Here is a 57671-nt window from a genome sequence, read left to right as displayed (position 1 = left end):
ACAGTAGGGGCACGCTTGACCAGAGATTGGTACTATGCAATAGACCAATTACCAGCAAGGGAAGAGCTACTCTCATTCCTGCCGCCGCAGATGCAGAGAGTGCGGCTAAGATTTCAATCATAAGAATTCAGCCGACACAAGAACTGATTGCTTGACATCAGGGCAGACGAGAATTATTTCCTCTGTTTACAGTTTCACACTGCTTTAGAGAGCTTGCCACTAATTTCCAAGATATTTCATAAACAGCGATCGCGCTGATGGGTCATCCCCCCTCCCCCGCCGTCCTAAGCTCTACTTAAACCGGAATTGTGTCGCTTATTCTTAAAATGTTACATATAATACAGTTTTTTTTGTGTTTTAATGTTGGTAGGGAAAGTTAAGCGTCTTCCAAGAAAGAAAATTAATTGCAATACGTGCGACGCGCACACTTATTAAGTCGGTAAAAATAAACAAAAAATCCTCACTTTGCTGAGAAACTCGACGATGAGCAACTCGCAAAATTCCCTATTGAAAAATAGGTTTAGAGAGGGTTCGGTTTTTGCCTACTTAATTAAGAACCCTAGCCAAAGCAATCGTTTTCTATTGCGAGAATCTACTGAAACAGGTGGTGTAATTAAACATTACTTGTAGGGTTTGTAATGGGTAATTGGTTATGCTGCATACCAGTTAACTTTTTCACTTCCAATCCTCAAGAATTAGCTTAATTTGCACCATTCTGCTTTTCTTAAAGTGAAATTTGTATTTGCATACCAGCTTGATCGTGCAACAGGAGGAATCGTGGGATGTCAGACTCATTATTTGCTGATGCTAGCCAAAGATTAGAACAAGCCCTAAAATTTGTTTCTATTTCCGACGATGCAGCCGAACACTTAAAATATCCAAAAGCCAGTTTAGCCGTTTCAATTCCTGTCCGGATGGATAACGGCACTTTGAGGATTTTTCAGGGCTATCGTGTCCGTTACGATGATACCAGAGGGCCGACTAAAGGAGGGGTACGCTATCACCCCAATGTTTCAATGGATGAAGTGCAATCCTTAGCCTTTTGGATGACCTTCAAGTGTGCGGTGTTAAATTTACCGTTTGGCGGAGCGAAAGGGGGAATTACGCTGAATCCCAAAGAACTCTCGAAGATGGAGTTAGAAAGGCTGAGTCGAGGATATGTCGATGCGATCGCAGACTTTATTGGCCCTGACGTAGATATTCCAGCACCCGACGTGTACACCAATCCCATGATTATGGGGTGGATGATGGATCAATACAGTATCATCCGCCGTCAAATTACTCCAGCCGTTGTCACCGGCAAACCGTTAACAATGGGGGGTAGTTTAGGCAGAGATACTGCTACCGCTATGGGTGCTTTGTTTGTGATTGAAAGCATCATGAGCAAAGTCGATCGACTCCCTCAAGAGACAACCGTAGCCGTTCAAGGATTTGGGAATGCTGGTGCAGAGATAGCAGAATTACTCTACAAAGCCGGATATAAAGTTGTTGCGGTTAGCGATTCCCAAGGTGGTGTCTATTCCAAAAAAGGTTTAGATATTCCCAGTATTCGGCAATATAAAGTCTCCAGCAAAGGTATTAAAGCCCTCTACTGCCAAGACACCGTTTGCCACATGGATGAACACGAAGTCATCAGCAATGAGGAACTTTTAGCTTTAGATGTGGATGTCTTGATTCCCGCCGCCTTAGAAAATCAAATTAATGAGGCGAATGTCAAGGATATCAAAGCAAAATATATCTTTGAAGTTGCTAACGGCCCGGTTAGTTCAGCCGCTGACAGAATTTTGGAAGAACGGGGAATTTACGTCTTTCCCGATATTTTAGTCAATGCGGGCGGCGTTACAGTCAGCTACTTTGAATGGGTACAAAATCGTAGCGGACTTTATTGGACGCTCAAAGAAGTCAATCGACGCTTAATGGAAAAAATGGTCGAAGAAACTGAGAAAATTTGGTCGATATCTCAGGAACTAGCGATTTCGATGCGAACAGCAGCTTACGTCCATGCTTTAAATCGGTTGGGAGAAGCTATCAACGCCAAGGGTACGCGAGACTATTATCTCAACGGTCGAGTTTATGCATAGTCCGTAAGTTAACGAGAGGCGGCGCTATCTAGGGCAGGGGATACCTCTGCCCTATTTCGTTGATATCATCCATCTGAAACCCCCAGACATCGGCAAACTGCCCATTGCAGTTTATGGCGTAGATAGACAAAAACGTAAATACCTTGAGATTGGAAAAGCTCGGTCTGGAATCAAGAGTAATCTAGGATACCTGTTTAAGTCTTGCCATTGGATAGGGACATCCAGCCGCTTTTTAGAGTATCAAGTTAGATTTATAGAAAAAGCTAATTGCAATGCCTATTGTCTCGGCTGAGAAACTGAGCAAAGTCTACCCAGTGGCGGTCAAAGAACCCGGACTTAAGGGGACATTACAGCACTTTCTGCGCCGCACCTACCGCGAGGTAAAGGCGGTTCAAGATGTCTCCTTCGAGATTGAACCGGGGGAAGTAGTGGGGTTTTTAGGTGCCAATGGCGCGGGAAAAACGACGACTCTGAAGATGCTCACGGGGTTAATCCATCCCTCCGCAGGGAATGTAAGAGTGGCGGGACAGGTTCCTTTCCAGCGTCAGGCGTCCTTTTTAAAACAAATTACGCTAGTGATGGGGCAAAAACAGCAGTTGCTCTGGGACTTGCCAGCGATGGACTCGCTGAGGATAAACGCCGCTGTTTATAACATCTCCGACAAAGAGTTTCGGCGGATGGTGGGGGAACTGACGGAGATGCTTTCACTGCAAGGCAAGCTGAATCAGCCGGTGCGGAAGCTTTCTTTAGGGGAACGAATGAAGGCTGAGTTGCTAGCAGCACTCCTCCACCAGCCCAAGGTACTGTTCTTGGATGAGCCGACGCTGGGGCTGGATATCAATGCTCAGGTGGGGGTGCGGGAATTTTTGCGGGAGTACAATCAGCTCTATGGAGCGACGATTCTCTTAACCAGCCACTACATGGCAGACATCACTGCTTTGTGTCAGCGGGTGCTACTAATTCATCAAGGTCAGCTAATTTATGATGGCAGTTTGGATGGACTTCTAGACCGCTTTGCCCCCTACCGCGAGGTGAAAATAGAGTTGACGCATCCGCTACCCAAAGACGATCTTGAAAGGGGAAGTTTGGCATCTTTAAAGTCTTATGGCGAAATCAAAGCGGTAGAAGGTCAAGTGGTGCGGTTGCTGGTGCGGCGGGAGGCGCTGACACGCACAGTCGCTAAAATTTTGGCGGAAATGGATGTATTGGATTTGGCGGTGACTGACCCGCCGATTGAAGAAGTCATCGGTCAGGTGTTTCGGGCGGGAGTCGTTGTATGAGTTCAGCAATTAGAACAGCCAAAACTTTGCTGATAGCTTATTACGCTCATATGGTGGAGTATCGGGCAGAGTTATTTTTGTGGGCGTTATCAGGTTCTGTGCCCTTCATCTTGATGGGGATTTGGATGGAAGCAGCATCGCAAGGTGGACAATTTGGACTGTCGCCGGTAGATTTTGCCCGTTATTTCATTGCAGCCTTTCTGGTTAGGCAGTTTACGGTTGTTTGGGTGATTTGGGAATTTGAGAAGCAGGTGGTACAAGGGACGTTGTCTTCTCGACTGCTGCAACCCTTAGACCCGGTGTGGCATCATGTCGCTTCCCATCTTTCCGAACGCCTTGCCCGTTTACCGTTCATTGTGGGGTTGATAATCTTGTTTTTCACGCTCTACCCGAAGGCTCTTTGGTTGCCGAGTGTGGGGACAATTTTATTATTTTTCGGGGTGTTAGCGATCGCCTTCACGCTCCGCTTTCTCATCCAATACACGTTTGCTCTGTTCGCTTTTTGGACGGAACGCGCTAGCGCCATCGAGCAATTCTGGTTTTTGCTGTATCTGTTTCTTTCTGGCGTTGTGGCACCCCTAGAAGTTTTTCCGCCAGCGGTGCGTGAAGTGGTGCTGTGGACGCCATTTCCCTATCTGGTGCATTTCCCGGCGGCATTGTTGGTAGGGTTGCCAGTGGATTTAGGGCGGGGTTTGTTGGCAATGTTCGGTTGGTGTTTGCTGTTTTTTGTCTGGAATCGTTGGATGTGGCGGCGGGGATTGAAACAATATTCGGGGATGGGGGCGTAGGAAGAAAGAGGGGAAGAGTGCGATCGCGTTTCTAGATGGGGTGAGGATGCGATCGCGTCTTTTCACTTACAAACTAGCGTGAATTGCCTGTACGTGCGGGAATTTACGGATGTGGACTGAGATTTGAGTCTGGTAGAACTGGGGGGTGATACAGAGGAGGATAAGGTTGATGAAAGTGCGATCGCTACTTAGCTTTGGAGTAAGTTTGGCAATCTTGAGTGCTGGCTCCTTGTTCTTGGCGAGTGCTGCCAAGGCAGAAACCAAAACTGCTCAATCTGGCAATGTGCGAGCCGAATCTTCCTATCAAGAAGGAGAAGGTTCGTGTCAGAATAGCTTGAGTTTGAAAGTGATTCGCAATGGTCAAACGGTATTGCAGCAACCGCTATCAATCGAAAATGATGCTTGTCGGTTATCTAACCTTTATGTTCGGAACTTAGACAAAAACCGAGAACCAGAAGTAATCGTAGACCTGTTTAGTGGTGGCGTTCACTGTTGCGTTTCTTCCAGAATTTACCAATATAACCCCATGCAGAAACGATATGCATATATTAAGCATGAATGGGGTAATGGCGGTTACGAGTTTAGGGATTTAGACCGAGATGGAATTCCAGAGTTTTATAGTCGGGACGATCGATTTGCCTATGCCTTTTCTAGCTATGCGGCTTCTCGCTATCCCCTGCAAATTTGGCAACATCGTCAGGGAAAAATGATAGATGTAACTCGTCGCTATCCGAAACTGGTTTACAGCGATACCTACCAGATGTGGCAAGATTTCATCAAGGCAAAAAATAATGATGAGGCGGCGAAGCCAGCATTGGCAGCTTACTTAGCTGGAAAGTATCTGTTAGGTCAAGGACAGGAAGGGTGGCGACAAGTACAACAGGCTTATCAGGGAAGCGAGCGCCAGAAGTTTTTCAGCGAGTTGCGTAGTTTTCTCCGAAAAAATGGATACATTCGCTCTTAACAGTATTGTTAGTAATTGTCAGGAAAAATAAATAGTTTTAGAAACCAGGGTAGAAAGTTTATGCAGGAATGATCGCTACTCAGCTTCATGGTGAACTAGGCAATTTCGGATAGTGGCTCATTTCCTGTTTTTAGAGGCGTCAAATTTGATATGGCTAGTTCGAGCAAGTTTGTGACTGTTACTTTAACAACTCTAAGTTTGTTTACCGGGACGATATTATCGTTATCTAAGCCAGCTTCTGCTGATGAAGTATATTTAGATAACGGCTGTCGTCGAAATCAGGCATTACGACAAGATGACAGGTTCGTAGTTTTCTATAAAACCGAGTTTAGAGCTAATCGGCAAAAATATTGGTTTTCAGCAGCTCGCTATCAGGATGGCGCAGCACTTTTCTGTATCTCTAAACCTTACTTTAAAGAACCAAGACCTTTGGGTGTGAGACAAATAGAAGATCAATTCATTGACAAGATAGTAAAAGCTTCCAACAGCAATGCTGCCTTTCTTATTACAGTAGCAGAAGGAAATGGTTCAAATCCACCTATGACAGTTTATAGACTCAATCTTATCAACCCTAACAAGCCAGTATTGACTCTATTACGGAGGAGTAATAAAAGATGAATAAAGTGCGCTCGCTACTTAGCTTTGGGGTCAGCTTAGCAGTTTTAGGTACTGGCTCAATCTCCGTTTTGGCACAATCTCAGCGATACCCGACGAATGCAGAAATGCAGAAATTGCGTGAAGAATCCCGTCAACAGATAAAATCACCAACTAACAGTGAAAGCCGTACTCAAAAGGAGATACAAACTAGAAAATCTTTGATTAATTCTCAAATTTCAACAAGGCGATTGCCTTTTTCTACTAGAGGAGAGACGGCGACAGGGCGCTTGCATTTGCGAGCGTCTCAATCCTCCAGAACAATCACGTTTAATATTTGCAGTGAATCTCAGACTTGGGTGCGCCCAGCCGAGACAGAACAAATAAGAAAACTCCAAAGCCTGAAACGATATGGTGATCTTGCATCGGTACGTGCTGCCCAAACTCGTTGGGCAAGTTATAGTGTATTAGGTTTCACGAGATATGGTGGTAGTGCTTTTTATGACTATAACTATCTTTCTGGACTTTGGACTATTCAAGATGCTACTCCCTGGAAATGTGGTGTATCAAGGGCTGGTAGCAACTCTGGACAAATAGCTGAAGTTTGGCTTTTTCAGCACAGATTAGTAAGAATCGAGTGGCAAGGTGAGCGCTATGTTATGGTAGCTGAACCGACACAAAGGGGTGTTCAGGTTGTTCAATTTGCAAGAGTAGAACGTCAATCTTCACTTCCGTTAAAAGTTGTGGATGAACGGGGACAAGAATTTATAGCTTCTGCTGATTCTGATCTTCAAGGTTATGGAAGGATGTGGCGATCGCCTTCTGCTGGGGGACAGACTACGAGCGGGCGATCGCCTTCGGCTGAGGGACAGGCTACGAGTAGGCGATCACCTGCTACTGGGGGACAGACTGCGACAGAACAATGTCCCGTTATAGATGGCATACGCAGTAAACCAGTTACTATAAAAACATCTGACGGGCAATCACCATCCTACGCAGCTGCTGAGACGGCTGGTGCAAAGAAAAATGGAACCCGGAAAGACGGTAGTAAGATAGACCCCGGTACACGTTGTATCTTTTTTAGGACTGTCCAGAACCCACCCAATCCAAAACGGACATGGCTAATTACTCACGGGTGGAATAACGACTCTGAAACACCTAACATCAAATCGCTGGCAGAGGAAGTTGCCAGACAAAACGGGGGCGATCGAGTCCTGATGCTTGACTGGGGTGAAGCATCTTATAACAAAGGTTATCAACAAGTTTTTGAGCAAAGTCCTCGCGGTGTCTACTATGCGGCAACATGGATCAGGCCTATTGCTGAGGTTGCAGTGCAAGAACTCAGAAATACATATGGAATAAGTGATGGACAAGCTAGTGGAAGCCTCAACTTAATAGGTCACAGCCTTGGCTCAATTATGAGTGCTGAGATTGGTTCTATTTACAGACAAGGCGCGAACACAATTATTGCACTTGATCCACCATCTGAAATAAACACCGATGGGTCTGTTTTTAACATTGAAAACATCGGAGGTTATGACGTTGACGGCAGGACACCCGCCTACAGTATGGGAGAAGGAAAACAAAGAACGCCTATTATTACACAAAATGTAGACCGTCCCAAATGTTTCGGTAACGCCTCTGAACAAGCCGCAACATCGGCTAACTGTACCAGAACCAGAACTCGCTTAGCTCAGTTCAGTAGGGCATTTGTTGGAAAAACCAGCTTCGCAGGTAATCAAAAATTAGCTGCCACTGCTGACGAGTCATTTCAAATGAATTTTGGTATTGGTTATGTAAGTCCTGGTACTGAGCATGGTGACGTGGTTAAAGCCTTCATAAATTTAATAACCAAAAACGGATTTGGTGGTCTTCTTGGTATTCGTGATAACAGAGTGCATAGCGAAATAAAAAAGGACACTAACAATTACAATCATGCAGGAGTAATCACGATTGATGTTAACGACCGTAAGACGCCAAAAGCACTACTCCTTAAGCATTCTGGAGAGGGCAAAGTAAATATTAGCCTAGACGGTATTGTTTTTAAAGACTATGAACCTAGAAATCAAGACCTAATTGAAATTGGATTTGGAAATTTACCAGCAGGTGAACTTGGAACAGTAAAAACTTTTTTCCAAATAACTAACTCCACACCATAAAATGCTGCCTCACAACACAAATCTAAACAACACCACTGCTATCGTCATACCAAGAGCGATCGCACCGTATAACTAAAGTGCGATCACACTCTTCAATCTGAAATTATCCTACGAAGACGCTACGCGATCGCATCCCCAACAACCAGTGACGAAAGCTCTATTGCTCTTAGTAAATCGCGTTACTTTCAAATTGGCACACCTTGCAACCTTGAGAAGATGCAACGATATCTACGGGTACTAAAGCTATTTTGGAGTACAGCGATCGCTGCCGAACTTGAATACCGGGTTAATTTTGTTCTAGCAGCACTCAGTAGTTTGGGAAACCTAGCCGGTAGTATGTTTGGGTTGTCCTTGTTTTACCGCAATGGTTACACCTTTGAAGGGTGGAAATGGGAGGAAGCTTTGGTTGTGCTAGGAGTTTTTACGATCCTGCAAGGCTTTTCTAATAGCTTTTTGGTGCCTAATTTAAACCGGATTGTCGATCAGGTTCAGCAAGGGACATTAGACTTTGTGCTGCTGAAGCCAATCAGCAGCCAATTTTGGCTTTCTACCCGCGCCTTTTCTCCTTGGGGACTGCCAGATTTAGTCTTTGGAGGGGTGCTGATTGGCTATGCTGGGGCGCGGTTGGGTTTGAGAATCAGCGACTATTTCTTAAGTACGATACCGCTACTATTCGGTTTCGCAATTCTGTACAGCCTGTGGTTTATGCTGGGGGCGACTAGCATCTGGTTTGTGAAAATCTACAACGTCACTGAGGTACTCAGAGGCTTTTTAGAAGCTGGGCGATACCCAATGGTTGCTTATCCCGCTGCTTACCGTTTTTTCTTTACTTTCATAGTGCCAGTAGCGTTTTTAACGACTATCCCAGCGGAGGCGATGCTGGGGCGCGTCGAGGTGGGTTGGATAGTGAGTGCGGGAATTCTGGCGTTGGCGCTATTATTCGCTTCGCGGGTTTTCTGGCGGTTTGCACTGCGATTTTATACGAGTGCGTCGAGTTAGAATTGCCCTTTTAGACGTATGGACACGCTAATGCTGTGTCCTTGCAAGGTGTTGACCAACAGAATTTGCGATCGCTTGTTGAGAACTAACCGTCAGACAGACGATTTCCATCCGGCAATCTTCAATCAATTGAAGGGGTAGAAGACGAAAGCAAAATCAAACAATGGAAACGAAAGAACTCGGACATACAGGTGTCAAAATCAGCGCGATCGCACTGGGTGGAATGCCGATGTCTTTAAGTAGCAGACCCCCAGAATCAGAATCCATCAAAGTCATCCATCGCGCCCTCGATTTGGGCGTGACGCTGATTGATACCGCTGATTCCTACTGCAAAGATGAATCAGATAAGCACCACAACGAAGGCTTAATTAGTAAAGCGCTTTCCTCTTATTCAGGTGATAAGAGTAATGTTCTGGTTGCCACTAAGGGCGGACTGATGCGCCCTAACGGTAGCTGGACGCGCAACGGCAACCCCAAACATCTGCGGGAGACAATTCGGATCAGCTTTGAGACTTTGGGGGGAAAGCCGATAGATATTTGGCAATACCACGCACCCGATACAGATTACACGATTGAAGAGTCGCTCAAACCAGCCAAAGAAGCTGTAGAACAAGGGACGATCCGGTTTGTCGGCGTCTCTAACTTTTCAGTAGAGCAAATTAAACGCGCCCGTGATGTGGTTGAGATTGTCTCTGTACAAAATCAGTACAATCCTTGGAATCGTCAGCCGGAAGAGGACGGAGTGCTGGAGTATTGCGAAAAGGAACAACTAACGTTTTTACCTTGGAGTCCGTTGGGTGGTAGCCGTCGCGTGGGCAAACTGGAAGATATTGATGCGATCGCGCAACTTGCCCAAGAAAAAGGCGTTTCTGTCTACAATATTGTCCTAGCATGGCTGCGGGCAAAATCTCCAGCCATTGTGCCTATCCCCGGCGCAAGTAAAGTTTCCAGCATTGAAGACTCTGTGCGTGCTGTCGATGTCAAGCTGTCAGATCGAGAAGTTGCCCAAATCGACCGCGCTACAGCATCCTGATGATTGTAGGGGCTTTCGCATTCCAGCGAAAAAACGCTTGCTGTAACAATAGTTGCTCTGAATGCCTCGCCCTCCCCACGGCTAGATTGAGGGCGAAGTCTTCGGGTTCAAAAATCAGGGTGTGTGACAGAAATGTTCGCCTAAATGCGAAAGCCCTACAGGAAATCAGAGAACGAGAAAATAGGTTAAGCTACCGCTAGTTCTGCTTCCTCAGACATTTCTGTGGGAACGCCATCCTGAACCAGAGAAGGCATCTGTCCGCTTTTCTGCATCAGATTTGTCACCATTGCCAACAAAGCATTCACCTTGCGAGTCCGCCACGCATCCACCATCTCTTCTACCGCTGCATCTGGGAGGCGACGCTTTAGCGCTTCTAAAAGATAAGCGGCGTGTCCGGTTTCGTCGTGGGCGATACTGAGGAGTCCCTTTTTCAAGCTAGCGCTGTTCGGTTCATCCTCTGGTAACACATTAGCCATGCGAACGAAGTCTTTGCTGGCATCCAGTTCTAGGATATACGTGCTAGCCATGAACACCACCCAGTCAATATTCTGCGGTTTCAAGCTTTCTTGGGAGTATCCTTCAAAGTAAGCTTCAAAAAAGGGACTGCGGCGGCGTTCATCCGGCTTACCCTCTGGCTTGGCTTCAGCAGCTTTCTTGAAGTCAATGACTTGCTTGTTCAGCCGCTTCAGCGCTTGAGCAAAAATTTGACCGTGACGCTTTTCATCAGAGGCGTGGCGGGCAAGTTTTTCAGCTAACCAGGTATCGCCTTCGGCGGCGGCGCGATCGCTCAAGGCTTGCAGAAATGGAACTGAACCGGATTCTGCCAGTTGGAACCCGGCGAGGACGTTTGGGCGCGTTAAAGGATCGCGAATTTGGCTGGCACCAATGTAAGCCCCAGCACCCGATCCGGCTAAGTGCAACAGGTATGTAAAAAAGTTCATGCTGAAATTTTCTTGAGTGTTTAGAGCTAACGGATGATATTCTATCGCTGTTTTTTTAAATAGGGGGTTAGAGAGGTTGCTTTTGTTGTTGCCAATAGGGGGTTTGCTCGCTGACTCTAAACTCCTAGCTCTACTGAGCTTAAATAGTAAAAAGCATCCCTCCCAGGAAATATCTATTACAGTTGACTCTAAGGAATTTTAGGGTGCAGAAGCTTCTAGGCTGAGCGGGCAACAGTTTAACAGGAATTGAGTGTTTCGCTACTTTAAAAGAAATTGTCAATCCTCAAGTAAAAATTTAAAATCAAATAATCTCTGCATTCAAAAGAATAAGATTGCCATGAAAAGTTTACCCGTAATTTCACTGAGTTTTGTTGCGCTTGCGACGATTTTCATATCTTCAGACGCACTCGCAGAAATTTTCAAAACCAGTCGTAGACTATCGGGTTTCTCAACCGATAGCCGTCACTATATTTATCTAGAAAGTTATCGAAATCCGATTACGGAAACGCCTCAAGCACAATTGCAAATTGTAAACGCACCTACAAATTCTTGCGTTGAATATGGCTGTATAGAAACAGAAAATACTCAAGAATCTTCAAGCCCAACGACTCAAGCCGCTGAAACAGAATTACTCAAAAAAACAGCGGAAATTCGGTACAAATTAAAATTAAATCGTCCAGCGGCAGGAAGAAGACTGCCTGCTCTTTCTCGCGTCACCAACCCAGATGGAAGTGAAGTTTATACCTTTTTAGTGAAGAATAAGAAAGACCCTCTACAGGTATTAATGCGGCAAAAATATATCCCATCAGTTGCGTATGGAGGAAATGCGGATACAGATCGTGCTGCCCTACAACTTGAGATTATTTACAACAATCGGAGACGTACCCTGAGCAGCCTGAATACATACCGCGATAATACGATGAAATATGCGCTCAGAGAAGTGCGCTTAGCCCCAAATGGACGCAGTGCGGTTATTCTAATGAATACGATCGAACCTTCTGAACAGGGGGCAGTACAGACGACTTTGGTACAGAGTTTCCCGCTTTAATCCAGCTATAAATTGCCCGGTTTAAAAATACAATGCCGCCAGAAAATTTAACCGATTATCCCTACTTTAGTGCCCGACGAGTGGTGATGGGGCAGCGAGGTGCTGTGGCAACTAGCCAACCTCTGGCGGCTTTGGCTGGGATGGAAATGCTGATGGCTGGGGGAAATGCGGTGGATGCCGCGATCGCGATGGCGATCGCGCTGACTGTCGTAGAACCCACCTCCAACGGCATCGGTGCAGACGCTTTCGCTTTAGTTTGGGATGGGCAATTGCACGGATTGAATGCTTCGGGGAAAAGTCCCTACCATCTCAATCTAGACGCTTTTGCTGGGATGCAGCAATTTCCCGATTTGGGTTGGCTGACTGTCACCGTACCGGGTGCGGTGTCGGGATGGCAAAAATTATGGAAGCGTTGGGGAAAGCTACCGTTTGAGCAGCTATTTGTCCCGGCGATTCGATACGCTGAAGAAGGTTTTCCCGTGTCACCGGAGACGGCACGGGCGTGGAAGCGAGCCGAGGCAATCTATTTGCCGCTGATTGCACCAGAGTTTCAGCCATTTAAAGAAGTATTTTTTCCAGAAAATCGGGCACCCGCCGCCGGGGAAATTTGGCGGAGTCCGCTTCATGCCAAAACCCTAAGAGCGATCGCCCAAACTGAAGGGGAAAGCTTTTATCGAGGGGAAATTGCCGAAAAAATCACTAACTTTGCCGCTAACACCGGCGGCATTCTGACAGCATCTGACTTAGCAACCCACGCCTGTGACTGGGTGCAGCCTATTTTCACTAACTACCGGGACATTACCGTCTGGGAAATTCCTCCCAATACTCAAGGCATCGCAACGCTAATGGCTTTGAATATTCTCGAAGGTTATCCCCTACCCGATTACCCCCGCGAATCCGTTTCTAGCTACCATCTGCAAATTGAGGCGATGAAGCTGGCTTTTGCCGATTTACATCAATATATTGGCGATCCTCGGTTTATGAAGGTGCCCCTAGAACACCTGCTAAACAAAGCTTATGCTGACGAACGACGCTGTTTGATTGGAAAAGAAGCTGCGATCGCTCAGCCTGGGTTGCCCAAGGGAGGCACCGTCTATCTCGCGGCGGCTGACAGCGAACTGATGGTATCTTTCATCCAATCTAACTACAGTGGCTTTGGCAGCGGCATTCTGGTTCCCGATACCGGCATCGCTCTGCAAAACCGGGCATCGGGATTTACCCTAACTCCGGGACACCCAAATCAAGTGGGAGCAGCGAAACGCCCCTTTCACACGATTATTCCCGGCTTTCTTACCCAAGACGGTCAACCTTTAGGACCATTTGGCGTCATGGGGGCACCCATGCAACCCCAGGGACATCTGCAAGTCGTTGTCAACCTCCTAGACTATGGGATGAATCCCCAAGCAGCGCTAGATGCACCCAGGTGGCGGTTTGTTACGGGTAAGACAGTGCTTTTGGAACAGATGGTGCCCCGGAATATTGCTTTTGCGCTCGCTGAACGCGGTCATGATATCCAAATCAGTGCAGAACCCGGAATGTTTGGCAAGGGGCAGATCATCTTGCGGCAAGGCGGGGTACTGGTTGCCGCCTCCGAACCCCGGGCCGATGGGCTGGCATTAGCCTGGTGATACCTTTCCTTAGAGAGACGCGATCGCATCTCTAAATACCTCCATAGGCTGAGAAGCTCTCGACCAATTTATTATTAACTTTTGTGAATAGCTCTGTAATTTATCTTTACCAAGAGGCCATTCATGAAAAGTTTAGGAAAACTGTTGTTCAGCGTCATCGGTGTTGGTAGCCTGGTCGTTCTCTCTGCTTGCGGCGGTCAGCCTGGTGCAAACACAGCGAACCAAGCTCCGACGGGCGATTCGACCGCAACAACCGAATCACCAGTTGCTGAAGCTCCTGCTACTACTACTTCACCCAGTGCTGAAGTTTCTCCTACCACCTCCCCTGGTGCGGAAGCCAATGGTGCGGCAACCGAAGACAAAAACCTGGGAGAACTGGCACAAACAGCAGCCAGCAATGGTTCCTTCACCACTCTCACCAAAGCAGTGCAAGCAGCAGGCTTGACTGACCAATTAACTGGAGACAAGCCATACACGGTATTTGCACCGACTGATGCCGCTTTCGCCGCTTTACCAGCCGGTACTGTGGACAAGCTACTGCAACCAGCAAACAAACAAACCCTAGTCAAGCTTCTGAGCTACCATGTGGTGCCAGGTAAAATCTCTTCCACCGAACTAAAATCCGGCGAAGTGAAAACCGTTGAAGGTACCCCCGTTACCGTTAAGGTTGATAGTGCCAGCAGCGAAATCACCATAAACAACGCCAAGGTGATCCAGCCGAATATTCCAGCCAGCAACGGCGTCATCCACGTTGTTGACAAAGTAATTCTGCCTCCGGATATTCAAGCAAGTCTTGGTTCTAGTCAGACAGCACAGTAGGACTTGACACTCCCCTAACTGAAGCGGATTTTTCTAGATATCTATCAAAGCCTTGTTTCAATACAGATGTATCTACCTTAATTCCATCGTTTCAAGCTTTGGCATTCAAGCTTTTAAATGTGGGTGACGATGAGGCATCGATTAGCCTTTCAGGGCGGGGAAACCCGCCCTTTTTAGTGGGTTGATTTCCCTAACCCCCAGAAAATGAGAAATTATAAAATGTTACGGAGAGCCTAGCGGCTGCTTTGTAGCGACGTTTTAGCCCGATCTAGAATTCCAAATCGTCGCTGCCTTGCTTCCCGGTGACTTAGCCTCAAGAGCTGCCGATGTTCAAAATTCTTAATGAAAATTCTCAGCAAATCAGTCTAATCTAACGTTTTAGCGGTTTTCAAGCCGTGGAAAAGATCGGTACGCTCCTCCGTAGACTTTAGGGATAAGAAATTTAGCATGAGCAGCAATTTAGCAACCAAATTGCGTGAGGGAACCAAAAAATCCCACACAATGGCGGAAAACGTTGGTTTTGTCAAGTGCTTTTTAAAAGGCGTTGTTGAGAAGAACTCTTACCGGAATTTGGTCAAGAACCTCTACTTCGTCTATTCCGCAATGGAAGAAGAGATGGAAGGGCACCGGCAACACCCCATTCTGTCTAAGATTTATTTTCCCCAGCTAAACCGGAAAAAGAGCCTAGAACAAGACCTCGCTTACTACTACGGCACCAACTGGCGCGAACAAATCTCTGCCTCGCCTGCTGCTGAAGAATACATCCAGCGCATCCGCGAAGTCTCCACTTCAGCCCCAGAAATGTTAGTTGCCCATTCCTATACCCGCTATCTTGGCGACTTATCCGGCGGTCAAATCCTCAAGGGCATCGCTCAACGGGCGATGAACCTCACGGATGGGCAAGGAACTGCTTTCTACGAATTTCAAGACATTGACGATGAAAAGGCGTTCAAGGCAACCTATCGCCAAGCCATGAACGATCTGCCAATTGATGATGCCACAGCAGACAAGATTGTGGATGAAGCTAATGATGCTTTTGCCATGAATATGAAGCTGTTCCAAGAATTAAATGGCAACTTGATCAAGGCAATTGGTCAGATGCTGTTCAACACGCTAACACGCAAACGCACTCGTGGCAGCACGGATCTTGCAACTGCCGAATAATAACTTGACGCTCTCTCAAGACTTTTAGACTACAACACACGATTTTCTACAATCCTGGAGGCTGGGTGATGATGAAGCCATTATCATCAAGCTTTCAGGATTGTCAGCTTTTATAGGTCATCGTGGTGATCGGAGTCTCCTAGACGCGGCTGCAAGAAGGCGATCGCGTAGCTGCACGCGCCTGTTCGATCCATTGTGCGATCGCGCCCCGCGTGGGACAGAGATCCCGGCGTTGTAGAGTCGCGACTTGGAGCCGCAAAATTTGTTGATGTATCCTTTCAACGGGCGTTTGGGCGAGTTGGGCGCAAGAAGCAATTCCGGCATGAAGCAACAGCCCACAATATTCGCAACCCACACCCGGAAGGCGAGACAAGTCCGCCAAAGCCACCCATTTATTGATGTGTTGAATATGAATCTGTAACTGAGTAGCTAAGGCTTGCCTTTGCACTGGGCTACTGGCTTGCTGGAGTAGTTGCAAAGTGGTTTTTATGCCACAGTCTCTTAATCCAGCTTGATTTTCCGGGCTTAATCCAGGCAGTTGCTCGATTCGCCAGTTGCTAGGAATGAAGCGATTTTGAGGCGAGGAATGAACGGGTTTCATTTTCTGAATTTCAAGTGTATGGACTTTTGAGAAATCTACAAAATTGCAGCGGTTGTATCAGCGCTTCCACACACCGAGAAAGTCACATCCCGCTTGGGAGGTAATATTTTCTACTCTACCAAATGGCTAATAATACAGCAACTAACGATTTAATTAGCTAAAAATTTAGCTAGAAAGCTATGTAAAATTATTTACTTCTTCAGAGAGACGTAAGAACTAAATTACTTTTATAAATTAACTAGAGTTTGAGTGTCTCATTTTGAGAATACTCATTTAATCAAGTTTGATAATTTTAGGGTTTGCAGAGAATTATGGCATCACACCACGCATTTTTAGAGAAAGTCAAGACAAAAGGAAACTTAAACGATCTGGATGAAGCAAAAAATGCGGCTGAAGTAGTCTTCCGCACGATGCGCGACGTAATGTCTAATGAAGCGGTGGAGCGAGTCGAGGAAGAACTGGACAAGTCAGCAACTGATGAAGTGGAAGATTTGTGGGAAGACACCAATCCAATTGTCAGTTTCTTAAGCAAAATAAGACCCCAGTTAAAAATTAAACCGGAAAACTTTTTAGTTCGGCTGAGGCAAGAGGGTAATTTACCCGAAAGAGACGCAGAAACAATTATTAAAGCCGTCTTTTCTGCAACCAAAGAGGAGCTATCTCCCGAACGAATTCAGGAAGTTGCTAGCTATCTCCCAGGTGAAATTCAGGAGATGTGGCAACAAGCTTAATCAAGTAGGGTTGCACAAAACAACCTAAGTAATGAAACGGTTCATAGTTCATCGGGGAATAGAAAATTACTTGCGAACTATGAACCACGAAGCACGAGCGTGAGTTACGTTTATCTTTACCCAGTGACTTATAACTTATCCAAAAAGTCCTTGGGCAAACTGAATATCTGCGTTCATCTGTAGTTTATAGCGGTTCTCGCTACTAGATCAACTGAGCAGCAGAGTCAAGAACTGGAGCGATCGCATCCTCTCCTGCTTTCTCAACAAAGTAAACGCGATCCCATTTCGTAAAATACATTGAGACGCACCCTAAAAAATCACCGCTCGCACTATCCTGTTACTTAAATTGTTGTTCTGTGGAAGTGAGAGATCGCAATATTTTCCGGAGTAAGTTGGGATGACGATAAAGACTTACCGGATGATGTGGAGTGAAGGCGATTAATTTCTTTTGGAAGAGTAGAGGAGTTGAGGCAGAGTCTTTTTTTGTCAAGAACACGGTTCATATTCTCAGGGTACCCAACTCCGTTGAGCTGCCTTTTTATATAACTCAATGACATTTTTAAAATTCACAATATACTCCTCCAAAACATTACTTTCCCCAAAAACTTTGACATATTCTTTATGTTTCAGTACATTATTCACTATCTTTTCTAGCTGCCCTATCAAGTTATTTAAGGCATATATATCAGCTTCTAATTTTGGCTTTACATCTAAGCGAATATCACCAAGAATTCTCAGTTCTTTAAGAGGAACTGGATCTAAAGTTTTAATACTGTTTACTATTTTGTCCATATGATCGTTGAGTAAATCAGTTCTCTTTTTAAGAGAAGATTTATTCTCTTCAATGAGTTTCTGAAGGCGGAATACATTCACAGGATACATTGCCTTACTTTTAATTCTGCCATGATTAATGGCTGAACTTTCCGCTTCTGCATCATTTAACAAATCTTGTATTGTACCATAGCTATAGCCTTTATGTGCAGAGATTTTTTCTCGAATTTTGCCTTTAGTGCGTCTTGCTTTCCAGTTCTTGAGCTGACTAAATCTATGATCGTTACCTTCGATTTGCTCTGTATCTTTAATGTCTTGCGCTGATTTCAAAAGCTCATCTACCTTAATATTTCCTAATGATTCAAATTGACTAGGTATGTCATTAATTAGCTTTTGCAAAGCCTTCAAATTTTTAGCTTGTTGCTGTTCTTGAATAACTTTTTGGCGCTCTGGTCGAAGTGCATTTGAGCGTTCCTTGATAGCTTCTATAAACTCTGGGTTGTCTTTAATACTTGGAGCATAACCCTTTTGTTTACGTTCTTCCTGTAGCTCCTGCTGACGGTCTTTGTCAATGCCTCCTAATTCTTTATGGACATCAGGATAATTTTGAAAAAGGTCTTGTCGTGCTGTAGGAAGTTCAACACCTAAAATATTGTATAGCTGACTAGGTGAAACTTCCTCTTGTTTGGTTATTTTTTTGATCAGTGACTCACAGCCTTTTGCTTTGCTACTTTCAGGATCGAGAACCTCATCTTCATCTCTAGCATTGTATAAGTCAAACACTTCTCGGAGTGAGATGCCACCATATTCCTCTGCTTTCTTTATTAGAAACTGGATATCTTCTAAGTTACGTAAAGCTTTTGCTTCATCAAATACCTGTTGCTTTTGCTTTTCTTTTGGATTGTTGCCAGATTCGTCTTTATATGTAGCTGCCTTAAGGATTTTTTTTAAGTGTTCCGCATCCATCTCTAAAATGCGTTTTTTAGTAGCCTCGGTAAGAAGCTTATTTGCGTTAGGTAATCCTACGGGAAATGAGCTTGAATATACTTTAGTTCGATTTCTATCCACTTTTCCTATGCCATAATCATCATTATCAATCTTTTGTAAACCACCTTGATCGAACATATATTGAGTATATGAACCATCTTGATACTGAAACAGCATATCGAGGATTACTACATCCTGAATTTGCTGCTCATCTACATCCAGCTCCTGAATTTTATTCTTCCAACTGAATTTTTCTTCGGCTTCCTTCAATCTTTCGATATATCCAAATCTTTCTTTGAGTTCCTCTAGGTCTCCCTTTGAAATATCGGATCTGAATTTCCCTGTCTCCTTTTTTACAAAATCATCAAACTCTCTATCTATTGTTTCAAACGCATAGTCAGGGTTTGATGCCGCAGCCATCTTTTTGCTGCCATCTTTTCCTGGTGCTAGATTAGAAAGAATATTATTCTGTTTGTTCTGCCTCTCTACCTGGCTATCTTGCGGCATTGATGTAGAAAGCGGCATATGCGTAAATCCCAACTCATGAGCAACTAAAGGAATATATATAGCTCGCTTACGTTCGGCTTTTCGTTCATCATAATTTCTTTTACCAAGGTTTTCTTTCTTAATTACATGAGTAGCAGGATCGGTATCTGAACTTCCTGATTTTTTATAGGGAAACACTGTCCCAAAAGTCCCTTTACCTACGGACCAAATACCTGCTTGTTTGAGGATATCTTTCCCAGTTAATTGTTCAAGTTCTTGATATGCTTTAAGCGTTTCTGGATTTTGTAGAGTTTTTAGAAACTCATTCGTTCCTTCTGTTCGTCCCAGATTAGTCGAGGTTATATCTTGTTCGGAATCGCTAGGTTGTTTTGCTCTTTTCTGCTTCCTGTTATAAGGCGTTAAACCTTCTGGTCTCGGATTTTTCTTCACCCATTCTGCTGCTTCTTCCTTCCCCTTTCCTTGCTCCACACGCTGAATTTTGGCATTTTGCGTATTCTGCTGCACCACATGAGTCAACTCATGAGCAAGCAACTCCTGCCCTCCCCGACTCCCCGGATCGTATGCCCCCTGGCGAAAGAAGACATCCTGCCCCGTTGTAAATGCCTTCGCCTGAATGGATTGATTCATCTGGTCAGACTGAGCATCTGTATGAACCTTGACGCCACTGAAGTCAGCCCCAAATGCCTGTTCCATCGGTTCTCGGATATTGTCCGAGAGTGATTGTCCCCCACCTTTAGCCTGTTGAATAGATGATTCTAAGTCAGGCGTAGCCGCCATTGGTTCACTATCTGATTTACGCTGCATCTGAAGTTCTTCATCTTCGGGCATTTCCTCGCGCTGGAGAGTGCTAGATGCGGGTTTCATCTGAAGTTCTTCATCTTCATTTTCAGGCATCTCCTCACGCTGGAGAGTACCGGATGCGGGTTTCATCTGAAGTTCTTCCTCTTCAGACATCTCCTCGCGCTGGAGAGTCTCACCTTGAGATGATTGCTGGGGAGCTGGTGCGTTAATCTGATTTACGACTTGCTGTGCTGTTTGGTCAGCTTCCTGCTCATATTTATCTCCGGGCTGACCAATGGTAAGTTTCGCCTGAATCGGTTCTAGCTCCTCTTTGCCCAACTCTTCCTGACGCTGGACTACTCCCGCCCCTGACAGACTCCGCATCAAGTTATTATTAGTCGCCCAATTAGCGGGTAGTGGAGTGTAACTTGGTAGTTCCTGCTCTTGTGGCGACGCAGAAACTGGTTTAGCTTGCACTGGCATCGCAGGGGTAGTCCAGCGAGAATCTTTTTTATGGATGTGAGAATTCCCAGAGGAGCGTTTGGAGACTCGTTCGTAAGCCATAAATTATTGACCTCTACGTGCCAGTGTCAGGAATTTTTTCAATAATATCTTTAGATAAATGGATTGAGTATTCATGTGCATGAATATTAATATTTTCTCATCAAAACAAGTAAAAATAATAACCTCAATATCTTTCTTTGAATTAAAAAAATAAGTAGCTATGTATACAAATTTTCAATATTTTTTCGTGTAAACAAGTGAAAATGATTGGCTTGAATGACGCTTCTGTACCAGCGGTGCAGGAGAAGTGGTGATGATGAAACATAGGCGGCAAGCGGCTAAAAGCGAGTATTTGGAATTGGAGCGATCGCTTACTGATGCTGAGGGAAAAAGCTGGAGCTAATATAGAGCCACCTGTATTCACCATCAACTATCTTTAAGCCTGTGAAGGGCTATCCATTCACCTTGCACCGGCTGATGGCGATAACTGTATCTTATTTGTTGTTAATAGACTCACGTTGCCAAAAGAACAAGCAGATTGCCTGTCAAGGTAGTACGGAAAACGTCTCTTATTTTTGAAATAGCTACTACACAAGGGGTTCAAGCATTTAGTTTTTATATTTATCTAATAATGAGATTCTTACAGGGAAAGACATCCAGAATTTAGATGCGCTTACCCTAGAGCGATCGCGCCATCCACCTAAATTTCAGCTTTCAGCCTAGAATAGTCAATCGTGTATACAAGGCACTTGTAAAGAAACAGAGATACACCCTAGCTGCCTTGGTACTGAATGATTAATTCAAAACTCAAAACTCAACACTTTTCAAACAATGGCTACCAAAATTCCCGTCACTGTTATCACCGGATTTTTAGGGAGTGGTAAAACAACTCTGATTCGCCACCTGCTACAGAACAATCAAGGACGCCGCATCGCCGTTTTAGTCAACGAATTTGGCGAATTGGGGATTGATGGCGAATTGCTGCGTTCTTGTGGCTACTGTCCAGAAGAAGAAGCCGACAGCACCAGCAACATTGTTGAATTAACCAATGGTTGCTTGTGCTGTACGGTTCAGGAAGAATTTTTGCCGACGATGCTAGAACTGCTGAAGCGCAGAGATAGTCTCGACTGCATTTTAGTGGAGACATCGGGATTGGCGTTACCAAAACCGCTGGTGAAGGCATTTCGCTGGCCTGAAATTCGCAATGCAGCGACGGTAGATGCTGTGATTACCGTCGTGGATTGCGAAGCGGTGGCGGCGGGAACCTTTGCCAGCGATCCCGAAGCGGTGGACGCACAGCGCCAGGAAGATCCCAACCTGGAACACGAAACCCCATTGCAAGAACTTTTTGAAGATCAGCTGGCGTGTGCCGATTTGGTGGTGTTGAATAAAACCGATCTGGTGAACGCTACCCAGCAGGCTGAGGTCGTGAAGTTGATTGAACGAGAACTGTCTCGTGCTGTCAAGATGGTACCGAGCGATCGCGGAAAATTAGATCCGGAGGTTCTCTTGGGTTTCCAGAGTGCCGTAGAAGACAACTTAGATAATCGTCCCAGTCATCACGACACTGAAGAAGACCACGATCACGACGAAGAAATTACCTCGACTCAGGTGATTTTAAACCGTACTTTCGATCCCCAGAAGCTGCAAGAACAGTTAGAAGCGTTGGTGCAACAACAGGAAATTTATCGAATCAAGGGATTTGTGGCAGTTCCCAACAAAGCGATGCGGCTGGTATTACAAGGAGTGGGAACGAGATTCGATCAATTTTATGACCGTCCTTGGCAACCACAGGAAACCCGGCAAACTCAGTTAGTCTTTATTGGTCAGAAGCTCAATCCCGATGAAATTGAGTTGCAGTTGGCAGCGTTACCTGGCTAAAATCTTTCATCTTGCAAGTGCAAGGCATCCTGGCGGGAGTTACTCAAGTCGCCTTTGGCCTTTTGCACTAGCCTTCCATCTTCCGGCGTTACAGTGACATCCTCTTCTAAAAACTAGCAAGTTTCCGGATCGTCGTAGGTTTAGGAAAATTCGGAAACTTCTTTCATCCAAATGGGTCTAGCGGAGACGCCCAACTGGGTGAGATGCGATTGACTGGGCTGATGCTGAACCTTTACCTTTACTGTCATCTGGCGATCGCCAGAAAGCGTATGCTTGCCTTAGCACAATTTGCTCTAGCTTTTTCTAGATGTAGGACTGGATATCCACACCACATTGATCGACTAGATAACAAAGGGCCCGAAAACGCAATCCTACCAGTTGGTCATAAAACGGATTCAGTTTGCACAACGGAGGAATGTGTCCTACTTTGTGACCAAATAGCTTGATATCACGCTCAAAGGGGCACTGTGCCGGAATCGCCTTTGCGAGAAGCTCAGCCATCTGACGGTCAGAAATCGCAATTCCGTCCAGCCATTGACGGAGTGGGCGCAGGATATCGAATTGCTGCTTTTTAGGCGAGCGAACGACTTTAGCTGCTTGTACGCTTTCTGCTGAAGCGAGTGCAATACTTTCTAGGGTATTCGGCTGTTTGTCTGTGCAGATCATACTCATTAGGTTCACCCTTGTGTTTTCCAATTGCTTGAGTATTTGCTCATCCCTATTTCCAAGATACAAACCCTAAAGAAATGTTTCATAAAACTACGAACAAATTCTATCAGGATTTTTAAAGATTTGATGAAATAATCACCAATTAAACAAATGCCACGTCAAAATACCTAAGCTGGGATTGCTTAGAGACTGAATTTAGTTTATTTCTCGACTGGTTGAAATCATGAAATGCCAGCTCAAGCCAATTTTAGAAGAACAGAATTAGATAAGTTAAACAAATGTTCCGATAATTCTGATCTAGGAGATTTACAGAGTTAGCTTGGCTGTACTGCATTCATTAATTACATTAAAACTAAGTATTCAGTCAAAGCGGAAGTACCCAACGAGGTAATTTTTTTGAGTGCAATTTGTTCATTATCTTTCCTGAGATTGATAGAGGATTGGTAGCAAAAATAACAAAAAATTTGCAGGGAGACAGGAAGAGGTTTTGACACTACCGATTTGCCCGATCTAATCGCAGACAAACTTAAAGACAAATTTCAACTCTTCGACCCTGCAAACCGAGCTGTCAGTACTGATATGTAAATTAGACGAGTGCCGGTTCTGGGAGTGCCCCTTGCATCTTACCCAACCAAGTAATCAGATGTTCCGTCTGCTGCTCGGCAGGCAAGACGCCCAAACCGCGAACGGTGACTTTACCGGAGGTGTAGACAAAGCGAGTTTTCAGGTGTTCTGGCAGATTATCTTTGAGCAGGTTCCAGGCGGGTTCCTCCATCGGTGTCTCTAGGATAACGTGTTGTTTGCTTTCTGGTTTAATCCGGCTGAAGCCGAGTTTTTTCGCCAGTTGTTTCAGTTCCATTACCCGCAGCAACTGAGTTGCTGATTTAGGGATACTCCCGTAGCGATCGCTCCATTCTGCGGCAATACTCACTAATTCTTCCTTAGAATTCGCCGCAGCCACTGCACGGTAAGCGCTCATCTTTTGATCCAAATCGGTGATGTAGTCCGCGGGGATAAACGCCGTCAGCTGCAAGTCAATCTGCGTATCGTCAACTTGGGGAATTTCCTGTCCGCGAATTTCGCGAATCGCTTCCTCCAACATTTCCATATAAAGGTCGAAACCAATGGCATCCATCTGTCCCGATTGTTCCGCACCCAATAAGTTACCGACGCCCCGAATTTCCATATCGCGCGTGGCAAGTTGATAGCCAGAACCCAATTGGGTGAATTCCTGAATGGCCCGTAACCGTTGCCGTGCGGCATCTGAGAGCGCCTTGTGCTTGGGATAAAATAGCCATGCGTGAGCTTGGATGCCAGCACGTCCCACCCGTCCGCGCAATTGGTATAGCTGGGATAGACCAAATTTATGGGCATCTTCAATCAGGATCGTGTTGACTCTGGGGATATCTAAGCCGGATTCAATAATCGTGGTACAGACGAGGATATCCGCTTCGCCAGAGCTGAAGGCAAGCATCGTCGCTTCTAACTCAGATTCGTCTAATTGACCGTGAGCGATCGCTAGCCTGGTTCCTGGCACCATTTCCCGCAACTTCGTGGCAGTTTCTTCAATTCCCTCGACTCGCGGGACGACATAAAACACCTGTCCCCCCCGGTCGAGTTCTTGACGAATCGCCGTGCGGATCGCTTCGGGATCGTAGGATGCCAGGTGAGTTTTAATCGGACGCCGAGAGGGTGGCGGCGTAGTAATCAAACTCATTTCCCGGATTCCCGACAGTGACATATAAAGGGTTCGGGGAATTGGGGTGGCGGAAAGAGTTAGCACATCCAACTGCGTTCTCAGAGATTTGATTTTTTCCTTCTGGTTAACGCCAAATCGCTGTTCTTCATCCACCACCAACAACCCTAAATCTCGGAAACGAATTTCCTTACTTAAGAGTTGGTGAGTGCCAACGACGACATCTAATTCACCCGTCGCCAGTCGTTTGATAATATTGCGGCGTTCCTCCGCACTGCGGAAGCGGTTGAGTAAACCTACCTCAATTGGGTAGGGGGCGAAACGCTCTTTTAGGGTGTGGTAGTGCTGCTGAGTCAGAATCGTCGTTGGGGCGAGGAAAGCAACTTGCTTCCCGGCGGTAATCGCTTTAAATATGGCGCGGATGGCGACTTCCGTCTTGCCGAAACCAACATCACCGCACACCAACCGATCCATCGGGCGATCGCTTTCCATTTCCCGCTTCACATCCTGCACCGCCTTCAACTGATCCGGCGTCGGTTGATAGGGGAAAGAATCTTCTAATTCCTCTTGCCAAGGCGAATCCGCTGGATAAACGAAACCTTGTTGTTGCGATCGCTGAGCATACAACTTCAGCAAGTCCACCGCCAATTTCTTAATCGCCTTGCGGACTTTATTCTTAGTCGATTCCCACGCCTTCCCGGACATTCTATTGAGTTCCGGCGGTTTCCCCTCCGTGGCGCGAAACCGAGACATCGCACCGACCTGATCTGCCACTACTCGCAGCAAACCATCTGCGTACTGCACTACCAAATACTCGCGGGTTTCGTTATTAACCGTCAGACTTTCCAGCCTGAGAAACTTACCAACCCCGTGATTTCTGTGAACCACATAATCACCGGGGCGCAACTTGTTGGGATCGACTTGCTTAGACGCCGCCCGACGACGCTTGCGGATATAGCTGGGACTTGCCAGAGAATGCTGTCCGAAAAACTCCCTGTCTGTCACCACCACCAATCGGAAGGTTGGCAGGATAAATCCTTCCAGTTCCGCGATCCCCGAATATTTTACCGCCACCGGCGTCTTCTGGATTTGTAACTTGTCAATCGCCGGATAATCGTGGGGATTGGGGACAAATTGCGCCGGACAATCGTGTTCTTGGAGCAACGATACAGAACGGGAAGGTTGTGCAGAAACGATCCAGATCGAGAAACTGCGATCGCGCTCGTTCCGCAAAGTTTCCGCAATTTTAGCAAACTGATGCGGCGTTACCGGAACCGGACGACTAGCCAGATTGAGTGCGGAGGACTGAGGATTGAGGACTGAGGATTCAACCAATTCAGATAAATACAGCCGCTTAAAGCGTTCCACCGCCGCTAAAGATTCATCAAAATTGCGGTGAATTTTGGGTAATTCCTCCTTCCTATTCGCAATTGCCCATTGTTCTTCAGCGTGTTCCACCCAGCGATCGCTATGGGCGCGACATTGCTCCGGCTCATCAATCGCAATCAGCGTATTTTCCGGCAAATAATCCAACAAAGAAGCCGGTTTCTCAAAAGCCACCCCCAACAACCGCCGCGTACTCTTCTCTGGTTCTTCTTCCCTCTCTTCCCTCTCTTCCTTCGCGACCTTGGCGTTTTGGCGGTTCGTATCTTCTAACGCCGCCCGAACAATCGGACTAAAATCAGTCGGAGTCAACACCAGCCGCTCAATCTTATCAAGCGATCGCTGCGTCGCCGGATCGAACTCCCGCATCTGATCCAGTTCATCCCCGAACCATTCCAAACGCACCGGCAACTCAGCCGACACCGGGAACACATCGATAATATCCCCGCGCCGACTCCATTGCCCCTCCATTTCCACCAGAGGCACCCGTTCGTATCCCAGAGTCGCCACCTTCTTGCTAAAGGCATCTAAATCCCAACTCTGTCCGCGTTCCAGGGTGATGCAGAAAGGCTTAAAAGCTTCAGGAGGCGGCAAATGAAGTTGCAGCGCCCGTTCCGTCGCCACAACCGCCATCTTTGCTGAGGACTGAGAACTTCCTGTCACCTCAGTCCTGACTAAATCTGCCAAGACCTGCATCTGTCCCCAAGTCATCTCCGATTCCGGATCGAATGGCTCGTAGGGCGATGCTTCAGAAGTCGGATAAAAATGTACCGTCTGCCAACCCATTGCTTCCAGTTGAGCGCAACAGCGGCTGACTTCCTCCAGGGTGGCACACACCACGAACAAATTCTGTCCTTGGGCTTGCGCGAGGGCAGAAGCCACCAATCCCTTTGGCAAACGGGGAATACCGTTGAGCTGTAGATACCGTTGTTGGTCGAGCTTAGAAAGGAGTTCTGTCGTGAGAGGCGATCGCCCTAGGGCACGAATAATAGAAGAAAATGCCATCAGTTGGAGGAAATGCTTAATTCGTTCTGACAAAAAGGCAGGAGTATACCTCCCTACTTCCATCATTTTAGAAGGCAGTTCAAATCGAGACTGCTCTACCGATAGATTTCTGCTTTACACAAAATGCTACTTTCTCTATAGCTACTGCTTTTTTGGGGAACCCCAGCTTTTGATATCGGGGTGGGCACATTGGTTCTCTGGTTTTCTAACCATCCAACTTCGGGTATCGCCCCTACTTCCATCTAAGGCACCGTTCGCCGATATTACTGACACATTGACAAATGACCCCTACTACCGAATTTCTGATTGTTTTGCTACTGATCGTTGCCAATGGCATCTTTGTGATGTCAGAGTTAGCTATCGTCTCGGCTAGGAAGGTGAGGCTGCAACAGCTGGCTAACCAAGGGGATGTCAAAGCACGCGCTGCCTTGGAACTGGCGAATTCCCCGAATCAGTTTTTGGCGATTGTTCAGGTGGGGATAACCCTCCTAGCAATTATCTCCGGTGCTTTCGGCGAAAGAACTATCGCCAAAAGCCTTACCCCTCTATTAGGGTTGATTGCCTGGATCGCTCCGTATAAAAACGCGATCGCATCAGCGATCGCCATCCTGATCATCACCTATCTGACACTGATTATTGGCGAACTGGTGCCCAAGCGCCTGGCTTTAAACTATCCAGAACGGATTGCTTCATCTGTTGCTATCCCGATGCGGATGTTGGCTACTATTGCCGCCCCGGTTGTTTATCTATTGAGTACCTCCACCGATATGATGGTGCGGCTGTTGGGCATCAGACCGTCTACCGATGGTGAAATCACCGAACACGATATTACAGCCTTAATCGAGCAAGCCACGGAGGCGGGAACCTTTGAGGAAGCAGAACAAGACATGGTGGAACGAGTGTTTCGCCTGGGAGACCGACCCGTGAGTGCGTTAATGACACCCCGACCGGATATTGTCTGGCTTGACCTAGAAGACTCCCAGGAAGAAAATCAACGCAAGATTATAAACAGCGCCTATTCCCGATTTCCCGTTTGTCAGGGGGCACTGGATAATGTTTTGGGCATCATTCCCGTGACTGACCTATTAGGGCGCTGTCTGTCCGGACAACAGCTTGACCTGACGCTCTCGTTGAAACAGCCGGTATTTGTGCCTGAAAGTACCGGAGGGCTGAAAGTTCTAGAATTATTCAAGCAAACCGGCACTCACATGGCGCTGGTTGTAGATGAATACGGCGTCACTCAGGGAGTAGTTACGCTCAACGACATCTTAGTAGAAATCGTTGGTGATGTAGAAATCGATAGTACAACATCTCCTCCAGCCGTACAACGCGAAGATGGTTCCTGGTTGATTGATGGAATGTTGTCGGTGGAAGAGTTTTTTGAAATATTAGATATTGAGGAATTGCCGGGAACGCAAAAAGGAAACTATCACACAATGGGCGGTTTTATGATTACCCATTTAGGGAAAATTCCTACGGCTGCCGACCATTTTCATCTGGGTAGTTGGCGTTTTGAAGTGATGGATATGGATGGCAATCGCGTTGATAAGGTGCTGGTGATGCCCGTCTCTAGAGACGCCGCTGATTCCGAGTCTGGCGATTGAGATGCTGAAATTGCTGGGTTGAGCGTGTTTTAACGCTTTGCGTGTTATCGGCATTGCCTGCATCGTGCGTTGATGTTGACACAGAAAGCGATCGCTTCTCAATCCGATTGGCTTAGAGCTAAAAATACCAATTCCACCGAATTTCTATCCTGTCCACACCTATTTTAGGAGCCAAAAATGCAGCCAGAAGAAGCAATCCGAGAGCAATTTGACCGTGCAGCAAATGCATACAGTACATCACCCATTTTCGCACAAGGGCACGATCTGGAGCTGATGGTGCAGGCAGGTGAACCAACATCAGAGATGAGTGTACTTGATGTAGGGTGTGCGGCAGGACATACGGGGTTTGCTTTCGCCCCTCATGTCCGCGAAGTGATTGGCATCGACTTAAGCCAGAAAATGTTAATAGAGGCATCGCGGCAAGCAATGGCACGAGGCTTAAATAACGTGCATTTTCAGGAAGCCAATGTTACAGCACTCCCCTTTTCAAATGAGCAGTTTGATATTGTGACTTGCCGCTATGTCGCCCATCACTTCCCCAGCTTGACACCCGCGCTAAATGAGGTTTTTCGAGTGTTGAAAGCGGGTGGAAAGTTTGTGGTTGTGGACATTATTTCACCGGAAGATATTGCACTGGCAGAGTTTATCAATCAGGTGGAAAAACTACGCGATCCTTCTCATAGTTGGGATTGGATGATATCGGAGTGGCAAGCGGCTGGCGAAAGTATTGGGATGCCCTTCACCGCGATGCAACAGTGGCACCTACCGATTGATTTTGCAGATTGGACAGCACGACAGCAGACACCACCAGAAGCAGTTCAAGAACTGGAAATATTACTGGATAATGCTTCTTCACAAGCAAAATCGGTATTCTCCATTGTGGGTGCGCCGCAGCGTTCATTTTGCGAATACTCGGCTCTCCTGCGGGGAACAAAATCATAAACTAGGGAAAGAAATTTTGCCCTCTCTACTAAAAATTGAAGGTAGAAACTAGAGGTGAAGAAACCACGTTGCAGTGTGCCCGCGCCGCCTCAATCAAGGCAGTGATATCCTCTTCCTTAGTGTTGAAAGCCGTTACTAATCGCACGGTTGATGAATATTCCCCCTCCCAGCGATAAAATTGGAAACCATCGGCAAGAAGCCCTTGGATAACTTCCTCCGGCATCTGAATAAAGATTTCATTTACTGCAACCAGATAGCACAGGTTCATTCCTGGTAGCGCTGTTAGCCCATGCGCTAATTTCTTAGCCATCTGGTTGGCATGGGCAGCATTTTTCAGCCACAAATCATCTTTAATGTAAGCTTCCAACTGGGCAGATAAAAACCGCATCTTTGAAAAGAGATGCCCGCTGCGCTTGCGACGATAGGCGAAAGTTTTTGCCAAATCTTGATTAAAAAAGACGACGGCTTCTGCTGCCATCGCACCATTTTTAGTCGCTCCAAACGATAGTACATCAACCCCAACCCGCCAAGTGATATCCGCCGGAGAACAACCCAAGCTAACCACCGCATTTGCAAAACGGGCACCATCCATGTGTAAACCCAAATTGTGGGTATGGGCAATTTCGGCAATCTGGGAAATTTCCTCTGGCTGATAGATCGTTCCAGCCTCCGTTGCTTGAGTCAAGCTTACAGCCGCAGGCTGTACGTGATGGACGACGCCAGCGCCCGATTTTGCCAGCACAGCAGCCAAGTCAGCGGCGTGAATCTTGCCATCTGCGCCATCCAGTGTCACTAGCTTCGCGCCACCAGTATAAAATTCGGGTGCCCCGCATTCATCCAGGTTGATATGAGATTGGCGATGGCAGTAAATCGCCCCAAACGGGGGTGTCATAACAGACAGGGCGAGAGCATTGGCAGCAGAACCCGTGGCGACGGGAAAAACGGTTACATCTGTCTCAAACAATTCCTTGAACTGGGCTGACAATCGCTGGGTATATTCATCATCACCATAAGGCATGGTGGTACCCTGATTAGCGGCAGCGATCGCTGCCATAATTTCCGGCGAAATCCCGGTGACATTGTCGCTACAAAAGTTCATCTGTTCGTCTCGCGTTTCTCAATACTCAACTCTATGCTAATCGCCTCTGCCGACATAGATCCTCGACTTCTGGAATCATTTAGAGTTGCGATATCTTGTTCTGCGAAATCGGAATCTTAATGACGAACTCTGCCCCCTCTCCGGGTGCAGAAATACACTCCATACTGCCACTATGTTTTTCTACTACAATCTGATAACTAATCGATAGCCCTAAGCCGGTACCTTTCCCGACTGGTTTCGTTGTGAAAAAGGCATCGAATAGATGAGAACGGACTTCTTCTGTCATGCCTGGGCCGTTGTCGGCAATGCGAATCACCGCTAGCTTTTCGTCTTCAACAGCGGTGCTAATTTTAATACTGGGTAAAAGACAAAATATTTCCTCCTTAGCGACTGACTCTTCTAGTGCATCAATCGCGTTACTCAGCAGATTCATAAACACCTGATTCAACTGTCCCGCGTAACATTCAACTAATGGCAAATCGCTATATTCTTTGGTCACGGTGATCGTGGGACCGCCAGCGATCGCTTTCAGGCGATACTGCAAGATTAGCAAGGTGCTATCAATGCCTTCGTGAATATCAACCGGCTTCATTTCCGCTTGATCGACGCGAGAAAACGAACGTAAGGACTGAACAATTTCCCGAATTCTCTCAATTCCTAAGTGCATTGATTTTAGTAACTTTGGCAAATCTTCAATAATAAAATCAAGGTCACTTGCTTCAATTTCTTGGTCAATTTCAGGTGTAGGGGGGTATTGCTGTTGATAAAGGTGCAACAAATAGAGCAAACTATTCGCATAGTCACAGGCATAATTGATATTGCCGTGAATAAAGTTAATTGGATTATTTATTTCGTGAGCAACTCCAGCCACTAATTGACCGAGGCTGGAGATTTTTTCAGTTTGAATCAGTTGAGCTTGAGTTTTCTGGAGGTCAAGCAGAGTCTTTTTTAGCTCTTGAGATTTTTCTCGATAACGATTTTCACTTTGCTTGCGCTCAGAAACTTCAAGCAATAACAGATCGTTGGTCTGTCTAATTTCTGCTGTTCGTTCCTCAACTCTCCTTTCAAGCTCAACATTGGAGCGGTGCAACTCCTCTTCTACTTGCTGACGCTCAGCGATTTGTTTTTGCAGCTCAAGATTAATCAGTTCTAACTGCTTGGTTTTATCTAATAATATTTTTTGGGTTGCTTCTAATTTGTCAACAGTTAGGGCTTCTTCGCGAAGAGTATGAATGTAGTCCGAACTTAAGCCAATAAATGGGACGAGGTAAGCAATAATTTTGAGAAAATGGGCAATATTAAAATGGTTGTCGAATAATGCAGTTGACCCAAAAGCCATGTGGAGTTGACTGGCAATTTGGGGAATCATGCTAATCGCTAGCGCTAAAGAAAAACGACTGGGATAAGCATTATAAAAGCGAGGAAAAACAAAAATACCTGCAAAGATAAACAACAAGAGGGGGGGGACATCCCAAGGACGAGTGACAATCGCGTTCGGGAAAATAGTTGCCGGTATGGCACTATGGGTACAGAAATAGACAATTGTATAAGAAGCAACAGCAAAAGATACACTAGCGATCGCAACAAAACCCGCGCCTCCCTTCCACTTTCCTGGTTTCGTCGCCAGAAAAATTCCCGCGCCTCCCAGCAGAATCAAAGCATTAAAAAGTCGGCAGACTGCCCAAGTCAAAGGAATTAGGTTTTGGCTATCTGCTATCCCCTGGCTCAATCGGTCGGCGGCTAAAGCATGAAAGGTGTCCATGCACCCCGCGCAAAACATTGCCACGCCAATTATGAGCGTGACAGCATCGCGCTTCAGGCTGAAGTGAATCAAAGACAAAATAACAATGGACAGAGCAATACAGAACGCACTACACTCCAGAATGGTGTGCAGAAAGCTTCCGGAAAGCGTGTACTGCATCGCTTCGACAAATGCGCGGGGAGACATTCCCACAACAGCTGGCACCTCGAAGGGATGCTTCGGTGAGGCAAAATCCACTCCCAACAAATTCAGCAAGCTAGGCAGCACACAGATCGCTACCACTACCCAAATCAATTGAAAAGGAATCCTCATTGTTTCCATAGCATTTTTCTCAATCCCCCTATTTCAAGATGCCACTAAAGCTTAGCCACAAGTACAGAGGCAGTCATTTCTGACTCTACTAGCGTGGCTTTTAGCCTTCTGCCATTGCCAGAGGTCAGTAAGCTGATATGCGCGATCGCTAATTGAGTAAATAAAAATACACCTTATGGCAGTTCTACGTAACTAAACGTAACTATATTCTGGGATACGTTAACGCGACTTCGCCATTAGGCAAAAAATACTCTTAACAGCGAGGCTAATTAAAGGTGAGAATTGGCGCTTGTTACTTGGGCAACGGAAATTGTGAATTTACCGTTTGGGCACCCACTCTTCATACAGTAGCCGTACAAATTGTTTCTCCTGAAGAACGCCTTCTCACAATGCAACAGGATGAAGAAGGTTACTGGAAAGTTAAAGCTTCAGGCATTGAACCAGGAACGCTTTACTACTACAAACTCGAAGGAACAACTGATAGACCAGACCCAGCTTCAAAATACCAACCGAAGGGGGTACACGCCCCTTCTCAAGTCATCGATACTAGCACTTTTGCCTGGAATGATACTAATTGGTCTGGCATTCCCTTAGATGAAACTATTATCTATGAATTACACGTTGGCACCTTCACTCCAGAAGGCACCTTTGAGGCAATAATTCCCCGACTTGCTGAATTAAGCGAGTTAGGGATTAATGCCATTGAAATTATGCCAGTTGCTCAATTTCCCGGTGAGAGAAACTGGGGATATGATGGGGTGTTTCCCTTTGCCGTGCAGAATTCCTATGGTGGTCCCGAAGGATTAAAAAAACTCGTTGATGCTTGTCACCAACACGGTATCTCAGTCATTCTCGATGTCGTCTACAATCACCTAGGTCCTGAAGGAAATTACTTCCGAGATTTTGCTCCCTACTTCACTACAAAATATCGCGGTGATTGGGGAGAGGCGATGAATTTTGATGACAAATACAGCGATGGCGTCCGTAATTTTTGTTTAGAAAATGCTCTTTACTGGCTCCAAGAATATCACATAGACGGTCTAAGATTAGATGCCATTCAGGGCATTTTTGAGATGGGTGCTAGGCCCTTATTACAGGAAATGGCAGACCAAGTTGCCAATTTTTCCCAGCAACAAGGTAGAAAATTTTATCTGATAGCCGAAAGCGATTTGAACGATGTCCGAGTCATTCGACCCAAAGAAGTGGGCGGCTATGGAATAGATGCACAGTGGAATGACGATTTTCACCACGCATTGCATACCTTACTCACCGGAGAGAACGATAGGTATTACGAGGATTTTGGAAAGGTTGAACAACTCGAAAAATCTTTCAAAGAAGGCTTTATTTACTCCGGACAATACGCTTCTCATAGAAAGCGCCGTCATGGTAGTTCTTCCAAAGACGAACCAGGATATCGATTTATTGTTTTTACCCAGACTCACGACCAAATTGGTAATCGTGTCCTTGCAGAAAGGTTATCTCAGCTTGTTTCCTTAGAAGGTCTGAAAGTAGCTGCGGCTGCTATTTTTCTATCTCCTTTTGTCCCCTTCCTTTTCATGGGGGAAGAATATGGTGAGGAAGCGCCTTTCTTTTACTTTATCAGTCATTCAGATAAGGATTTGATTGAAGCAATTCGCAAGAGTAAAGAAGAAGAATTTAAAGTATTTGTGGGGCGAGGCGAAATGCAAGATCCCCAAAGTCCTGAAACCTTCCAGAAGTGTCAGATTAACTGGGAAAAACGAAAAGAAGGAAAACACAAAGCTCTTTGGGAATTTTATCAGCAACTTATACATCTACGCCGAACAATTCCTGCTTTGAAGAAACCAGACAAAAACACCCTAGAAGCGTCCAGAATTGAAGCCGATAAAATCTTATTCCTTCGGCGTTGGAGTGAAGCTAGTCAGATATACTCCATTATGAACTTCAATCAAAAAGAGGTCACTTTTACAGCTAATCTACCAAGTGGCAACTGGCAAAAGATTTTAGACTCTTCCGATACTCAGTGGATGGGTTCTGGTTCCACTTTACCGGAAAAACTCACGCCAAACCAAGAATTGACCATCAAACCACAGAGTATTGTTCTCTACGAGATAGCAGGATAATAGACGAGGCAGAGCCTTCCAATCCTAATTATCAAACTGATGATAACGAGACGATTGAGGCTTTGCTTCGCCAGTCGTCACTGTAGAGCAAGCACTGTTCACCTGACAAAATTAGAAAAATCATTGAGGAATTAAAATTACATCATGCGGATTCCAGCAGCTACTTACCGAATTCAATTTAATGCAGATTTTCCCTTTGATTCAGCCAAGAAAATTATTGCTTATCTCGCTGAATTAGGAATTTCCGATCTTTACGCTTCGCCCATTTTTAAAGCAAGAGAAGGTAGCACTCATGGCTACGATGTTGTTGACCCCACACAACTGAATCCCGAACTAGGAACACCGGAAAATTTTGAAGCATTGGTGAATGAAATCAAGAATTACGATATGGGATGGGTACAGGATATTGTTCCCAACCACATGGCTTATGATAGCCAAAATCAGTTCTTGATGGACATCCTCGAAAATGGACCAAATTCCGAGTATTTCGATTACTTCGATATTGACTGGAATCATCCTTATGAAAACCTGAGAGAGCGCGTTCTTGCCCCAATGTTGGGGAATTTTTATGGAGATTGTTTGGAAAATGCCGAAATTCAACTCCAGTACGATAAAAGCGGGCTAAGTGTTAACTACTTTAGCTTAAAACTTCCTGTAAAAATAGAATCTTATGCCCCGTTTATTACTCATAACTTAGGAAAACTAGCTAAATCTCTGGGAAGAAATCATCCAGATTTTATTAAATTACTAGGGATTCTTTACCTGCTTAAAAACACGCTAGTAGAACCAAAAGGTAAAGAACGATATGACCAGATAGCCTTTGTAAAAGGACTTTTGGGGGAACTTTATACCCAAAATCCAGAGGTTCAGGAGTTTATCGATAGCAACATAGAGTTTTTTAATGGGGAGAAGGGCAATCCAGAAAGTTTTAATTCTCTTGATAGGTTGCTTTCAGAACAGTTCTATCGCCTTTCGTTTTGGAAAGTGGGTGCTGAAGAACTGAATTATAGAAGATTTTTCACCGTCAACGAATTAATTTCTGTCAAAGTCGAAGAAATCAAGGTTTTTCATAAAACTCATAATTTTATAAGTCAGTTGGTTGAGTCTGGAACAATCACAGGACTCCGAATCGACCATATTGACGGACTCTACGATCCAAGTGAATATTTGCAACGGCTGAGAAACAAAGCTGGAGATGTCTATATTACGGTTGAAAAAATTCTGGAACATAAAGAAGATTTACCTGCTTACTGGCCTATAGAGGGAACCAGCGGCTATGACTTCTTAAACTATGTTAACGGTATTTTCTGCCGAACTGAGAGCGAGGAACGGTTTACTGAGATTTACTCTAGACTGACAGGTTTAAATACCCCCTACGAGCAGCTTTTCATGGATAAAAAAAGGCTGATTGTAGAGAAAAATATGGCGGGAGATGTAGATAATTTAGCCCATCTTTTGAAACGAGTATCGGGGCATTCTAGAGTAGGAATCGATTTTACTCAGCATGGTCTGCAAAGAGCATTGGCTGAGATTCTGATACTGTTTCCCGTTTATCGAACTTATATCAATCAAGAGGGATTAAGAGAATCGGATCGCTTCTATGTGAAGGAAGTCATTGAAAAAGCTAGAGAGCAAGTGCCGTTGCTTTTGAAGGAACTGAACTACATTGAAAAACTCTTGTTGCTAGAAGAGGAGGACTCTTTAAAGGCAGAACAAAGAGAAGTACAGCGTCACTTCGTGATGAGACTTCAGCAGTTGACTGGCCCATTGATGGCGAAAGGAATTGAGGATACGCTTTTATATGTTTACAACCGACTTTTATCACTGAATGAAGTGGGTGGAAATCCGAGCCAATTTGGGGTTAGCGTTGCAGATTTTCACGAGTTCAACCAAAAGCAGCATGAGCGTTGGCCTCATAAAATGAATGCCACGGCAACCCATGATACTAAGCGTGGGGAAGATGTCAGAGCTAGAATAAATGTGCTTTCAGAAATTCCCGATGAGTGGGAAGAACAGGTAAAAACTTGGAGTAAAATTAACGACTCTAAAAAACGCCGCATGAAGGGTCGGGTTTTTCCTCAAAAGAATGATGAATATTTCTTTTACCAAACGCTGGTTGGTGCTTTTCCGTTTGCTGAAAGTGAGCGATCGCACTTTGTAGAGCGCGTGAAAGAATATGTAGTGAAAGCGGTTCGAGAGGCTAAGGTTCACACCGCTTGGCTCAGACCGGATACTGATTATGAAGATGGCTTTGTTGCTTTTATCGAAGAAGTCCTGAAGCCTTCCACAGATAATCAATTTCTCCAGGAGTTTCTGCCCTTCCAACAATCGATAGCTTACTACGGAATTTTCAATTCTCTCTCTCAAACTTTGCTAAAAATTACCGCTTCTGGTGTACCTGATTTTTATCAAGGAACGGAGTTATGGGAGCTGAGTTTAGTAGACCCAGATAATCGGCGTCCAGTGGACTTTGAGCAGCGGCTAGCATTCCTTAAAGAGATTAAAGAGAAAGCTAAGGCAGATGTTCTGAAGCTGATCGATGAGCTATTTACGAGTAAGGAGGATGGAAGAATTAAGCTTTTCTTGATAGCTAGGGTTTTAGAGGCAAGAAAACAAAATTTGGCAGTTTTCCAAAAAGGAGATTATGTACCGCTAGAAGTGAATGGAAAGTTTCAGGAGCGGATTGTTGCTTTTGCCAGAAGTTATGAAAATCGGGTGGCAATTACAATTGTCCCGCGATTGCTGACGAACGTTGTCCAAGAAGGAGAATATCCTTTGGGCAAAGTATGGGGTGACACCCAGTTGAAGCTACCGCAGGGAATGCCATCTGCAATGAAAGATGCAATTACTTCTCAGTCCCTGAGCGCGAATGGCACGGTGTTGATTGGGGACGCCTTAAAACACTTTCCGGTAGCTTTATTAATTAGCGAAAGCGATCGCTAATATCGATTCCCCTTTGTCATACTGGACATCAGATACTGTTGCCCCCCATCGATCGGGGGGCAACAGACAGATTTATTACAAATACTAAGGAAAAATCGTGATTAATCAATCATTACCTCAAACCGAATTGTTTCCCTCCCTAGAACAAATTCAGGCAGTAAAATCCTACATTAAAAAAACTTGGAAAACCCTCTATCGCTCTCACGAGCATATTTTGGATGCTGCCCGCGACCCGAAAATTGGTCATATTCCTGGTAAAGGTTGGCCTATCTATGTCTCGCAATCAGAAGATCGAGCGCTCATTGAGGCATCTTTGCGGGAAGTTTTGAGCAACGAAGAATTTAATCAAATTGAAATTCGCACGTTACCGGCAGAAGTTGATCAAATTGAAGATCACGGGTTGCTCTATTTACCTCATGCCTATGTGGTTCCGGGCGGTCGTTTTAATGAGATGTACGGCTGGGATAGCTATTTTATCCAGTTAGGATTGTTGCGAGATGGAGAAATAGAATTAGCCAAAAGCTTGGTGGAACAGCTAATTTATGAAATTGAGCATTACGGCACGATTTTGAATGCCAATCGTACCTATATGCTGACGCGATCGCAACCTCCCGTCCTTACGCCGATGATTTTGGCTCTCTTCCAGCACACGCAGGATCGGGACTGGCTGCAATCAGTACTGCCAACCGTTGAACGTTTTTACTACTATTGGACATTACCCCCCCACCTGAATCAAGCAACCGGACTTTCGCGCTATTTTGCATTAGGTGAAGGTCCAGCGCCGGAAGTGTTAATTTCCGAGCGGGATGAAGAAGGGAGAACGCATTATGACCGGGTACGGGAATATTACCGAACTTTTGCAATCGAGGCTTACGATGTCAACTTGTATTATGACCGCCAGAGCGATCGCTTAACTGATTTATTTTACAAAGGCGATCGTTCCATGCGAGAATCTGGGTTTGACATCAGCAACCGTTTTGGCCCATTTAGTGTAGATATTATTCACTATGCGCCTGTTTGCTTGAATGTTTTGCTTTATAAAACAGAGCAAGATACCGCTCAGATAAACGATATTTTGGGATATGAAGAAATTGCTCATCAGTGGCGCGATCGCGCTCGCAACCGCCACAAATTAATTGACCGATTTCTTTGGGATGAAGAAGCTGGACTTTACTTTGATTACAACTTCCATACTGGCAAGCGTCGCCCCTACGAATTTGCCACCACATTTTATCCTTTGTGGGCTGGAATTGCATCTGAAGAACAAGCCAAAAGAGTGGTTGAAAATTTACCCGAATTTGAGGCACCGGGAGGATTACTCACCAGCACTCATGTAACCGGAAATCAATGGGATGCTCCCTTTGGTTGGGCACCTTTACAGTTAATTGCAGTTCAAGGACTTCATCGCTATGGTTATCACCAAGACGCCGATCGTTTAGCGAAAAAGTTTATATCTCTGCTAGCGCAAGAGTTTGAAAAATACGGAACGCTGGTAGAAAAATATGACGTTTGTAATTGCTCCGCCAATGTTTCCCATGAAATTCTCTTTGGCTACAGTTCCAACGAAATTGGCTTTGGTTGGACAAACGGAGTCTTCCTCGAACTGTTATCAACATTAGAATAACTGAAAATTTATAACGCAGAGTTAGTAAAAGGAAATCACCAAGGTACACAAAGTTAAATATTCCTTCGCGTACCTTTGGGATTCCCTTCGCGTACCTTTGCGTTTAAATTATTAAGATTCCCGTCCTGTTGCCCATCTATCGCGCCATTTTACTGTCCCTTCCGTGGCAATAACCCAGCGGCGACCGACAGTATTTTCGCGCAAGGGTGCCTGACCTTCACGCCACAGTGCATACTTGTAGGTAATTAATTTTCCAGCACTTTCATCAAAGGGAATTTCCCCAAACCAAGTATTAGTATTGATGAATTCTAGCGGATACGCCTTAGAGATATCCCAATTGCCTAACTCCGGACAATCTCCGATTACCACAACAGTTTCACCCGGCTGTGTCTGCACACCATTAAGTTGCACCCGCACAATCGTTTGCCCCTTGATGCGTTCCCCAACATGACTGATGACAATTACATCCCGCGCCTCTAGTTCCAAGTCTTGCAACTTTCCGTCTGTAACTTCAAACTTGCGCCGCATTAAAATATCGGTATGTTCGCCGTCTGGTAACTCCGTATCAATTGCTTCCAACTTAACAGCTTCCCCTCGATTCATCGCTACAAACAAAACAGAATCGCGGTAACGGCGTACATAACAATAAACGTCAGGCGTTAGATATTTTTGCCATTGACTCCCCATCGATACAGCTGGATTTAATCGCCGCAAACCTGATAGCAACCGGATATCTCGATAGAGGCGTGACTCGGTGTCCCAATTTTCCATCATCGGACGGTTGTATGGATCGTTCCCGTCGTTAGTATCATCGTGGAGATACTGTTCTGTACCGTAGTAGATACAGGGAATCCCACGGGAGGTCATAATCACAGCGATCGCTACCCGCAGCATCTCTGGATCGGGATTCAATGACTGGAAGCGGGGCATATCGTGATTATCAATAAATGTAATCAACTCCGTCGCCCCGCAGTAACGATGATCCAGATCCAGAACATCTTGAATCAGGTGAAATCCTCCTTCAGCACCCTGCGCCAAAGCCGCTCGGATTGCCAAACAAAAACCAAAATCTAGCATTGTCATGCCAGATTCATTGGCGAATTCTACCGAAAGGTCGCTTCGAGGGTCGCTAAAAATCCACTCGCCAAAGATAAAAACATCTGGTTTGTGAGTGGTAATATCCGCGTTAAATTCTTGCCAAAACCAGATCGGCATATGCTTTACAGTATCAACCCGTAAAGCATCAACTCCCCGGTCTAGCCATTGTTTAATGGCTGATTTAATGTAGTTTCGGTACTCGACGTTATTTTCGTTAAAAGTTGCTAAACCAGACAATTCACAATTTTGCACCTGCCACTCATCTTCCCAATTGGTAACTTCACCATAGTGGTGATACCAGTTATCTTTATCGTCATTAAAATCAGCAATTTTTACTCCATCGTCGTAGAGTTCTCCCTTCTTCCCGCTGAAATCTGGATTGCTGTGATTACACACAATATCCAACACCAGTTTCATCTTGCGTTTGTGTAACTCAGCAACTAATCTGTCAAAAACTGTATCTTTTGTATCTTGAGTTTTATTGAGCGAAGGTTCTTCATCCTTGCCAATAAAGCGAGGATTAATCCGTTTAAAATCCTTCGTCCAATAGCCATGAATTGCAGCTTGCTCAACAAATAATGCTTCCACTTGCTCAAACAGGGGGGTAAGCCAAACTGCGGTAACTCCTAAATCCTTTAAGTAATCTAGTTTTTCAATAATTCCCTGTAAATCTCCACCCCAATATTTACCCCAATCTTTTCGCTCTGGATCGTAAAGTTCTGGGTTTGGCCCTTCGCTGTTGTCAGGATCGCCGTCATAGAAACGATCTACAACAATGAAGTAAATGGTTTCCTGGCGAAATTCAATATCTCTGGTGTATAGAAACTCTAAATCAATATCACTTTCTGGTTTAGCTTCGATAACCAAAGACTCGATTTCTGCTTCTGAATTAGTAACTTCGTATTGAGATGACGAAGCTTGAGATGGAGGAGTTGATACCATAAAGTTTAGTGCGGCTAGTGTTGATAGAGGTGCGATTTTGGAAAGGTCTGTGCTGTCCGGCTAAGGAGTTCAAGCCTTCAGACTAACTTTTTATAAATCTAACGAATTGTTTCCTTTTTTGTATATATATCTGGAGATAGTAGACTAATGGGACAAACTCGTGATAAATAAAATAATTTTGTGGGAATTTTTAAAGCAACGAAATCTGCGGTTGGTTTGAAGGATTAGGTCTTACCCAACCGAACAGGGTGTTGGATTGAAGGAAGAAAGCCAACCTATAAAATACTTTACCCTCTTTTAAAGGCTACCGTGGACACACAAGTCTTCTTGAACTTGCAAGCGTCGTTTTATTCTCATAACCTCCCTTAAACAAGGGGAAAATCAAGTTAAAATCTCCCAATTTATTGGGGGGATGCTAGGGAAATCAACGTTTTGCAACTTAACTAAAGACGTGCGAACACCGTATCTTTTAGCCGAAAGAGAAATACAAGCAGATGTACACTCCCCCGATTAAATTTATTTTGTATGATCCGCAGATTAAATTTAATTTTTAAAATAAAAAGAAATTTTCCTAGATAATTAGTTACCACTGAGGATCTGCTTCAATTAGTTCTGAAGCTAATTTACTTTCTACAGGTTTGGAAAACAAATATCCTTGACCAAAATCACAATTGAGCGCTCTTAGTTGGGCTAATTGACCGGAAGTTTCTATTCCTTCAGCAATCACATTTATCCCCATCGTATGAGCCATTCTCATAATTGCGGGAACCAACCCTATATTTTCTTGACTACTTTCCATACGGTTAACGAAAGATTTGTCAATCTTCAGGGTATTAATTGGAAAGCAGTGCAAGTAACTTAAGGAAGAATAACCTGTTCCGAAGTCATCAAGGCTTAACTGAATTTGACGCTTCTTGAGTTCCTGAATAATTGCCATTGCTGATTGGCTATTATTTATAAGGACACTTTCTGTGATTTCTAATTTTAAGCTTTGTGGATTTAGTTGAGTTTTTTTAAAAATTTCGTCAATTTGCTCAATTAAGTTTGATTGGGAAAACTGCCGACCTGAAAGATTCACGCTAATTGTTAGAGGTTCTTGCGTGAGTTTCTGTTCTTGCCAAATCTTTAATTGCTGGCAAGCTTCCCGCATCACCCAAGTATCAATCTGAGTAATCAAACCTGTTTCTTCTGCAATTGGAATGAAGTCCAATGGAGAAATAAATCCTCGATGGGGATGATTCCAGCGCACTAACGCTTCAAATCCAGCAAGTTTGCCCGTATTCAGTGCAACAATCGGCTGATAATAAACTTGAAATTCTTGTTGATTTATAGCCTTTCGTAGGTCGGTTTCTAACTGTAAAAGCTGGATAGCTTCCTGGTGCATAGCTGGATCAAAAACGTGATACCGAGCTTTGCCACATGTCTTTGCATGGTACATAGCGGTATCTGCATCCCGCAACAAATATTCAGGTTGTTCATAATTAATATTCCCCAGAGCGATGCCAATACTGGCGCTCATGAATACTTCATGTCTGGATAGTTGAAAAGGATGCATCAGTTCTTGAAGAATTCGATCGGCAACTAGGGTAGCAGTGCAGGCATCATTAATTTGTTCAACGATGATTGCAAATTCATCCCCTCCTAATCGTGTTAGCGTATTGATGATGCTCAGACAGGGTTCGAGTCGGCGGGCGAGAGCCTTTTGGACACGCTTGGCAAATGCAATCAGCAGTTCGTCTCCCACCAGATGACCAAGAGAATCGTTGACGACTTTAAAGCGATCGCAATCGAGAAATAACACCGCAAACTGATAATCTGCCTCTTGCTTAGTCCGGCTGAGTGCGTTTTCGAGACGCTCCATGAAGACAGCCCGGTTGGGCAAGCCAGTTAACGGATCGTGCAACGCCATATCTAGCAGTTGGCTCTGGATTCGCTTGCGCTCAAGAATTTCTTCATTGAGTTCTTGATTCGTCCTTTCTAACTGACTGGTACGCTCCTTGACCCGATTTTCAAGCTCTGCGTTCAGTTCCAGAACTTTTACTTGTGCTTCTCTCAGAGCCAGTTGATTCTTGACGCGGACTAACACTTCTTCTACCTGAAACGGCTTGCTGATGTAATCGATTCCGCCAACCGTAAAAGCTTTTACCTTGTCAATCGCCTCATCGAGAGCGCTTAAAAAAATTACAGGAATCTCGCGGGTTTGCTCGTTCGCTTTCAGTTTTTCGCAGACCTCATAGCCATTCATTTGAGGCATATTGATGTCGAGCAAAATCAAATCGGGCGGTTTTGCCTGACACGCTTTTAGAGCAGTTTGTCCGTTCGTTACGCTGCGAACTTTATAGCCCTGATAACTTAACAAATCGGATAACAGCCGCAGATTGTTTGGCGTATCGTCAACAAGTAGAATATTTCCGTTTAGTGGAAATACGCGATCGCTATTCATTAGATAATTTGTTCGATTAAATCAGTGATCTGTTCAAACTGAAAGTTGTTGACACAATCCACCAGAGCATTGAATATTGGAGCCTTTGACTCCGCGATTTGCTCGGCGAGGCTCAAAATCAACTCCGCATCTGCCTCAATAGCGGCTTGATAGAGAGCTGCAATCCACTCAACAGGCATCTCTTGAAAGAACGAAGGACTTAGGAGAAACGATGAATTGGGTGTTGAGATTTCCGCACTCCCCCTAGGTCGGGGGGGGAAGCAACTTCCGCCTTCTAAGGACTCTTCATAAAGATAACGTACCCCTAAATGTTGAGCCATTTTTTCAAAGATAATTTCATTCCGGAAAGGTTTGCCGATGAAATCATCGCAGCCTGTTGACAAAATCAGGTTTCGCTGATCTTCAAAGGCACTAGCCGTTATCGCAATAATGACTACCGCCTGACCATTCACATCCGCTTTAATGCGTCGGGTAGCTTCATACCCGTCCATCACTGGCATCCGCATATCCATCCAGATCAGGTGCGGTTGCCAAGTCTTCCACAGGGCAAATGCCTCTAGACCATTTTCGGCTTCACGCACTTCAAATCCAACATCTGTCAGGAGTTTGACTAACAGGATGCGATTTTCCAGGCGATCTTCCACCACTAGGATGCGATATTGAAGTTGGTTCGGGACTAAACCAATCACCCTGGGTTGCGGCTGTGTCGTTTGAATATCAGTCGCTTCAGCTTGACGAATCTGGATATCAAATGAAAATCGCGTTCCCCGATCTACTTGGCTGCTGACTGCAATATCTCCTCCCAGAAGTTGCACAAATTTGCGGCTAATTGGTAGACCTAATCCAGTTCCTTGCTGAGATTGCCGACCTGTTTCTGTTTGGGAAAAAGCTTCAAATAATTTGTCTACTTCTTGTGGGGAAATACCAGGGCCGGTATCTTCGACTTCAAACACCAAACGGTGATTGGGAATGGATAATGAGGAATGAGATTTCTGCGGATTATCGATTTGATGTCTAACTCGCAAGGTGACACCGCCGGATGAAGTAAATTTGATGGCATTTCCGAGGAGATTCATCAAGATTTGCCGCAATTTACTTTCATCTGTTTGCACGTATTGAGGAATATCTGGGGCATAGTCTAAGATAATCTGTAATCCCTTGGATTTCGCTTTTAATCGAAACATCTCTTCTAGGTTGTCCAAGAGGCGAATTAAGTCAAAGCAATTTTCATGAATAGTTGTTCTGCCTGCCTCAATCTTGGACATTTCTAGAATGTCGTTGATTAATTCCAAGAGATGTTCGCCACTTCGATTAATGATTCCCAGATATTCCTGATGAGCTTTGGATAGAGATGAGTCAAGGTTCATCACTTGGGTAAAGCCGAGGATGGCATTGAGTGGCGTTCTCAGTTCGTGGCTCATGTTGGCGAGAAATTGGCTTTTGGCGTGGTTGGCAACCTCGGCAGCTTCTTTCGCTCTGCGTAATTCTGCCTCAGCCTGAAAGCGATCGCTAATATCGATCATCAAACCATCCCAGAGAATATTCCCATCCGCTTGCTTTTCCGGTCGAGAATCCCCTTGAATCCATTTGATGTTCCCTTGCACAATAATTCGCCAGATGCCATGCCAATGTTTTAGCGTATTCGCTGAGACAGCGATCGATTCAATGACATTGGGTAAGTCATCTGGATGAACGACATCAAATATTAAAGATATATTCTGCTGAACCGCTTCTGGAGAAAGACCAAAGATTTCTTGGCAAACGGGGCTGATATACGGAAAACTCATCATCCCATCCGGACGCATCATAAATTGATAAATCATGCCCGGTATGTTTGTTGCCAAATTTTGATACCGACTGTTGCTCCGTTGCAATGCCTCCTCGACCCGTTTGCGCTCGATAATTTCAGTGGTGGCTTTTTCAAAGAGCGTGCATTGCTGGATAGCGATCGCCAATTGCACAGATAACTGTCTGAGACATTCGATTTCGGAGGAGTGCCACTCCCTTGGGCCTTCACAGTGCTGGGCAATCAGCAATCCCCACAAATTTTCTCCTTGCAAAATCGGAACCACCAAGTTTGCTTTCACCTCAAACTGGCTGAGTAAATCAATATGGCACTCATTTAGACCCGCGTTGTAAATATCCGCCATCGCTCGAATGCGACCTTGCTGGTAAAGGGGGACATAGGTTTCCACAAAGCAGCCGTCTTGAATATTGCTTCCGACAATTGGCGTCCAATCCTCGCCCACTGACTCGACAGCCACAACCCCGCTCCAGTCTAAATTAAAGTGGTAAATAATTGTCCGATCGGTTGCCAAAAATTGTCGGACTTCATCCACGGCTGTTTTCAAGACTGCCTCTAGGTTAAGAGAGGAGCGAATGCGTTCTTGGATAGTCCCCACCAACCGTTCCCGCAAAAATTGCTGTTGCAAGGCAATTTCCGCTTGTTTGCGATCGCTAATGTCCCGGCAGATGCAAACCCGAAATCCCTCTTCGGTATAAGTCAGAGAAATTTCTAGGAAAAAGGTGCTTCCATCCTGCTTTTTACCGATTGCTTCTCCACACCATTCTCCCTCTCGTAACAGAATGGGAACAACTTCTTGAGCCAAGCGATTAATTTCATCTGGGTAAAAAAGTTTGTGCCAAGTCTTACCCAAAAGGTCATTGATGTTGTCGTATCCAAAAATCTTGATATGAGCATCGTTCAGATAGATGTACTCATCCTCGGCATTGAGAATCGCCATACCATCCAATGCCGACTCTACCGCGACTAACTGCCGCCGCAGTTCGCTTTGAGCATTGACAAGCTCTTCTTGTGCCTGTTGACGAACTCTAATTTCTTGCTGTAGCTGTTGATTTTGGCAGTCGAGATAGGCACGGTGTTGTTTTTCCTGCTCTAAGAGGGAAGCTTGAGCGATCGCAATCCCGACTTGAGCCGCAACAGACTCTAATAGTTCAATCTCGTCTGCTGTCCACTGACGGATGCGATCGCACTGATGCAAGCCAATTGCGCCGTTCGGTTCTCCCTGGTAAGAAGTCCGCACTGCTAGCATCGACTTTAGACCGATCTGGCGGCAAAATGGCTCAGCCGCTTCTAAAAGAGGTTCAGCATAAACATCTGGTGAGGAGATGGCGACATCTTGCGCCAGCATTTTCTCTCCATGCGGATTGCCGACAACTGGAATCTCCAAAGAAAGCAGCGATGAATAACCAGGAGCCACAAACTCAGCGACTATAGGAATTCTGGGTTCGGGTCGGGCAACGTAGGTATGAATCAGGCAGCGGTCGATCCTGAGTAGCTGAGAAATTTGTTCGGCAGCGGTGGCAAAGATGTGCTGAGGTTCTAAACTAGAGCGGATTTCTTCGGCAATCTGCTTGAGCAGGACAGTCCGGCTAAATTGATTGGTCAGCGCTTCTACTGCCATTCGCTCCTCGGTGATATCCGCTTGAATCCCCACATAGTGAGTCAAGCGCCCTAAAGCATCTCGTACCGGAGCAATAGAAAATTCATTCCAAAATAAGCTGCCGTCTTGGCGATAGTTCCGCAGTACGACGCGACACTCTCTGGCTTCGCGCAGTGCCAGCCGCAGCTCCTCAAGAGCGGGTTGGGTGGTGTCGGGTCCCTGTAAAAAGCGGCAATTTTTGCCCAGAGTTTCTGCTGCCGAGTAACCCGTGATGGACTCAAAAGCTGGATTGACGTAAATCACTGGCGTGTCGGGCAGTTGGGCATCGCTAATGACAATACCATTGCTAGAAGCAGCGATCGCTCGCTCCAGCAGTCGCAGCCGCTCTTCTGAGTGCTTGCGATCGCTGATGTTTAAGGAATACCCAACGCACTCAATGGGATTACCCGCTTCGTCTTTGACCAATTTCATCTGATCGTAGAGCCAGCGATAAGTTCCGTCCTTGTGCAAAAAGCGGTATTCGTAGGCGTAATCTCCTGTAACAAACAGTCGCGGTAATTCAGCAAAGACGCGACTAACATCTTCTGGATGGATGTGGCTTGCCCAAAAAGTTCCATCTTCGAGAAATTCTTGGGCTTCATAGCCTAAAACTGTCTTGATATTCTCACTGACAAAGGTGATGTCATAATTCCCCGATGCCTTGCAGCTATAAATAATTCCCGGACTAGAGGTGAGCAGATGTTGCAGGCGTTCGGTCGCCGAGCGCAGTGCCACCTCCGCTTGTTTACGAGCAGTGATTTCCATCACCACTCCCCCAACGCCAGAAAGCCGATTATCCTCGTCTGGTATGGGAAAGAAAGAAACCATCCAGTCTCGAACAATACCCGGTTGGCTCGGTACTTCACCGCTGATTTCTTGGTTGAGAATAGATTCGCCTGTTGCGAACATTCGCCGATAGAGAGGTTCCAGCTTAGGGGCGATATCGGGGATGACTTCACAGAGGCTCTTGCCAATCATGTCACCCGCGGGGAAACCATTCACCTCTGCCAGGAGTTCGTTGATTTGCACAAATCGCAGTTGCTCGTCCATGATGCTCAATCCGACAGGAGCCGAGCTGAAAAAGGCATTCAGGCGAGCTTCCCGCAAGGCGAGTTCTCGTTCTAAGGCAATGCGAACGACTTCGTCGCGCTTCGCTCCGCTAACGTCTTTATGCGTCCCCGTCATCCGCAGCGCCACACCAGAGCGATCGCGCTCCATCACCTTACCATGACACAAAATCCACTTCCATTCGCCTGATTTTGAGCGCATCCGCAATTCAATTTCGGAAACGGGTGTTTTACCTTCCCGATGCAAGGTTAAAGAGTCTATCGCCCTAGAGGTATCCTCTGGATGTACTAGCCGCTCCCAGGACTGGTAACTGTTCTCAATCTCCTCTGGCTCATACCCCAGCATCTTCTTCCATTGCCGGTCGAAATACATCTCTCCGGTCGTTAAATTCCAATCCCATATCCCTAAGGCACTCCCATCTAACGCCATTTGCAGCCGTTCTTCGCTGCTTCTGAGAGCGGCTTCGGCAAGTTTGCGCTCAATCAGCCAACCTAACTGAGCCGCTACCGCACTTACTAGCTCAAACAAATGCCGATCTTCTGCACTTTTGTGACGTTTAAAGAAAACTAACACTGCCAGCACTCGCTGATTGGCGAGAATTGGCACGCCCAAACCCGTTTTTAATCCAACTTTTGCGGCGATTTGCGATCGCACAAAGGTTTCCTGCGTGGCTTCGGAAACATCTTCGACCCATTCTGGTTGCTGCGATGACCAAACGCGCCCTGGCAGACCCACGTTGGATCTAAATGTGACTGTTTCGCTATGGCGTCGGAATTCTTCAACCGAGCTATGTTGCAAAGCGACGACCGCATCGCGATCGCACCCGTACCAACCCGGACTATTTTTTAAAACTGTACCATCATCAGACGGAACCCAAGTTTCTCCCAAATCCCAGCCGATTGTCGTACAAATTAACCGCAGAATAATTGCTAAAGCAGTATCAACGTCAACAGAACGATTGATGGCTTGGGTTGCTTCCAGCAACAGACGAATTTCAACTTCTGCTTGCTTTCTTTCAGTAATATCGCTGGTCGTGCCGAGAATCTGCTTCACCTTGCCGTCAGCGGTTCTCGCAAACAGAGTATCCCGATTGAGCAGAGTCCGCCATTCTCCATTTCGATGCCTCATCCGGTACTCATTCTCAAAGATTTCGCTGTCAGAGGCGTCCTCGAATTGTTGGAAATATTCCGGCAGTCTAGCGAAATCGTCAGGATGCATCAGCTTCTGGAAATCTAACCCCGTTTCTTGAATTTCTTGGGGCGTATACCCTAAAGTCGCGCCGATTTCACGATTAATATAAACATTGCGCTGCTCGCTCAGATCGTAGAGAAACAAAACATTGGGACTGGCTTCAGCAATCCGCTCAATGAAATGCTGACTCTGGAGTAACTCCTGCTGTGTCTGTTTATGTTCGGCGATTTCAGATTCTAGATTATGCAGCGTTTTTAATAACTCGGCGGTGCGATCGCTGACCCGAATTTCTAACTCATCGTTGACACGGCGTAATGCTTCTTCTGCCTGCACCCGGATTGCAATCTCGTTCTGGAGTTCCTGGTTGAGAATCTCTAGTTGTTCGGGCGTTTCCAAAGCTAGGAATTGCGGCAGCAGCGTTACCAATTTTAGAGCCGTGTAGCACGAAACCAAGGCAGTCAGCGCTTTCTCAATTCCTGTCAGCCAGTAAACTGGATGCCAAAGCGTCCAGATTTCCATCAGGTGCCCGGTACCGCAGAGAATAGTAAAGGCTCCAAATAAGGCAAATATCCCTTGAAAGGGAATATCTTTCCGCTTGTGGATGAAGTAGATGAGCATCGCCGGAATCGAGAAGTAGGCGATCGCAATCAACAAGTCAGAAACCAGGTGAAGCCATACCAGTTTCGTTTGCCAAAGGTAGCAGTGACCGTGAGGGATAAATTGTCTTGAAGAAAACAATTCTTTTAAAAGCTTCCACATATTACGATCTTTGGCTATAATTTGGAGTTATTCCCGATGCATAAAGATACGGTTAGATAAGCTTCCCAGCTTTAGCTTTTGCCGCGACCCCTCAAGCGCATTCGACTCAGAGTTGAAGCTCAAACTGATGGATAGCTGAGTCTTGGGTTTCCATAACAGCGAGTAATATGCAGAAGAATCTGCTAGAGATTGAGCAAGTTGAGTCAGTACAACACTTGATTCAAGATTGATTCCCCATCTTTAGATAGATATTCTTCATTATTAAACATGACAATTCTATTTGGGTAAGTCAAGGGAAGAATTTAGTTTTATCTGTCTGTCTCGAACCCCTCTTCCCCCCAGATCAGCTAAATTTGCTTGTCCATAGTTGGTGGGAGAGGCAGTTTAAGGTTTATGAATTTTGTTTGTATACGTGACAACAACTATCTACCGATCGCCTACATAAAGCCTTTCTTCATAACTGCTTTTATCAGACTAAAACGGTTGAGTCAGATTCTGGTAAATTTGCCAAGATTTAGCTGGAATCTCTGGAGTGCCCTAAATTGGGCATTGCTAAATCAAAGTTTAATTCAGCAATGTCAGGTAAAGGATCGCGATCGCAAAACGGTTGTCACATTGCAAAATCGCTTTGTAAATGTGGAAAAAGTGAAACTTGCCACTAGGTGACGAGCTATTAATTTAAAAAATTTTCTTCAGTCGATGAGAGACATAAAAGCCCGATCCCTGACTCACTCCTCGCAGAAACTTAGTTAGCAAAGTCCATGTGAAGCCAAGCAATCTTCAACTGGCAGCAAAAAGATATAGAAATATTTAAGAATCTGCTCAAATACTGTTGAGAAATCAGGTTGAGGGTAGACTGATTGATGGCAGCGATCGCTCTACAACTCAGGAGTTGCCATTGGGGCAATTATACGCTGATCGTGATTGACTCTCCCGGCTGATGGGGCTGGGGTGTCGATTCATTAAGTGCGAAGGGAAATTAAGATTCAAGGCAGTGTGGAAGAGAAAGCGATCGCTGGTCAGCTCGCTCTAGAATCTCTTCCCGGTTCGTCTGCATTTAAAGCTCAGCGAGAGGAGCCAGCGGCACAGACTCAGACCCATTAAGGCGCTCCAATTCACTGCTCGTTGCTATACCAATTCTCTAGGATTCGTGAAGGAAAAATCGGGGAGCTAAATCCTCCCATCTCACTACTCCTATATACCCATAATTGTGCAATTCATTAATCAATCGATTAACTATTAGCAATCTCAAGCAAAACAAACTCAATAAATTTTTTAGCCGTCTATCCTTGTCTCTGTCAAACTATTATTGCTATTCAATTGAGAATTTGTGAGAATTGTCGGGTTTGAACTTTCAGTTGCATCGTTTCCGACATCAAAACTGACCGTATAAACAGATGCATCAGGCGCGTACACTTCAATTTTGTAATTGCCAGCAGAAGGCAGCAATGCTTGCCACTGTGCGCCATCGGTAATCGTCCCGACCGTTTGCCCTTCCGGATCGATTACGGTGATATTGACGTTGCCTTCTACCGCTGCCACTGTCAATAGCTGCCCCTCAGTGGCGGAAAGAGAGAAAGAGTGGCACTGATTAGGTTCTAAGTTGCCACCCATCGTTGTTTGTGTAGAACCTGAGTGGAAGTTGACTTCCTGAGTGAATAGCGTATCTGCTGGGATTGACTCCTCTGGGGGGCAGTTATCTATCGGTGCTGAAAGCGTCTCTTGGGGAGTTTTAGGTTGCTCTTGTTTTCTTCTTTTTGGAGCCAGCCGACAGACGATCGTGGAGCCGCCGCTACCTAGCAAACCCAGCGCTGGTGCTGCGACAGGTACCCAACCTGCCTGCATAAAGAAATAGAAGCCGGTAACGAACAAAATGCCCAGCGTTGCAGTTCCAACCACAATCAATCGCAGGGGATGACGGATTCGCCAAGCTAAAATGCCGCCAACGGCTGCCCATCCCACAATCCATAGCACCTCAACCCATTCCGACCAAGACCAAAACAAAGGTCGCTTGTCTAGAACAACGCTGAGGATTTGGCTGACGGTCTGTGCTTGCACCCTTACCCCAAACATCTTACGACTGCCCCCGTAGGGAGTATAAAAAACGTTATCAACTGTGGGTGAGGTGACACCGATCAGAACAATGCGATCTTTCACCCAATCGGGGTTAATCTGACCTTTCAAAACTTCAGTGAGCGTTACCTGCTGGGCGATATTATGAGCGGAGCGATAATCGAGCAGGATCTGGTAGCCGCCTGAATCTGCCTGCTGGTATCCTCCAAAATTGGCTTCTAGGGGTTTGAAGACAATTGAATTGAGCTGGAGATAATTTTTTGGGTGCGGTTGTGCCTCGATTCCCAGTTGTTCCAGGTAGCGCAGTGCCAGACGCGCACCGAGGGAGTAGGGGGTCTTACAGGCACCGACATCGGAAGTCGCAAACAGGAGACTGCGGCGAACGGCGTTATCGGGATCGATCACCAAATCGTCGAAGCTAAGGCGGTCTTCCGGGACAATTTTTGGCGGTGCAACTCCAGGATTATCGATATCGCTGATTTTGCAGACGGTAATGATGCGATCGCTCTTTTGTAATTGCCTGGATAATTCTGCATGACCAGGTTCCATCGGGATGTCGCGATAGATATCCAAACCGATGACTCGTGGTTGATGCCGTTCTAGTTGCGCTAACAGCTGATGCAGAGTCCGGTCGGATAGCGGATATCTGTTTTGAGCTTTGATATCTGCTTCGGTGATTTCGACGACTAGGAGGCGAGGATCTGGCCCTTCCATTGGGGATGAACGATCTAAGTCTCCCAATACCCGTGTCGCAAACCGTAACCGCACCATCTGATCGAAGGTTGCCAGTTCCAAGGACTGCAAACCTCCCAGTTGTCGTACACCCAGCAGCAAGCCGGTAGCAAGGATACTGGCGATCGCTAAACGGATCGGCGATGCCTTTTTCTCAAGGACACCCGCGCGATCGCTAATTTTTTCCCCGCTTTTGTCGGCAATATTTTCTGGATCAAATTTTTCTGCAACGGGCGTATTTTCAGATAACGATACCTCTGTCAATGAAGCGATCGCTTGGCTGACTTCTGTAGCGGACTGGTAGCGATCGCGGAAGTGGTATCGTACCATCTTGTCTAAAATTGCTGCTAGGCGATCGCTGACCTTTACTTTATCCCGCCAAATAATCTCAGAGGTTTCAGGATCTTCTGGTAGCTGGTTCGGTCTTAACCCAGTCAGCAGTTGGATGGCAGTGATCCCCAAGGCATAGATATCGCTGCTGTATTTTGGCTTACCCGCTAGTTGTTCGCTCGGCACATAACCTTGAGTGCCAATTCCGACTGTAATGCTGGTCTGATCGGTTCCACTCGTCAACTGGGTGCGGATTTCCTTGACCGCGCCAAAGTCAATTAAAACTAATTTGCCGTCCTGTCGCCGCCGGATCAAATTGCTCGGCTTGATGTCGCGGTGGATGACTTGATAAGCATGAACAAACTCCAGGATGCCCAGTACATCCTGCAAGAACTGAATAATTTCAGATTCGCTCAGTCGCGTACCTTGGTGCAATTCATCGCTCAGCGGCGAACCTTCAATGAACTCCTGCACCAGGTAAAATTGTTGATCTTGTTCAAAGTAAGCTAGCAGATGAGGGATTTGTTGGTGGTGGCCCAGTTTTTCAAGCGTTTTTGCCTCGGTTTTGAACATCCGTCGAGCCACCTGCAAAAAAGCAGGATCTTGACGAGCAGGTTTGAGGTGCTTTACAACACACTTAGGGTTTCTCGGTCGCTGCGTATCCTCGGCAATGTAAGTTTGACTAAATCCTCCAGCTCCTAGGACTTTGACAACTTTATAGCGCCCTCCCAGTTGTGTTCCCAGCATGGTCGCTCAGTATGCATCAATCCTGATTTTGGCATACAACTCAGTTTTGCTGAGCTTGGTTATTTATCTGTTGTCAGTTGTCGCTCGTTAATGATTTTTCTCATCCCCGTGACAAGTCGTTCTTAATTGCTTGTCAACAAGATTTCCGATAGCCGTATGGTAGTAAGAAGCGATGCTTGTTACCAACTTTTCCAAATGCAGATGATTCAAGGTACAACCAAACTTTTAGGGGTGATTGGTCATCCCATCGGGCATTCCCTATCGCCGGTGATGCACAATGCGGCGATCGCTCATTTAGGATTAGATTGCGTTTATGTACCTTTGTCGGTCGCGCCGGAAGATTTAGAGAAAGCGATCGCCGGTTTTGCCGCAATGGATAATTTTGTGGGCTTTAGCGTTACCATTCCCCACAAACAGGCAATTATCCCCCTGCTATCAGAAGTATCAGACATTGCCCAAGCGATAGGAGCCGTCAACACCGTTACGAAGACGGATAAGGGATGGATGGGCACGAATACGGATGTTGAAGGCTTCCTCGCCCCCCTGGAAGCTGACCAGGGCGATTGGAGCCAAAGTGTAGCGGTCATTTTAGGCAATGGTGGTGCGGCGCGGGCAGTGGTTGCCGGTTGTAAAAAACTAGGTTGTGCCCAAATCCATGTTGTTGGGCGAAACCGGGAGAATTTAACCGCTTTTCAAAATAGCTGGCGCAATTCATCTTTACCAGTAGAAATCAGCACCCATTCTTGGGAAGAACTCCCGAATCTGATTTCTCAAGCATCTTTGTTAGTCAATACAACACCTGTTGGGATGTACCCGAAGGTTGACGAGTCTCCCTTAGATGCAGAAGCGATCGCCAATTTGCCAGAAGGCGCGATCGCTTACGATCTAATTTACAAACCCAACCCTACCCGGTTTCTGCAACAAGCACAAAGACAAGGCGCAATTATCGTTGATGGACTGGAAATGCTCGTCCAACAAGGAGCCGCCGCCCTGAAAATCTGGTTAAACCGCGAGCCGCCAGTGGACGTGATGCGCCAATCTCTACAAAAACAATTAAAGATCAAAAATTAAATCCAGCGTGCAATTTTTGGGCTTTCTTCCCTAATGGAGCGGGGACTGGAGGATCTTGTCAGAATTTGCTTGACATTTCGATTTTCTACCCTCCTGAAAAAAAGGAGCTAAGAAAAAATTGCACATTAGTGTAACCTGAGAAAAGATGCAATTCTGAGCAAATTTACGGATATTCAAATCAAGTTATTGTGTCACCAGGCTTTTTTCTGCGAATTTTTACTGACTTATATATTACAATTTATTAAAATCCCTTTTCTAGGTAAAAAGGTAATCTCTTGGGAGTCTTACTGAAGAAAATTGATTTCCTCTTTTACATCAATCTTGTAACATTTGCAGTAGCTTAGATATCATTTCACTCAATCTTTACAGGTTGACGTGTAAATCTACTTACTAATTTAAAGATTAAGTAAAGATACTGCCGTACGGATGTGGTATTAAGTACTTGTTGCGTAGTATAGAGCAGCCCTAAAACCGTAAGTTTGCGTACCTTACAGGAGCCGCTAATTTTTATGGATCTTTGTACGGATCTCAAGATTAGAGGATCAGACTTCTCTGAAGTCTGGAGAGGCTGAATCTGAGAACATCGCTCAGGCTCTAAGTTTAGCTGCAAGTATTTGATTTTATTGACTTTAAAGAGGAATAAAGATATATGGTGGAAAGCCGCAAAGATATTAAAAACAATCCCACGCTTCCTGGATTGCCACCCCTATTGCGGGTTCCATCAGAATCATTGCAAATCGCTGAATTAGGTCTTCCCACGGCTTTAGCAGGCTCTAAGAATTTCGAGAAATTAGGGGAAGAGCGTGGGTACGCCCATACACGCCCACTCCGTTTTTCTTTAGTGGTTCCTACCTATAACGAAGGGGACAACATCCGGGAGATTGTCCGATTACTGACTCAGCTGTTGGATGGAGCTATCCCGAATGACTATGAACTGATTGTGGTCGATGATAATAGCCCCGACGGAACTTGGGAAATCGCTCAGGTTCTGATGTTGGAGTATCCGCATCTGCGAGTGATGCGGCGGATTGAAGAACGGGGACTTTCGACAGCGGTAATTCGCGGCTGGCAGGCAGCGCGGGGAGAGATATTAGGCGTAATTGATGCCGATCTCCAGCATCCACCAGAGTTGTTATTGCAGCTGTTAGCGAAAATGGATCGGGGCGCAGATTTGGCGGCGGCTAGTCGCCATGTGGAAGGTGGCGGTGTCAGCGACTGGAGTATTGTACGTAGATTTTTATCTCGTGGTGCCCAGATGCTGGGGTTAATACTGCTGCCTGGAGTAGTGGGTCGTGTCTCCGATCCGATGAGTGGTTATTTTTTGGTACGCCGCGAGTGCTTGGTGGGAAAAACACTGAGTCCGGTGGGTTACAAGATTTTGATTGAGGTGCTGGGTCGGGGCGATATCCGTTGGATTGCTGAAGCAGGCTACGTGTTTCAAGAACGCCAAGCGGGGGAAAGTAAGGTCAGTGCGAAGCAATATGTAGATTATCTGCGGCATTTGCTGAGGTTACGCCTTTCCCGCTGGCCCATTGGTCGATTTCTCCGATTTGGTGCAGTCGGTTTCAGTGGCGTATTTGTAGATATGGCAGTCTTTTATCTGCTGCGTACCCAAGTGGGATTGGGACTGACGAGCAGTGCAGCTTTGGCTTCGGAGTTGGCAATTATCAATAATTTCTTGTGGAATGACAGCTGGACTTTTGCTGACATTTCCAGTCGCCAACAGGGATGGAACAAGCGGTTCAAGCGGCTGTTGAAATTTAATCTGGTCTGTCTGAGTGGGCTGGTATTAAACCTTTTGATCCTGAATTTGCTGTTCAATGTCCTGGGTGTGAATCAATACGTTGCGAAGCTAATTGCGATCGCTGCCGTGACTTTGTGGAATTTCTGGATCAATCTAAAACTCAGCTGGCGGGTGACGGAAACTAAGTAATCTGAGTCTTTAATCATTAGTCCTGAGTTATTCGTCGTGAGTCTATCAATGGCTCTTGACCCATAACTCTTAACCCAAAGAAAAAAGGCGATCGCCCTTAACGCGATCACCTTTTTTTTATTTCTCTCCTACTAAACTTTCCCTAACTGTAGAAAAAGTCTCTAGCATCCAGTCAAACAAGTAAACTCATAACCGAGAGTTGTAGGGTTACTTCCTGTTTGGATGATACTCAAACTCCGATGAGAATTATCCCTCTTCTGTCACTTTCCGGGTATTCTGAATAAAAGAAGAAAAAAAGAAAACCCTGAAAGCTAAGTAGGGCAATGAATGTAGAATTACAAATCCTGAAACATTTGGCAAGAGATGCTCACCCAACAGTTGCCATTATAGATGAATATTGTGCCGAGTATAAAGACCTATTTAAAGAAGTAAGAAATTAT

The 57671-nt window shown here is 45.6% G+C and carries 35 protein-coding genes (1 of these 35 running past the window's edge); 23 read left to right on the top strand and 12 right to left on the bottom strand.

The features are described from left to right. A protein-coding gene (locus tag NC997_RS09610; RefSeq protein ID WP_190410108.1) for a DUF4126 domain-containing protein crosses the window boundary here: on the bottom strand, positions 1 to 121 show its beginning. Its footprint begins 458 nt before the window's first position; only the first 121 of its 579 coding nucleotides appear in the window; the start codon lies at positions 119 to 121; the stop codon falls past the left edge of the window. 661 nt (positions 122 to 782) lie between these two features. Here NC997_RS09610 and NC997_RS09605 point away from each other — a divergent pair. The 8 genes from NC997_RS09605 to NC997_RS09570 all read left to right on the top strand — a co-directional run bounded on the left by NC997_RS09605 (position 783) and on the right by NC997_RS09570 (position 9898). Next, positions 783 to 2081: a Glu/Leu/Phe/Val dehydrogenase gene (locus NC997_RS09605; protein WP_190527044.1), complete on the top strand. Its 1299-nt coding sequence runs from the start codon at positions 783 to 785 to the stop codon at positions 2079 to 2081. A 272-nt stretch (positions 2082 to 2353) separates the two neighbouring features. Then, positions 2354 to 3361: an ATP-binding cassette domain-containing protein gene (locus NC997_RS09600; RefSeq protein WP_190527042.1), complete on the top strand. Its 1008-nt coding sequence runs from the start codon at positions 2354 to 2356 to the stop codon at positions 3359 to 3361. Next, complete coding sequence (locus NC997_RS09595; protein WP_190527040.1) at positions 3358 to 4149, top strand: ABC-2 family transporter protein; 792 nt, start codon at positions 3358 to 3360, stop codon at positions 4147 to 4149. The genes NC997_RS09600 and NC997_RS09595 overlap by 4 nt, the downstream gene beginning before the upstream one ends. Positions 4150 to 4318: 169 nt before the next feature. Beyond that, entirely contained in the window at positions 4319 to 5113 is a 795-nt protein-coding gene (locus tag NC997_RS09590) for a hypothetical protein (protein ID WP_190527038.1), read from the top strand. 171 nt (positions 5114 to 5284) lie between these two features. Continuing rightward, positions 5285 to 5731: a hypothetical protein gene (locus NC997_RS09585; RefSeq protein ID WP_190527036.1), complete on the top strand. Its 447-nt coding sequence runs from the start codon at positions 5285 to 5287 to the stop codon at positions 5729 to 5731. After that, positions 5728 to 7866 carry a hypothetical protein gene (locus tag NC997_RS09580; RefSeq protein WP_190527034.1) on the top strand — a complete coding sequence of 713 codons (2139 nt, stop codon included), beginning with the start codon at positions 5728 to 5730 and terminating at the stop codon, positions 7864 to 7866. The genes NC997_RS09585 and NC997_RS09580 overlap by 4 nt, the downstream gene beginning before the upstream one ends. 216 nt (positions 7867 to 8082) lie before the next feature. Next, a complete protein-coding gene (locus tag NC997_RS09575; RefSeq protein WP_190410112.1) occupies positions 8083 to 8865 on the top strand; it encodes an ABC transporter permease in 783 nt (260 codons plus the stop codon). A gap of 163 nt (positions 8866 to 9028) precedes the next feature. Beyond that, positions 9029 to 9898 carry an aldo/keto reductase gene (locus NC997_RS09570; protein WP_190527032.1) on the top strand — a complete coding sequence of 290 codons (870 nt, stop codon included), beginning with the start codon at positions 9029 to 9031 and terminating at the stop codon, positions 9896 to 9898. A 185-nt stretch (positions 9899 to 10083) separates the two neighbouring features. On the opposite strand, the gene NC997_RS09565 is transcribed toward NC997_RS09570, so the two are convergent. After that, complete coding sequence (locus tag NC997_RS09565; RefSeq protein WP_190527030.1) at positions 10084 to 10839, bottom strand: ferritin-like domain-containing protein; 756 nt, start codon at positions 10837 to 10839, stop codon at positions 10084 to 10086. Between the two features lie 250 nt (positions 10840 to 11089). Here NC997_RS09565 and NC997_RS09560 point away from each other — a divergent pair, with 250 nt between their 5' ends. From NC997_RS09560 to NC997_RS09545, 4 genes are all read left to right on the top strand, one after another. Further along, on the top strand, positions 11090 to 11887 hold the full coding sequence (locus tag NC997_RS09560; RefSeq protein ID WP_347276096.1) for a DUF2259 domain-containing protein: 798 nt from the start codon (positions 11090 to 11092) through the stop codon (positions 11885 to 11887). Positions 11888 to 11919: 32 nt separating this feature from the next. After that, complete coding sequence (locus tag NC997_RS09555; RefSeq protein WP_190527028.1) at positions 11920 to 13515, top strand: gamma-glutamyltransferase family protein; 1596 nt, start codon at positions 11920 to 11922, stop codon at positions 13513 to 13515. A gap of 123 nt (positions 13516 to 13638) precedes the next feature. Continuing rightward, positions 13639 to 14334, top strand: coding sequence for a fasciclin domain-containing protein (locus NC997_RS09550; RefSeq protein WP_190527026.1), 696 nt, complete (start codon positions 13639 to 13641; stop codon positions 14332 to 14334). Positions 14335 to 14781: 447 nt separating this feature from the next. Beyond that, positions 14782 to 15498: a heme oxygenase (biliverdin-producing) gene (locus NC997_RS09545; protein ID WP_190527024.1), complete on the top strand. Its 717-nt coding sequence runs from the start codon at positions 14782 to 14784 to the stop codon at positions 15496 to 15498. 139 nt (positions 15499 to 15637) lie between these two features. Here the strand turns inward: NC997_RS09545 and NC997_RS09540 are convergent, their stop codons facing one another. Continuing rightward, on the bottom strand, positions 15638 to 16099 hold the full coding sequence (locus NC997_RS09540) for a DUF4332 domain-containing protein (RefSeq protein ID WP_190527022.1): 462 nt from the start codon (positions 16097 to 16099) through the stop codon (positions 15638 to 15640). Between the two features lie 311 nt (positions 16100 to 16410). Here NC997_RS09540 and NC997_RS09535 point away from each other — a divergent pair, with 311 nt between their 5' ends. Beyond that, complete coding sequence (locus NC997_RS09535) at positions 16411 to 16830, top strand: DUF2267 domain-containing protein (RefSeq protein WP_190527020.1); 420 nt, start codon at positions 16411 to 16413, stop codon at positions 16828 to 16830. A 507-nt stretch (positions 16831 to 17337) separates the two neighbouring features. On the opposite strand, the gene NC997_RS09530 is transcribed toward NC997_RS09535, so the two are convergent. Further along, on the bottom strand, positions 17338 to 20439 hold the full coding sequence (locus NC997_RS09530) for a DUF4157 domain-containing protein (protein ID WP_199306156.1): 3102 nt from the start codon (positions 20437 to 20439) through the stop codon (positions 17338 to 17340). A gap of 771 nt (positions 20440 to 21210) precedes the next feature. Here NC997_RS09530 and cobW point away from each other — a divergent pair. Beyond that, a complete protein-coding gene (cobW, locus tag NC997_RS09525) occupies positions 21211 to 22260 on the top strand; it encodes a cobalamin biosynthesis protein CobW (protein WP_190527018.1) in 1050 nt (349 codons plus the stop codon). 303 nt (positions 22261 to 22563) lie between these two features. Here cobW and NC997_RS09520 read toward each other — a convergent pair whose 3' ends face one another. Further along, a complete protein-coding gene (locus tag NC997_RS09520) occupies positions 22564 to 22926 on the bottom strand; it encodes a Mo-dependent nitrogenase C-terminal domain-containing protein (protein ID WP_190410141.1) in 363 nt (120 codons plus the stop codon). 589 nt (positions 22927 to 23515) lie between these two features. Next, a complete protein-coding gene (gene mfd / locus NC997_RS09515; protein WP_190527016.1) occupies positions 23516 to 27013 on the bottom strand; it encodes a transcription-repair coupling factor in 3498 nt (1165 codons plus the stop codon). 281 nt (positions 27014 to 27294) lie between these two features. Between mfd and NC997_RS09510 the strand changes: the two genes are divergently transcribed. Next, positions 27295 to 28617 (top strand): hemolysin family protein, encoded by a 1323-nt coding sequence (locus tag NC997_RS09510; protein ID WP_190410123.1) that lies wholly within the window; start codon positions 27295 to 27297, stop codon positions 28615 to 28617. Between the two features lie 177 nt (positions 28618 to 28794). Then, a complete protein-coding gene (locus tag NC997_RS09505; RefSeq protein ID WP_190527014.1) occupies positions 28795 to 29559 on the top strand; it encodes a class I SAM-dependent methyltransferase in 765 nt (254 codons plus the stop codon). A gap of 28 nt (positions 29560 to 29587) precedes the next feature. On the opposite strand, the gene NC997_RS09500 is transcribed toward NC997_RS09505, so the two are convergent. Both NC997_RS09500 and NC997_RS09495 read right to left on the bottom strand, forming a co-directional pair. Further along, complete coding sequence (locus tag NC997_RS09500) at positions 29588 to 30658, bottom strand: low specificity L-threonine aldolase (RefSeq protein ID WP_190527012.1); 1071 nt, start codon at positions 30656 to 30658, stop codon at positions 29588 to 29590. A 79-nt stretch (positions 30659 to 30737) separates the two neighbouring features. Next, entirely contained in the window at positions 30738 to 32732 is a 1995-nt protein-coding gene (locus NC997_RS09495; RefSeq protein ID WP_190527273.1) for an ATP-binding protein, read from the bottom strand. Between the two features lie 275 nt (positions 32733 to 33007). Here NC997_RS09495 and treZ point away from each other — a divergent pair, with 275 nt between their 5' ends. The 3 genes from treZ to NC997_RS09480 all read left to right on the top strand — a co-directional run bounded on the left by treZ (position 33008) and on the right by NC997_RS09480 (position 39401). Continuing rightward, positions 33008 to 34834 carry a malto-oligosyltrehalose trehalohydrolase gene (gene treZ / locus NC997_RS09490; RefSeq protein WP_190527010.1) on the top strand — a complete coding sequence of 609 codons (1827 nt, stop codon included), beginning with the start codon at positions 33008 to 33010 and terminating at the stop codon, positions 34832 to 34834. Between the two features lie 144 nt (positions 34835 to 34978). Then, positions 34979 to 37777: a malto-oligosyltrehalose synthase gene (treY, locus tag NC997_RS09485; RefSeq protein WP_190527008.1), complete on the top strand. Its 2799-nt coding sequence runs from the start codon at positions 34979 to 34981 to the stop codon at positions 37775 to 37777. A gap of 100 nt (positions 37778 to 37877) precedes the next feature. Further along, positions 37878 to 39401 carry a trehalase family glycosidase gene (locus tag NC997_RS09480; RefSeq protein WP_190527271.1) on the top strand — a complete coding sequence of 508 codons (1524 nt, stop codon included), beginning with the start codon at positions 37878 to 37880 and terminating at the stop codon, positions 39399 to 39401. Between the two features lie 111 nt (positions 39402 to 39512). Here NC997_RS09480 and NC997_RS09475 read toward each other — a convergent pair whose 3' ends face one another. The 3 genes from NC997_RS09475 to NC997_RS09465 all read right to left on the bottom strand — a co-directional run bounded on the left by NC997_RS09475 (position 39513) and on the right by NC997_RS09465 (position 50345). Further along, positions 39513 to 41441, bottom strand: coding sequence for an alpha-amylase family glycosyl hydrolase (locus NC997_RS09475; protein ID WP_190527006.1), 1929 nt, complete (start codon positions 41439 to 41441; stop codon positions 39513 to 39515). Between the two features lie 583 nt (positions 41442 to 42024). Further along, positions 42025 to 43884 (bottom strand): GGDEF domain-containing response regulator, encoded by a 1860-nt coding sequence (locus NC997_RS09470; RefSeq protein WP_190527004.1) that lies wholly within the window; start codon positions 43882 to 43884, stop codon positions 42025 to 42027. Next, a complete protein-coding gene (locus tag NC997_RS09465; RefSeq protein ID WP_190527002.1) occupies positions 43884 to 50345 on the bottom strand; it encodes a PAS domain-containing protein in 6462 nt (2153 codons plus the stop codon). The genes NC997_RS09470 and NC997_RS09465 overlap by 1 nt, the downstream gene beginning before the upstream one ends. 393 nt (positions 50346 to 50738) lie before the next feature. Between NC997_RS09465 and NC997_RS09460 the strand changes: the two genes are divergently transcribed. Next, entirely contained in the window at positions 50739 to 51011 is a 273-nt protein-coding gene (locus NC997_RS09460; protein ID WP_190527000.1) for a hypothetical protein, read from the top strand. Positions 51012 to 51311: 300 nt separating this feature from the next. Next, the gene (locus NC997_RS09455; protein WP_190526998.1) at positions 51312 to 51449 is read left to right on the top strand and encodes a hypothetical protein; all 138 of its coding nucleotides are present in this window, start codon (positions 51312 to 51314) and stop codon (positions 51447 to 51449) included. Between the two features lie 171 nt (positions 51450 to 51620). On the opposite strand, the gene NC997_RS09450 is transcribed toward NC997_RS09455, so the two are convergent. Continuing rightward, entirely contained in the window at positions 51621 to 54227 is a 2607-nt protein-coding gene (locus tag NC997_RS09450) for a CHASE2 domain-containing protein (RefSeq protein WP_190526995.1), read from the bottom strand. 201 nt (positions 54228 to 54428) lie between these two features. On the opposite strand from NC997_RS09450, the gene NC997_RS09445 reads away from it, so the two are divergent. Both NC997_RS09445 and NC997_RS09440 read left to right on the top strand, forming a co-directional pair. Beyond that, a complete protein-coding gene (locus tag NC997_RS09445; protein ID WP_190527269.1) occupies positions 54429 to 55298 on the top strand; it encodes a shikimate dehydrogenase in 870 nt (289 codons plus the stop codon). Positions 55299 to 55947: 649 nt separating this feature from the next. Then, positions 55948 to 57231: a glycosyltransferase gene (locus NC997_RS09440; protein WP_190526993.1), complete on the top strand. Its 1284-nt coding sequence runs from the start codon at positions 55948 to 55950 to the stop codon at positions 57229 to 57231. Positions 57232 to 57671: the final 440 nt, after the last annotated feature.

This window comes from Trichocoleus sp. DQ-A2, assembly GCF_039961915.1.
Taxonomy (GTDB): domain Bacteria; phylum Cyanobacteriota; class Cyanobacteriia; order Cyanobacteriales; family FACHB-T130; genus FACHB-T130.
This window is presented reverse-complemented; position numbering and strand designations above follow the sequence as displayed.

Bases quoted from the DNA above. Each gene is read 5' to 3' on its own strand.
- NC997_RS09465 (WP_190527002.1), bottom strand. From the start codon at position 50,345: ATGTGGAAGCTTTTAAAAGAATTGTTTTCTTCAAGACAATTTATCCCT.
- NC997_RS09505 (WP_190527014.1), top strand. From the start codon at position 28,795: ATGCAGCCAGAAGAAGCAATCCGAGAGCAATTTGACCGTGCAGCAAAT.
- NC997_RS09535 (WP_190527020.1), top strand. From the start codon at position 16,411: ATGGCATCACACCACGCATTTTTAGAGAAAGTCAAGACAAAAGGAAAC.
- NC997_RS09575 (WP_190410112.1), top strand. From the start codon at position 8,083: ATGCAACGATATCTACGGGTACTAAAGCTATTTTGGAGTACAGCGATC.
- NC997_RS09565 (WP_190527030.1), bottom strand. From the start codon at position 10,839: ATGAACTTTTTTACATACCTGTTGCACTTAGCCGGATCGGGTGCTGGG.
- treY (WP_190527008.1), top strand. From the start codon at position 34,979: ATGCGGATTCCAGCAGCTACTTACCGAATTCAATTTAATGCAGATTTT.
- cobW (WP_190527018.1), top strand. From the start codon at position 21,211: ATGGCTACCAAAATTCCCGTCACTGTTATCACCGGATTTTTAGGGAGT.
- NC997_RS09540 (WP_190527022.1), bottom strand. From the start codon at position 16,099: ATGAAACCCGTTCATTCCTCGCCTCAAAATCGCTTCATTCCTAGCAAC.
- NC997_RS09570 (WP_190527032.1), top strand. From the start codon at position 9,029: ATGGAAACGAAAGAACTCGGACATACAGGTGTCAAAATCAGCGCGATC.
- NC997_RS09595 (WP_190527040.1), top strand. From the start codon at position 3,358: ATGAGTTCAGCAATTAGAACAGCCAAAACTTTGCTGATAGCTTATTAC.
- NC997_RS09605 (WP_190527044.1), top strand. From the start codon at position 783: ATGTCAGACTCATTATTTGCTGATGCTAGCCAAAGATTAGAACAAGCC.
- NC997_RS09440 (WP_190526993.1), top strand. From the start codon at position 55,948: ATGGTGGAAAGCCGCAAAGATATTAAAAACAATCCCACGCTTCCTGGA.
- NC997_RS09555 (WP_190527028.1), top strand. From the start codon at position 11,920: ATGCCGCCAGAAAATTTAACCGATTATCCCTACTTTAGTGCCCGACGA.
- NC997_RS09580 (WP_190527034.1), top strand. From the start codon at position 5,728: ATGAATAAAGTGCGCTCGCTACTTAGCTTTGGGGTCAGCTTAGCAGTT.
- NC997_RS09495 (WP_190527273.1), bottom strand. From the start codon at position 32,732: ATGAGGATTCCTTTTCAATTGATTTGGGTAGTGGTAGCGATCTGTGTG.
- NC997_RS09510 (WP_190410123.1), top strand. From the start codon at position 27,295: ATGACCCCTACTACCGAATTTCTGATTGTTTTGCTACTGATCGTTGCC.
- NC997_RS09530 (WP_199306156.1), bottom strand. From the start codon at position 20,439: ATGGCTTACGAACGAGTCTCCAAACGCTCCTCTGGGAATTCTCACATC.
- NC997_RS09470 (WP_190527004.1), bottom strand. From the start codon at position 43,884: ATGAATAGCGATCGCGTATTTCCACTAAACGGAAATATTCTACTTGTT.
- NC997_RS09600 (WP_190527042.1), top strand. From the start codon at position 2,354: ATGCCTATTGTCTCGGCTGAGAAACTGAGCAAAGTCTACCCAGTGGCG.
- NC997_RS09450 (WP_190526995.1), bottom strand. From the start codon at position 54,227: ATGCTGGGAACACAACTGGGAGGGCGCTATAAAGTTGTCAAAGTCCTA.
- NC997_RS09500 (WP_190527012.1), bottom strand. From the start codon at position 30,658: ATGAACTTTTGTAGCGACAATGTCACCGGGATTTCGCCGGAAATTATG.
- mfd (WP_190527016.1), bottom strand. From the start codon at position 27,013: ATGGCATTTTCTTCTATTATTCGTGCCCTAGGGCGATCGCCTCTCACG.
- NC997_RS09445 (WP_190527269.1), top strand. From the start codon at position 54,429: ATGATTCAAGGTACAACCAAACTTTTAGGGGTGATTGGTCATCCCATC.
- NC997_RS09460 (WP_190527000.1), top strand. From the start codon at position 50,739: ATGAATTTTGTTTGTATACGTGACAACAACTATCTACCGATCGCCTAC.
- NC997_RS09545 (WP_190527024.1), top strand. From the start codon at position 14,782: ATGAGCAGCAATTTAGCAACCAAATTGCGTGAGGGAACCAAAAAATCC.
- NC997_RS09550 (WP_190527026.1), top strand. From the start codon at position 13,639: ATGAAAAGTTTAGGAAAACTGTTGTTCAGCGTCATCGGTGTTGGTAGC.
- NC997_RS09475 (WP_190527006.1), bottom strand. From the start codon at position 41,441: ATGGTATCAACTCCTCCATCTCAAGCTTCGTCATCTCAATACGAAGTT.
- NC997_RS09520 (WP_190410141.1), bottom strand. From the start codon at position 22,926: ATGATCTGCACAGACAAACAGCCGAATACCCTAGAAAGTATTGCACTC.
- NC997_RS09590 (WP_190527038.1), top strand. From the start codon at position 4,319: ATGAAAGTGCGATCGCTACTTAGCTTTGGAGTAAGTTTGGCAATCTTG.